53 protein-coding genes and 1 pseudogene (1 of these 54 running past the window's edge) are annotated in these 57,361 nt (G+C 73.1%); 21 read left to right on the top strand and 33 right to left on the bottom strand.

Annotated features, from left to right (window positions below):
- Positions 1-264 precede the first annotated feature (264 nt).
- Positions 265-540: a hypothetical protein gene (locus AC07EG_RS21345; protein ID WP_478254879.1), complete on the top strand. Its 276-nt coding sequence runs from the start codon at positions 265-267 to the stop codon at positions 538-540.
- Here the strand turns inward: AC07EG_RS21345 and AC07EG_RS21350 are convergent.
- Positions 537-878: a hypothetical protein gene (locus AC07EG_RS21350; protein ID WP_478254880.1), complete on the bottom strand. Its 342-nt coding sequence runs from the start codon at positions 876-878 to the stop codon at positions 537-539. The two genes, AC07EG_RS21345 and AC07EG_RS21350, sit on opposite strands and share 4 nt — an antisense overlap.
- Before the next feature lie 174 nt (positions 879-1,052).
- Here AC07EG_RS21350 and AC07EG_RS21355 point away from each other — a divergent pair, with 174 nt between their 5' ends.
- Both AC07EG_RS21355 and AC07EG_RS21360 read left to right on the top strand, forming a co-directional pair.
- A complete protein-coding gene (locus AC07EG_RS21355) occupies positions 1,053-1,433 on the top strand; it encodes a tautomerase family protein (protein WP_478254881.1) in 381 nt (126 codons plus the stop codon).
- Positions 1,434-1,513: 80 nt separating this feature from the next.
- The gene (locus AC07EG_RS21360) at positions 1,514-2,062 is read left to right on the top strand and encodes a hypothetical protein (protein WP_478254882.1); all 549 of its coding nucleotides are present in this window, start codon (positions 1,514-1,516) and stop codon (positions 2,060-2,062) included.
- A 3-nt stretch (positions 2,063-2,065) separates the two neighbouring features.
- Here AC07EG_RS21360 and AC07EG_RS21365 read toward each other — a convergent pair whose 3' ends face one another.
- The 17 genes from AC07EG_RS21365 to AC07EG_RS21445 form a co-directional block, all read right to left on the bottom strand.
- Positions 2,066-3,073: a 3-deoxy-7-phosphoheptulonate synthase gene (locus AC07EG_RS21365; protein WP_478254883.1), complete on the bottom strand. Its 1,008-nt coding sequence runs from the start codon at positions 3,071-3,073 to the stop codon at positions 2,066-2,068.
- Entirely contained in the window at positions 3,066-4,472 is a 1,407-nt protein-coding gene (locus AC07EG_RS21370; RefSeq protein WP_478254884.1) for a DHA2 family efflux MFS transporter permease subunit, read from the bottom strand. The genes AC07EG_RS21365 and AC07EG_RS21370 overlap by 8 nt, the downstream gene beginning before the upstream one ends.
- Positions 4,469-14,548: an amino acid adenylation domain-containing protein gene (locus tag AC07EG_RS21375; protein WP_478254885.1), complete on the bottom strand. Its 10,080-nt coding sequence runs from the start codon at positions 14,546-14,548 to the stop codon at positions 4,469-4,471. Before AC07EG_RS21375 ends, AC07EG_RS21370 begins: the two co-directional genes overlap by 4 nt.
- A gap of 43 nt (positions 14,549-14,591) precedes the next feature.
- Positions 14,592-15,368, bottom strand: a complete 777-nt coding sequence (locus AC07EG_RS21380; protein ID WP_478254886.1) for an ABC transporter ATP-binding protein — start codon at positions 15,366-15,368, stop codon at positions 14,592-14,594.
- The gene (locus AC07EG_RS21385) at positions 15,365-16,387 is read right to left on the bottom strand and encodes a FecCD family ABC transporter permease (RefSeq protein WP_478254887.1); all 1,023 of its coding nucleotides are present in this window, start codon (positions 16,385-16,387) and stop codon (positions 15,365-15,367) included. The genes AC07EG_RS21380 and AC07EG_RS21385 overlap by 4 nt, the downstream gene beginning before the upstream one ends.
- Positions 16,384-17,385 (bottom strand): FecCD family ABC transporter permease, encoded by a 1,002-nt coding sequence (locus AC07EG_RS21390; protein WP_478254888.1) that lies wholly within the window; start codon positions 17,383-17,385, stop codon positions 16,384-16,386. The genes AC07EG_RS21385 and AC07EG_RS21390 overlap by 4 nt, the downstream gene beginning before the upstream one ends.
- Positions 17,382-18,380, bottom strand: coding sequence for an ABC transporter substrate-binding protein (locus AC07EG_RS21395; RefSeq protein ID WP_478254889.1), 999 nt, complete (start codon positions 18,378-18,380; stop codon positions 17,382-17,384). Before AC07EG_RS21395 ends, AC07EG_RS21390 begins: the two co-directional genes overlap by 4 nt.
- A gap of 34 nt (positions 18,381-18,414) precedes the next feature.
- The gene (locus AC07EG_RS21400; RefSeq protein ID WP_478254890.1) at positions 18,415-19,281 is read right to left on the bottom strand and encodes a siderophore-interacting protein; all 867 of its coding nucleotides are present in this window, start codon (positions 19,279-19,281) and stop codon (positions 18,415-18,417) included.
- On the bottom strand, positions 19,278-19,517 hold the full coding sequence (locus AC07EG_RS21405; RefSeq protein WP_478254891.1) for a phosphopantetheine-binding protein: 240 nt from the start codon (positions 19,515-19,517) through the stop codon (positions 19,278-19,280). Before AC07EG_RS21405 ends, AC07EG_RS21400 begins: the two co-directional genes overlap by 4 nt.
- Positions 19,514-20,191: an isochorismatase family protein gene (locus AC07EG_RS21410; protein WP_478254892.1), complete on the bottom strand. Its 678-nt coding sequence runs from the start codon at positions 20,189-20,191 to the stop codon at positions 19,514-19,516. Before AC07EG_RS21410 ends, AC07EG_RS21405 begins: the two co-directional genes overlap by 4 nt.
- Positions 20,192-20,197: 6 nt before the next feature.
- Complete coding sequence (locus AC07EG_RS21415) at positions 20,198-21,829, bottom strand: (2,3-dihydroxybenzoyl)adenylate synthase (RefSeq protein WP_478254893.1); 1,632 nt, start codon at positions 21,827-21,829, stop codon at positions 20,198-20,200.
- Complete coding sequence (locus AC07EG_RS21420; RefSeq protein ID WP_478254894.1) at positions 21,826-23,013, bottom strand: isochorismate synthase; 1,188 nt, start codon at positions 23,011-23,013, stop codon at positions 21,826-21,828. The genes AC07EG_RS21415 and AC07EG_RS21420 overlap by 4 nt, the downstream gene beginning before the upstream one ends.
- Before the next feature lie 120 nt (positions 23,014-23,133).
- Complete coding sequence (locus AC07EG_RS21425; protein ID WP_478254895.1) at positions 23,134-23,907, bottom strand: 2,3-dihydro-2,3-dihydroxybenzoate dehydrogenase; 774 nt, start codon at positions 23,905-23,907, stop codon at positions 23,134-23,136.
- Positions 23,908-24,016: 109 nt separating this feature from the next.
- Positions 24,017-25,090: an AAA family ATPase gene (locus AC07EG_RS21430; RefSeq protein ID WP_478254896.1), complete on the bottom strand. Its 1,074-nt coding sequence runs from the start codon at positions 25,088-25,090 to the stop codon at positions 24,017-24,019.
- A complete protein-coding gene (locus AC07EG_RS21435) occupies positions 25,090-26,127 on the bottom strand; it encodes an aliphatic amidase (RefSeq protein ID WP_478254897.1) in 1,038 nt (345 codons plus the stop codon). Before AC07EG_RS21435 ends, AC07EG_RS21430 begins: the two co-directional genes overlap by 1 nt.
- A 10-nt stretch (positions 26,128-26,137) precedes the next feature.
- Positions 26,138-26,749, bottom strand: a complete 612-nt coding sequence (locus AC07EG_RS21440; protein ID WP_478254898.1) for an AmiS/UreI family transporter — start codon at positions 26,747-26,749, stop codon at positions 26,138-26,140.
- Between the two features lie 457 nt (positions 26,750-27,206).
- Complete coding sequence (locus AC07EG_RS21445) at positions 27,207-28,250, bottom strand: substrate-binding domain-containing protein (protein WP_478254899.1); 1,044 nt, start codon at positions 28,248-28,250, stop codon at positions 27,207-27,209.
- Between the two features lie 85 nt (positions 28,251-28,335).
- Between AC07EG_RS21445 and AC07EG_RS21450 the strand changes: the two genes are divergently transcribed.
- From AC07EG_RS21450 to AC07EG_RS21490, 9 genes are all read left to right on the top strand, one after another.
- Entirely contained in the window at positions 28,336-28,770 is a 435-nt protein-coding gene (locus tag AC07EG_RS21450) for a MarR family transcriptional regulator (RefSeq protein ID WP_478254900.1), read from the top strand.
- Between the two features lie 40 nt (positions 28,771-28,810).
- Positions 28,811-29,431 (top strand): DUF47 domain-containing protein, encoded by a 621-nt coding sequence (locus AC07EG_RS21455; protein WP_478254901.1) that lies wholly within the window; start codon positions 28,811-28,813, stop codon positions 29,429-29,431.
- Complete coding sequence (locus AC07EG_RS21460) at positions 29,432-30,433, top strand: inorganic phosphate transporter (RefSeq protein ID WP_478254902.1); 1,002 nt, start codon at positions 29,432-29,434, stop codon at positions 30,431-30,433.
- Between the two features lie 20 nt (positions 30,434-30,453).
- Positions 30,454-31,428, top strand: a complete 975-nt coding sequence (locus tag AC07EG_RS21465; RefSeq protein ID WP_478254903.1) for an aldo/keto reductase — start codon at positions 30,454-30,456, stop codon at positions 31,426-31,428.
- 1 nt (position 31,429) lies between these two features.
- Complete coding sequence (locus AC07EG_RS21470) at positions 31,430-31,759, top strand: hypothetical protein (RefSeq protein WP_478254904.1); 330 nt, start codon at positions 31,430-31,432, stop codon at positions 31,757-31,759.
- A 14-nt stretch (positions 31,760-31,773) separates the two neighbouring features.
- Positions 31,774-33,594, top strand: coding sequence for a glutamine--fructose-6-phosphate transaminase (isomerizing) (gene glmS / locus AC07EG_RS21475; RefSeq protein ID WP_478254905.1), 1,821 nt, complete (start codon positions 31,774-31,776; stop codon positions 33,592-33,594).
- 99 nt (positions 33,595-33,693) lie between these two features.
- Positions 33,694-34,872 carry a PQQ-dependent sugar dehydrogenase gene (locus tag AC07EG_RS21480; RefSeq protein WP_478254906.1) on the top strand — a complete coding sequence of 393 codons (1,179 nt, stop codon included), beginning with the start codon at positions 33,694-33,696 and terminating at the stop codon, positions 34,870-34,872.
- A gap of 570 nt (positions 34,873-35,442) precedes the next feature.
- Entirely contained in the window at positions 35,443-35,652 is a 210-nt protein-coding gene (locus tag AC07EG_RS21485; RefSeq protein ID WP_478254907.1) for a hypothetical protein, read from the top strand.
- A gap of 23 nt (positions 35,653-35,675) precedes the next feature.
- Positions 35,676-36,020, top strand: a complete 345-nt coding sequence (locus AC07EG_RS21490) for a GAF domain-containing protein (protein WP_478254908.1) — start codon at positions 35,676-35,678, stop codon at positions 36,018-36,020.
- Positions 36,021-36,175: 155 nt separating this feature from the next.
- On the opposite strand, the pseudogene AC07EG_RS21495 reads toward AC07EG_RS21490, so the two are convergent.
- A pseudogene (locus tag AC07EG_RS21495) lies at positions 36,176-36,400 on the bottom strand (FAD-binding oxidoreductase); the annotation flags it as partial.
- A 163-nt stretch (positions 36,401-36,563) separates the two neighbouring features.
- Between AC07EG_RS21495 and AC07EG_RS21500 the strand changes: the two are divergent.
- The 3 genes from AC07EG_RS21500 to AC07EG_RS21510 are packed head-to-tail and all read left to right on the top strand — an operon-like array spanning position 36,564 to position 38,486.
- The gene (locus tag AC07EG_RS21500) at positions 36,564-37,094 is read left to right on the top strand and encodes a hypothetical protein (protein ID WP_478254909.1); all 531 of its coding nucleotides are present in this window, start codon (positions 36,564-36,566) and stop codon (positions 37,092-37,094) included.
- An 18-nt stretch (positions 37,095-37,112) separates the two neighbouring features.
- On the top strand, positions 37,113-37,565 hold the full coding sequence (locus AC07EG_RS21505) for a hypothetical protein (RefSeq protein ID WP_478254910.1): 453 nt from the start codon (positions 37,113-37,115) through the stop codon (positions 37,563-37,565).
- Between the two features lie 3 nt (positions 37,566-37,568).
- Positions 37,569-38,486, top strand: coding sequence for a hypothetical protein (locus AC07EG_RS21510; RefSeq protein ID WP_478254911.1), 918 nt, complete (start codon positions 37,569-37,571; stop codon positions 38,484-38,486).
- On the opposite strand, the gene AC07EG_RS21515 is transcribed toward AC07EG_RS21510, so the two are convergent.
- Together AC07EG_RS21515 and AC07EG_RS21520 are read right to left on the bottom strand one after the other, a co-directional pair.
- Positions 38,487-39,794, bottom strand: coding sequence for an MFS transporter (locus AC07EG_RS21515; RefSeq protein ID WP_478254912.1), 1,308 nt, complete (start codon positions 39,792-39,794; stop codon positions 38,487-38,489).
- 44 nt (positions 39,795-39,838) lie between these two features.
- Positions 39,839-40,354: a MarR family winged helix-turn-helix transcriptional regulator gene (locus AC07EG_RS21520; RefSeq protein WP_478254913.1), complete on the bottom strand. Its 516-nt coding sequence runs from the start codon at positions 40,352-40,354 to the stop codon at positions 39,839-39,841.
- Positions 40,355-40,455: 101 nt separating this feature from the next.
- Here AC07EG_RS21520 and AC07EG_RS21525 point away from each other — a divergent pair, with 101 nt between their 5' ends.
- Positions 40,456-42,531, top strand: a complete 2,076-nt coding sequence (locus AC07EG_RS21525) for an MMPL family transporter (protein WP_478254914.1) — start codon at positions 40,456-40,458, stop codon at positions 42,529-42,531.
- On the opposite strand, the gene AC07EG_RS21530 is transcribed toward AC07EG_RS21525, so the two are convergent.
- The 4 genes from AC07EG_RS21530 to AC07EG_RS21545 all read right to left on the bottom strand — a co-directional run bounded on the left by AC07EG_RS21530 (position 42,476) and on the right by AC07EG_RS21545 (position 46,467).
- Entirely contained in the window at positions 42,476-43,177 is a 702-nt protein-coding gene (locus AC07EG_RS21530; protein ID WP_478254915.1) for a DUF6882 domain-containing protein, read from the bottom strand. The two genes, AC07EG_RS21525 and AC07EG_RS21530, sit on opposite strands and share 56 nt — an antisense overlap.
- A 50-nt stretch (positions 43,178-43,227) precedes the next feature.
- Positions 43,228-45,003: a pectate lyase gene (locus AC07EG_RS21535; RefSeq protein ID WP_478254916.1), complete on the bottom strand. Its 1,776-nt coding sequence runs from the start codon at positions 45,001-45,003 to the stop codon at positions 43,228-43,230.
- A 109-nt stretch (positions 45,004-45,112) separates the two neighbouring features.
- Positions 45,113-45,463: a DoxX family protein gene (locus AC07EG_RS21540; protein ID WP_478254917.1), complete on the bottom strand. Its 351-nt coding sequence runs from the start codon at positions 45,461-45,463 to the stop codon at positions 45,113-45,115.
- Positions 45,464-45,525: 62 nt separating this feature from the next.
- Complete coding sequence (locus AC07EG_RS21545; protein WP_478254918.1) at positions 45,526-46,467, bottom strand: GlxA family transcriptional regulator; 942 nt, start codon at positions 46,465-46,467, stop codon at positions 45,526-45,528.
- Between the two features lie 474 nt (positions 46,468-46,941).
- On the opposite strand from AC07EG_RS21545, the gene AC07EG_RS21550 reads away from it, so the two are divergent.
- The 4 genes from AC07EG_RS21550 to AC07EG_RS21565 all read left to right on the top strand — a co-directional run bounded on the left by AC07EG_RS21550 (position 46,942) and on the right by AC07EG_RS21565 (position 51,347).
- Positions 46,942-47,835 (top strand): LysR substrate-binding domain-containing protein, encoded by an 894-nt coding sequence (locus tag AC07EG_RS21550; RefSeq protein ID WP_478254919.1) that lies wholly within the window; start codon positions 46,942-46,944, stop codon positions 47,833-47,835.
- 121 nt (positions 47,836-47,956) lie between these two features.
- A complete protein-coding gene (gene kdgD, locus AC07EG_RS21555) occupies positions 47,957-48,874 on the top strand; it encodes a 5-dehydro-4-deoxyglucarate dehydratase (protein WP_478254920.1) in 918 nt (305 codons plus the stop codon).
- Positions 48,871-50,196, top strand: a complete 1,326-nt coding sequence (locus AC07EG_RS21560; protein ID WP_478254921.1) for an enolase C-terminal domain-like protein — start codon at positions 48,871-48,873, stop codon at positions 50,194-50,196. Before kdgD ends, AC07EG_RS21560 begins: the two co-directional genes overlap by 4 nt.
- Positions 50,197-50,219: 23 nt before the next feature.
- Positions 50,220-51,347 (top strand): L-talarate/galactarate dehydratase, encoded by a 1,128-nt coding sequence (locus tag AC07EG_RS21565; protein ID WP_478254922.1) that lies wholly within the window; start codon positions 50,220-50,222, stop codon positions 51,345-51,347.
- A gap of 28 nt (positions 51,348-51,375) precedes the next feature.
- Here the strand turns inward: AC07EG_RS21565 and AC07EG_RS21570 are convergent, their stop codons facing one another.
- The 3 genes from AC07EG_RS21570 to AC07EG_RS21580 form a co-directional block, all read right to left on the bottom strand.
- Complete coding sequence (locus AC07EG_RS21570; RefSeq protein WP_478254923.1) at positions 51,376-51,873, bottom strand: N-acetyltransferase family protein; 498 nt, start codon at positions 51,871-51,873, stop codon at positions 51,376-51,378.
- Between the two features lie 56 nt (positions 51,874-51,929).
- Positions 51,930-52,748, bottom strand: coding sequence for an NPP1 family protein (locus AC07EG_RS21575; protein ID WP_478254924.1), 819 nt, complete (start codon positions 52,746-52,748; stop codon positions 51,930-51,932).
- A gap of 156 nt (positions 52,749-52,904) precedes the next feature.
- The gene (locus tag AC07EG_RS21580; RefSeq protein WP_478254962.1) at positions 52,905-53,120 is read right to left on the bottom strand and encodes a DUF397 domain-containing protein; all 216 of its coding nucleotides are present in this window, start codon (positions 53,118-53,120) and stop codon (positions 52,905-52,907) included.
- Between the two features lie 391 nt (positions 53,121-53,511).
- On the opposite strand from AC07EG_RS21580, the gene AC07EG_RS21585 reads away from it, so the two are divergent.
- On the top strand, positions 53,512-54,243 hold the full coding sequence (locus tag AC07EG_RS21585) for a TSUP family transporter (protein ID WP_478254925.1): 732 nt from the start codon (positions 53,512-53,514) through the stop codon (positions 54,241-54,243).
- Here AC07EG_RS21585 and AC07EG_RS21590 read toward each other — a convergent pair.
- The 5 genes from AC07EG_RS21590 to AC07EG_RS21610 form a co-directional block, all read right to left on the bottom strand.
- Positions 54,218-54,991 (bottom strand): MEDS domain-containing protein, encoded by a 774-nt coding sequence (locus tag AC07EG_RS21590; RefSeq protein ID WP_478254926.1) that lies wholly within the window; start codon positions 54,989-54,991, stop codon positions 54,218-54,220. The genes AC07EG_RS21585 and AC07EG_RS21590 overlap by 26 nt on opposite strands.
- A 63-nt stretch (positions 54,992-55,054) precedes the next feature.
- Positions 55,055-55,444 carry an STAS domain-containing protein gene (locus tag AC07EG_RS21595; protein WP_478254927.1) on the bottom strand — a complete coding sequence of 130 codons (390 nt, stop codon included), beginning with the start codon at positions 55,442-55,444 and terminating at the stop codon, positions 55,055-55,057.
- Positions 55,445-55,492: 48 nt separating this feature from the next.
- Positions 55,493-55,831, bottom strand: a complete 339-nt coding sequence (locus tag AC07EG_RS21600; protein ID WP_478254928.1) for an STAS domain-containing protein — start codon at positions 55,829-55,831, stop codon at positions 55,493-55,495.
- The gene (locus AC07EG_RS21605) at positions 55,828-56,865 is read right to left on the bottom strand and encodes a cobalamin B12-binding domain-containing protein (protein ID WP_478254929.1); all 1,038 of its coding nucleotides are present in this window, start codon (positions 56,863-56,865) and stop codon (positions 55,828-55,830) included. Before AC07EG_RS21605 ends, AC07EG_RS21600 begins: the two co-directional genes overlap by 4 nt.
- On the bottom strand, positions 56,862-57,361 hold the 3' end of the coding sequence (locus AC07EG_RS21610; RefSeq protein ID WP_478254930.1) for a PP2C family protein-serine/threonine phosphatase. The gene runs 1,102 nt beyond the window's last position; 500 of the gene's 1,602 nt are visible here — the last part of the coding sequence; the start codon falls outside the window, past its right edge; the stop codon is at positions 56,862-56,864. The genes AC07EG_RS21605 and AC07EG_RS21610 overlap by 4 nt, the downstream gene beginning before the upstream one ends.

The following is a 57,361-nucleotide window of genomic DNA, read 5'->3' on the forward strand; positions in this document are numbered from 1 at the left end:
GGGCCACTCTCTCACGGGGGAGCCACAAAGCATGGGGGGGGGGGGTGGGCGTGTTTTCTCCCGAAAGACCCGGTGGTTCCTTGGGGGGGTGGGGCTCCTTCCGCGCCCCCCCGCACCCACGAATTTCTTGAGCATCGCGTGTCGCAACGAAGCTTGGCGATGCGACTTGCTGAGCACAAATGGCCCGGCGAGCATTCGAGGGGACCTACCCGAGAAGAGCCACACCGGGCAAGAAATCCACTACGCCAGGCGCGAAGCAGCAGTGTGGAGGCGAAGTTGCCCGGTGGCCGCTTCACCGTTGATCCGGAAGTCGCCGAATGGCTCGGCAGCCAACTCAGCGGTGTGCAGAACACCGTCGACGAATACTCACTCGAATTCGATGTCGCCGAAAACGGGGCCACGCGTACCGGAACCATCGGCACCCGGGAGCGGCCGCTGATGATGGCCTTCGACGACCACTCGGACGACCAGCGCAATTTCGATTGGGACTTCTCCAGGTCGGCCTGGGTCAAAGCCCAGCACCCCGGCTACGACTTCTAGCGCACGAGGCCAGCCAGCCGCCGGCCACGGCTGGTGCAGCCTGGGAGTTGCGGGGGCAACACCGATCGTCGCTGGTCGATGGCTTGCCGGGTGGCCGCGAGCCGTTCGGTGATTCCGGTTTCCAGCCGGGCGCCGGTCCGCTCCCGGCCCCGGTGAACCGGTAGCCACCGCGATCGCTGGCCAGCACCGGATCGGCGTCCCCCGGCCGCGTCCAGGCAGCGGCGCGATCGGTAGACGCAGCCGGGCACCACCTTCACGCCGGTGCCGGGCGGTTCGTCGCCCCGGACGCGGTCGAGCAGCTCACGCTCGCCGAAGGTGACGCCGGGGCGCAGCAGCAACGCACGGCGAACCCCAGCCCGGCTCCCGCGCCGCCCGGCCCCGCGGGAACGGACGCCCGCCGGGCCGTTGGCCTGCGGGAAGCAGAGGACCTGCACCTCGTGGAGCCCGACTCCGCGTAGGTGTCGCCAATCGCCGACCTTGTGTCTGTACATACTAGTATGTACAGTACGGGCATGCCTCTGATTCGCATCGACGCGCTGCACGCGGACCCCGCCCGGCTCGACGCACTCGGCCGGGCCGTGCACGAAGCCCTGGACACCATCGGCGTGCCACCCGACGACCGGTTCCAGATCCTGACCAGCCACGAGGGCACCACCAGCCGCCTGCACTACGACAGCAACTACCTCGGCATCCCGCGCGACGACGGCATCGTCTACATCGCGCTCACCCTGCGCGCCGGGCGCACGGCGGAGCAGAAGAAGGCGCTGTACCGCCGGATCGCCGAACTGGCCGAGGAATACGCCGGCACCGAACCGCGGAACGTGTTCGTCGCGCTCACCGAGAACGAGCCGATCGACTGGTCCTTCGGCCACGGCGAAGCCCAATACGCCTGAGGTCGTCTCCCCCGCGAGCAGGAGGGTGCCGAGCCGCGAGAGTGATCTCGCCGCCCGTTCGGGAGGCGAGGGTGGGGTGCGTGATCACCAAGCTGCTCCACCTGTCCCCGCCGGTGAGCGACACCGCGCGGCCGGTCCCCCGCTGGGCGACGCGCCTGGCCCACGCGCTGCCCCTGCTCCTGTTGCCGTCGTGCCTGTGGCGGCTGCCCTTCGCCGTGCACTTCGACATGGGGCAGGTGCACGACCTCGGCATGCCGCCGTACTGGCTGAGCGTCCCCCACGTGCTCGCGCTCAGCGTGCTCACCGAACTCATCGCGGTCCTGACCACCGGCCTGGTCCGCGGCTGGGGTGAGGTGGCACCGGCCTGGCTCCCGATCATCGGCGGCAAGCCCGTCCGGCCACTGGCGGCGGTGATCCCCGCCGTCGCCGGCGGTCTGCTCCTCACCGTGCTGTTCACCCACGTCCCGCTCGGCGGCAACCGGGCCCTCACCGCCTACGGCGTCATCGAGTCGGTCCGGTACACCAGCGCCGCCTGGGAGGTCCTCGCGGCGGTCTGCCTCGCGCCGACCGCCGTCTGGGGGCCGATCACCATCGTGCTGGCGGTGGCCTACCACCGGCGGCGGGCCTGACGGCTAACGGCGGCGGCGGGCCGCCCCGGCCAGCACCTCCAGCAGCGGCAGCGTGCGCTCCCAGCTCAGGCACGGATCGGTGATGCTCAGCTCCGGCCGCAGCCGCCCGCCCGTCTGCGGCTGGTTGCCGTCGGCCAGGTAGGACTCCAGCATCACCCCCGCCAGTGCGTTGTTGCCACCGGCGATCTGCTCCGCCAGGTCCTCGACCACCGCGGGCTGGCGGTTGTGGTCCTTGCCGCTGTTGCCGTGGGAAGCGTCCACCACCACCCGCGGCGGCAACCCCGCTTCGTGCAGGGTGGACAGGGCGGCGGCGACGCTGGCGGCGTCGTGGTTCGGCACCGGGCCACCGCGCAGCACCAGGTGCGCGGCGGGGTTCCCGGCGCTGCGCAGCGTGGTCAGCCGCCCGTCGGCGGCGACGCCGGGGAAGGTGTGCGGCAGCCCGGCCGCGCGGATGGCCTGCACCGCGGTGTCGAGCCCGCCGGAAACGCAGTTCTTCATGCCGACCGGCATCGGCAGCCACGACGCCAGGTGCCGGTGCGGCTGGCTGGCCACCGTGCGCGCCCCGACCGCCGCCCAGCTGACCAGGTCCGCGACGTAGTGCGCGAGCAGCGGGTCGACGAACTCGTAGGCCAGCGGCAGTCCGGTGCCCGCCGCGTCGGACAGGAACGAGCGGCCGAGGCGGATGCCGGTGCCGATGTCGCCCTTGCCGTCGAGCGTCGGATCGGGCAGCAGCCCGGTCCAGCCCGCCACCGTGCGGGGTTTTTCCAGGTACGCCCGCAGCACGATGACCAGGTCGTCGGCGAACCGGCCGGCGGCGCCGGCCAGCAGCCGGGCGTAGTCCAGCGCGGCCGCCGGGTCGTGCACCGAGCACGGCCCGGCCACCACCAGCAGCCGGGGGTCGCGCCGGGCCAGCACGGCGCCGATGGTGGCCCGGTGCCCGGCCACCGCCTGCGACAGCGGGCGGGCGCCGGTGATCTCGGCGGGCGAGGGCAGGGTGTCCTGTTCAGGCATCCGTGGAGTCCTTCTTCCTGGGAAGGCGGAACGCGCCGGCCGCGGCGACCAGCGCCAGGCCGAGCACCCACCAGAAGGTGTCGGCGAAGGCCGCCGGGAGATCGGTGCCGCGCGCCGCCAGCCGGTGCTGCAGCACCACGGCCAGCGCGGCGGTCCCGATCGAGCCGCCGACGGTGTTGAGCAGGTTGAGCGCACCGGCCGCGCGGGGCAGCTGCGCCGGAGCGAGGTGCCGGTAGACGACGGTCATCACCGGCGCGCCGATCATCGCCGCGCCGAATCCGCGCACCAGCAGGGAAACCGCGATCGCCACGTCCGGCAGTCCGGCGCCGAGCTGGGTGAACGCGGCGGTGCCGGCGGCGACCAGCGCGATCCCGGTCAGCACCAGCGTGCGGGGGGCCACCGCGTCGACGAGCCGGTTCACCAGCAGCGACCCGGCCAGCGCACCGGCACCCTGTGGGGCCAGCAGCAGACCGGTCTCCCACGCCGAGAGCCCCTCGCCGCTTTGCAGGTACAGCGGCAGCAGGAACATCGTGCCGAACACCGACGCCCCGAGCACCAGCAGCGCCAGCGCCGCGACGCCGAACGGCGGCCGGGCGAACAGGCGCGGGTCGATCAGCGGCACCCGGCTGGTGCGCAGCCCGTGCGTGGCGAACCCGGCGAGCATCAGCGCCCCGGCGGCCACCGCCAGTCCCGCGACCACCGGCGGGACCGCCTGCTCGTGGCCGATCCCGGTCAGGCCGAACACCAGCACGGCCAGCCCGGGTGAGAGCAGCGCGGCACCGCGGAAGTCGAACGGCACCCGCTCCTCGGCGGGCGGGACCACCGGCACGTACCGGCGGGCGAGCAGGATCGCCACCAGCCCGATCGGCAGGTTGACGTAGAACAGCCACGGCCAGTCCGCGACAGCGAGCACGGAGCCGCCGAGCAGCGGCCCGAGCACCGGGGAAAGCAGCGGGACCACACCGACGACCGAGATCACCCGGCCGATCCGGTCCCGCCCGGCGGCCCTGGCCAGCAGCGCCTGCCCGGCCGGGGGCAGCAGCCCGCCCGCGAGCCCCTGCAGCACGCGGAAGGCGATCAGGCTGGGCAGCGACCACGCCAGCGCGCACAGCAGCGAGCCGAGCAGGAAGCCGGCCACCGCGAGCAGCCACACCCGGCGGCCGCCGAAGCGGTCGGCCAGCCAGCCCGAGGCCGGCACGGCGGCGACCACGGCGAGCAGGTAGGCCGTGGTGACCCACTGGATCCCGGTGACCGGCGCCCCGAACTCCCCGGCGAGCGTGGACACCCCCACCGAGACGATGGTGCTGTCCAGCGTCGCCATGAACGTGCCCAGCACCAGCACAAAAGCCGTCCGCCACAACGCGGCGCCGACCCGCGGCCGGGAGTCCACCGCGCTCACCACAGCTCCGCCACGTCACCGGTGAACCGGCCCGGCAGCGCCCGCAGCACCCGCACCAGCTCCGCCGCCAGTTCCGCGGCCTCGGCCGCGGAGAACACGCCGTCCTGGTAACCGAGCACCCCGGTCCAGCCGGATTCGCCGGGCACCACGGTCACCGTGACCGGGTGGTGCGTGCGCTCGCGGAACCGCGTGCCGGTCACCCGCAGGCCGGGGGCGGGTTCGACCAGCCGCGCCGGGTCGACCGGGTAGTTCTCGAACACCACCAGGCTGTCGAACAACCGCCGCCTGCCGGTCAGCCGCGCCAGTTCGGGCAGGCCGGTGTGGTGGTGCTCGACCATCGCCTGCTGCCGGGCCTGGAGGTCGGCGAGCGCTTCGGCGACCGTGCCCCGCCAGCGGGCGCGCACCGGCACCGTGCCCGCCAGCAGCCCGATGATCTCCTCGATCCCGGGCACGTCGGCGGTCCGGCCGGAAACCATGGCACCGAAGCAGACGTCGCGGCGGCCGGACCGGGCGGCGAGCACCGCCGCCCAGGCACCCTGCAGCAGCGTGTTCACCGTCAGGCCGTGCTCCGCGCCCGCCCTGGTCAGCTCGGCGACGACCGGGGCTTCGACCTCGAACAACACCGGTTCGGCCGCGCCGAGCAGTTCCGGCCTGCCCCGCGTGAGGTAGTCGCCTTCGCCGAGGCCGTCGAGTTCGGCACCCCACGCCCGCAGTTCCGCGGCCCGGTCCCGGTCCGCCCGCCACCGCAGATACCGGGAGAACGGCACCGGTTCCGGCAGCGGGGCACCGCCGTACAGGGCGAACAGCTCGGTCAGGATGCGTGGCGCCGACCAGCCGTCGGACAGCACGTGGTGGCTGGTCAGCACGAACTCGCAGCGCTGCGGCCCGTGCCGGAGCACGGTCAGCCGCACCGGTGGTCCCGCGGCCAGGTCGAACGGCTCGGCCAGGTCCGCGGCCAGCAGCTGGTCCACGCTGTCCGGAGTGGGCACGTCCAGCACCCGGAAATCGGGCCGGGGATCGACCGGGAGCACCTGCGCGTCCAGTTCGGGCGGGAAGACCGCACCCAGGTTCGGGTGCCGCCGCAGCAGTTCGGCACCGGCGGCGCGCAGGGCGTCCACGTCGAGCGCACCGGACAGCGAGAAGGCCGCCTGCACCGGATAGGTCTCGGCCGCGTCCCGCATCACCCGTTGCAACGGGGTCAGCGGCAGCACGTCGGCCACGGCGTACCGGGCTTCCAGCGCGTCGATGGCCGCCTGGTCGAGGTCGATCAGCGGCAGGTCGGACGGGGTCAGCCCGGCACCGGCGCGGGCACCGGCGTCGGTGGCGATCCGGGTCACCGCCCGGCGCAGGCATTCGGCCAGCTCGCCGATCTCGGCTTCGGTGAACAACGCCGACGGCCAGGTGAACCGGATGCCCAGGCCCTCGTCGCGGGCCAGCGCGTTGATCATCAGCGCGTACGGCAGCGGCAGGTCTCCGCTCCCGCCGGAGCCGAGCGGATCGGCGTCCGGCGGCGCCTGCCACACCCCCTCGGCCGGTTCGGCGAAGCGGCCGAGGTAGTTCCAGCTGATTTCCGGGTCCGGACCGGGCAGCTCGTCCCGCAGGAGGCCGTAACCCAGCCCGTCCCCGGCGGCCTTCAGGTGCTCCTTGACCGACTTCAGCGCCTTCGCCGGGTCACCGCCCGGCGGGGTGATCCGGGCCGGGTGCACGGCGGTGAACCAGCCGACGGTCTGCGACAGGTCCCCCGCCCCGGACCGCCCGTGGCTCTCCAGCGCCACCAGGAGGTCCGGCGGGCCACCGCGCCAGGCGGCGACCGCTTCGGCGAGCGCGGTCAGCAGCACGGTGTCCGGGGTCGTCCGGTAGGCCGCGGGCAGCGTGGTCAGCACGGCTCGGGTGGTTTCCCGGTCGAGCTGGAGCAGCCGGTGGACCGCCGTGGCGGCGGTGTCCCTCACCGGGTCGAGCGGGGTGCGCGCGAGCCGGGCCGGTGGGGCGGCGGTGACCGCGCGCCAGTGCGGCAGTTCCGCACGGCGTTCCGGCACCGCGGCGCGCAGCGCCTTCGCCCAGCCGAGGAACGACTGCCCGTGCCGGGTGAGCGGGCCGCCGGTCCGGTACCGGTGCTCGATGTCGTCGAGCAGGATCCGCCACGACACCGCGTCGACGACGATGTGGTGCGCGACCAGGACCAGCCTGCCGAGCCGGGCCGGGCCCGCGTCGAGCCACACCGCACGCAGCAGCGGCCCGGTCTCCAGGTCCATCCGCGCCCTGGCGGCGGCGATGTGCTCGTCGGTCAGCGCCCGCAGGTCACCGACATCCCCGGCCCGCACGTGGTCGAGCACGTCGGCTCCGGTGACCGCGCCGGCCTCGGGGATGCGCAGCGCGTCACCGGCCAGGTGCGCCCGCAGCACGTCGTGCCGGGCGAGCACGGCGTCGAACACCGCGCGCCAGGTCGCCGCGTCTCCCCCGGCGGGCACGCACACCTCGACCCACTGGCAGAACCCGTCGGCGGCGCCCCGGCGCAGCAGGTCCCGCATGACCGGGGTGAGCGGCGCGTCCCCGGCCGCGGGTTCCTCGCCGGGCTTGGCCGCGACGGCACCGCAGCGCGCGGCGATCCCGGCGACCGTCCGGCCCTCGAAGACGTCCCGCGCGGTCAGCGTCAGGCCCTCGCGGCGGGCACGGGAGACCACCCGCAGCGACACGATGCTGTCGCCGCCGACGTCGAGGAAGGCGTCGTCCAGGTTGACCTCGCCGGTGCCCAGCACCTCGCGGAACACCCGCAGCAGCACCGCTTCGGCCTCGGTGGCCGGTTCCCGCGCCGGGGCCGAGGCCCCGGCTTCCGGGGCGGGCAGCGCGGCGCGGTCGAGCTTGCCGCTGGGCCCGAGCGGCAGGCGGTCCAGCGTGACCAGCGCGGCGGGCACCATGTGCTCGGGCAGTTCGGCGGCCAGGAACTCCCGCACCCCGGCCGGATCGGGCTCGGCACCGTCGGCGGGGATGAGGTAGGCGACCAGCCGTCCTTCCCGGACGATCACCGCACACGCCCGGACCTCCGGGTGCCGGGTGAGCGTGCTTTCGATCTCGCCCAGCTCGATCCGGAACCCGCGGATCTTGACCTGGTGGTCGGCCCGGCCGAGGAAGACCAGGTTGCCGTCGGGCCGCCAGCGCACCAGGTCTCCGGTGCGGTACATGCGCTCCCCCGGTGGCCCGTAGGGGTCCGCCACGAACCGTTCCGCGGTCAGCCCCGGCCGGTTGACGTAACCGCGGGCCACCTTGGGCCCGGCCAGGTACAGCTCACCGGTGACCCCGGTGCCGACCGGCTGCAGGCCGCTGTCGAGCACGTAGGCCCGCACCTCGGGATCGGGCAGGCCGATCGGCAGCGGCCCGGGGTCGTCGCGGTCGTAGCGCCAGGTGACCGAGTTGATCGTCACCTCGGTCGGCCCGTAGGCGTTGAACAGGGCCCGCCGGTCGCCCCAGCGCCGCGCCAGTTCCGGGTCGAGGCGTTCGGCCCCGACGACGAAGAACACCTCCGGGTCGACCGTGCGGTCGTCGGGCATGGCGGCCAGGAACGACGGCAGCAGGTTCACCCCGGTGACCCGGTGCTCGACGATGTAGTCGAGCAGTTCGTCACCGGCCACGCGCACCTCCGCGGGCGCGATCACCGAGGTGCCGCCGGAGAGCAGCGGCAGCATGAACTGCCAGAAGGCCACGTCGAAGCTGGTCGAGGCGAAGTGCAGGTACCGCTCGGCCTCCCCGATGCCGACGACGTCCTCCTGCAGCGCCACCAGGCTCGGCACGCCGCGGTGCGGGACCGCCACGCCCTTCGGTTTCCCGGTGGTGCCGGAGGTGTAGATGACGTAGGCGATCGAGTCCGGCACGATGTCCCGGCGCGCGTGCACCGGGTCTTCGTCCCAGGTGGACGGTCCGCCGGGCGCGGCCGGGTCGAGCACCGGCAGGTCGCCGAACGCCCGGCCGACCACCGCGGCCGGGCGGATGTCCTCGACCAGGTAGGCCAGCCGGTCGGCCGGGTACTCCGGGTCCATCGGCACGTACACCGCACCGGCCTTGAGCACGCCGAACAACGCCACCACCAGTTCGACGTCGCGGTCGAGCAGCACGGCGACCGCGTCCTGCGGCCGCACCCCGCGGTCGAGCAGCGCGTGCGCGAGCCGGTTCGCCCGGCGGTCGAGTTCGCGGTAGGACAGGCTGCGGTCGCGGCACACCACGGCTTCCGCGTCCGGCGTGCGCTCCACCCAGCGCGCGAACTCCTCGAGGGCACCGCCGCGCTCCCGCTTCGGCTCGGCGCCCACCCCGAGGCGCAGCACGCGCTCGTGCTCGTCGGCGTCGAGCGCCCGCAGCCGGGCGATCGGCCGGTCCGGGTCGGTGACGATCTCGTGCAGCAGGTTCCGCAGCCAGCGGCCGTAGGCCCGCACGGTCTCCTCGTCGAAGGCGTGCGGCTGGTAACCGAGGCCCAGCACGATCTCGTCCTCCGGGATGACGATCACCGTCAGCGGGTAGTGCGTGGCGTCGGTGATGTCCACGCCTGCCAGGTCGAGCCCCGGGGCCAGCGTGGTGCGGTTCCGGCTGGACAGCGGGAAGTTCTCCATCACCAGCATGGTGTCGAACAGCTCACCGAGCCCGGCCGCGCGCTGGATGTCCGGCAGCCCGGCGTGGTGGTGCTCGGCCAGGCGGACGCTGTCCTCGTGCACCCGGCCGAGCAGCCCGGCCGCGCTCTCGCCGGGTTCGAAGGCCACGCGCACCGGGATCGTGGTGCCGAGCTGGCCGATGGTGGTCTCCACCCCGTCGACCTCGGCGGGACGGCCCGAGACCGGGCAGCCGAACAGCACGTCGTGCCGTCCGGTCAGCTTGCCGAGCAGCACGCCCCACGCGGCCTGGAACACCGTGGTCGGCGTGACGCCCCGAGCCCGCGCGAAGGCCCGCAGCCGCTCGCTGAACTCGGTGCCCAGCCCGATCCGCACCCGCTCCGGCCGGTCCACAGTGGACTCGGCACCGGCCGGGGCGAGGTGCGTGCCTTCGTCCAATCCGGACAGTGCGGCCCGCCAGACCGCCAGCGAGGCGTCCTGGTCGCGACCGGCCAGCCAGCGGTGGTACTCGCCGAGCGGGGGCGCGACGGGCGCGGGCGGGCCGCCGCCGAGTTCGGCGTAGGTGGCCAGCAGGGTGCGGCCGACCAGCGGCATCGACCAGCCGTCGAGCAGCGCGTGGTGGTTGGTGAGCACCAGCCGGTGCGTGCGGGGGCCCACGGTGCACAGCAGGAACCGGATCAGCGGCGGCTCGTTCGGGTCGAACGGGCGCGCCAGCTCGGTCCGGCAGTGCTCGTCGAAGGCGTCCGGGTCACCGGAGAGGTCTTCGTACCGCCAGTCCAGGCTGGCTTCGGCGGGCACCACCTGCACCACCTCACCGGCGGCCGTGGTGTGCAGGTGCACCCGGAGCGCGGGGTGGCGGCGCAGCAGTTCCGCGGCGGCGGCCCGCATCCGCCCGGCGTCCAGTTCGCCTTCGAGCAGGGTTTTCGCCTGCACCACGTAGACGTCGGTGTCCTGCTCACCGCGGACCAGGGTGTGGAAGGACAACCCGGCCTGCAACGAGGTCGCGGGCAGCACGTCGTCGATCGGGCCACGGCGTTCCAGCGCGTCGATGGCGGCCTGGTCGAGCCGGACGTAGGGCAGGTCCGACGGGGTCAGCCCGCCACCGCTCCCGGCGTGCGCGGCCAGTGTCGCGAGCGCGTCTTCCCAGGCCCGCTGCAGTTCCGCCACCATCGAGGGCGGCAGCACCAGGCTCGCGGCGGTCCATTCGACGGCCAGGCGCGGGGCATCGCCGTCCTCGTGCACGAAGCAGTTGAGCGCGAGCACCTGCTCCAGCGCCTTCGCCGGGGGTTCGGTGACCGAGAAGGCGTCCCGTTCGGGCAGGCGCCAGTCCGTGCCGGACGGCGCGGTGAACCGGCCGAGGTAGTTCAGCAGCACGTCCGGCGGCGGGGTGGCGCCGAACTCCTCGCGGGTCAGCGGGTCGAGGTAGCGCAGCACGCCGTAGCCGACCCCGCCGCCGGGCACCGCCCGCTTGGCTTCCTTGACCGCGCGCAGCAGCGCACCCGGTTCGCCCGCGGTGGGCAGGCGCAGCGGGTACTCGCTGGTGAACCAGCCGACCGTGCGGGCGAGGTCGGTACCGGCCTGCTCGCGGCCGTGCCCCTCCACGGTGACGGTGATCGCGTCGGCGTCCCGCCCCGGCCGCAGGGCCAGCACGAGCGCGGTCAGCAGCACCTCGTCCACGCCCGCGCGGTAGGCGGCGGGCAGCGTGGTCAGCAGGGCCTCGGTGATCTCCGGGGAAGCGATCGTGGTCGACCGCTTCGCGGTGGCCGCCGTGTCGACCGCCTTGTCCAGGGGGCGCGCACCCAGCCGGAACCCGTCGCGCGCCCCGCGCCAGTGGCCGAGCTCGCCCCGGCGGGCCCCGGTTTCGCCCTGCTCGGCGAGCAGCAGCGCGTGCCGCCGCCACGAGGTGCCCACCGGCTCGAGCGCACCGCCGGTGCAGGCGGCGTGCAGATCGGGCAGCAGCACCCGCCACGACACCCCGTCCACCGCCAGGTGGTGCACCACGACGACCAGCCGGTCACCGTCGTCGGCCCGCAGCAGGGCCAGGCGGACCAGCTCGCCGGCCTGCGGGTCGAGGGCGGCGGCCAGTCGCCCGGCCACCTCGGTGACGTCGGCCGGGCCGCCGATCTCCTCCACGAACGAGGCCGCGCTGCCCCGCGGGCCGATGGTCAGCAGGCCCGCCGGGCCGACCCGCAGGCGCAGGGCGTCGTGGTGGTCGAGGACCGCGCGCAGGCCGTCGCGCAGGGCGTCGGCCGGCAGGTGGTCGCCGAGCCGGAGCGCGGTCCACTGCGCGTACCCGGCCAACACGGTGACATCCGGGTGCGGGTCGAGCAGGGCGCGCACGATCGGCGGCGCGGGCACCGGGCCGGTCGGCTCGTCGGGCACCTGCTCCGGCGTGCCGCCGATCTCTTCCGCCGAGGCCGCCAGCGCGGCGAAGCTGCGGCGGGCCAGCAGGTCTCGGGGCCGCAGTTCCAGGCCGCGGGCCCGGAGCCTGCTGCTCACGCTGATCGCGGTGATGCTGTCGCCGCCGAGGGCGAAGAAGTCGTCGTCCACGCCCACGCGGACGGCCCCCACCACCTCGGCGATGGTTTCGCACAGCAGGCGCTCGCGTTCGGTGCTCGGCGCGCGGCCGTCGCCGCTCACGCGCGGTGCGGGCAGGGCGGCGCGGTCCAGCTTGCCGTTGCCGGTCACCGGGAGTTCGTCGAGCACCACGACGGCCGCGGGCACCAGGTGGCCGGGCAGGCGCTCGGCCAGGGTGGCGCGCACGCCGTCCGGGGTGATCGCCGCACCGGCGGCGGGCACCACGTACCCGACCAGGCGGGAGCCGTGCACCGCGGCGGCGGCCGCGCTCACCCCGGGCACCGCGCCCAGCGCGGCTTCGGCTTCGCCGAGTTCCACGCGGTGGCCCCGGATCTTGAGCTGACCGTCCCGGCGGCCGAGGTATTCGAGGCCGCGGCCGGGCACCCAGCGGGCGAGGTCGCCGGTGCGGTACATCCTGGCGCCGGGCTCCCCCAGCGGGTCGGCCACGAAGCGCTCCGCGGTGAGCCCCGGCTGCCCGGCGTAGCCGCGGGCCAGGTGCGGGCCGGTCACGTACAGCTCACCCGCCGCGCCCTCCGGAACCGGGCGCAACGCGTTGTCCAGCAGGTAGATCCGGGTTCCCGGCACCGCGGAACCGATGGTCGGCTCGGTGCCGCCGAGCAACGCGCTCGTACTGTCCACGGTGGTCTCCGTGGGCCCGTACATGTTGCGCGCGGTGACCCCGGACTCGACCACGCGCCGCCACAACGCCGGTGGGGTCGCCTCCCCGCCGAGCACCAGCAGGGTCAGCGGGTGCCGGGCCAGCAGGCCGCCGTCCACCAGCGGCGCGGCCATCGACGGGGTGGTGTCCAGCACGTCGATCCGGTCGCGGGCGCAGGCGGCCAGCAGTTCGTCGGCGTCCTTGGCGATCTCGGTGCCGTAGAGGTGCAGTTCGTGCCCGCACAGCAACCACAGCAGCTGGTCCAGCGCGGAGTCGAAGGCGAACGAGTAGGTGTGCGCGACGCGCAGCCGCCGCCGGGCGGCCCGTTCCGCCTCGGCGACGGTGGTGTGCCGGTGGCGGTGCACCAGTTCCGCCAGGCCGCCCGCGCGGCAGAGCACGCCCTTCGGCCGTCCGGTCGAGCCGGAGGTGTAGATGACGTAGGCCAGGTCGTCGGCGTGCCGCGGCACGGACAGCGGTTCGTCCGGCAGCGAAGCCAGTTCCGGGTCGTCCGGCCGCAGGCCGGGGCCGGAGGCCGCCTCGTCGTCCGTCACCACGAGCACGGCACCGGCGTCGGCGATCAGTTCGCGCAGGCGCTCGGGCGGGTGCTCGGTGTCCAGCGGCAGGAACGCCGCCCCCGCTTCGAGCACCGCGAGCAACGCCACCACCAGCTCTGCCGACCGCGGCAGCGCGAGCGCCACCACGTCGTCCCGGCCCACTCCCCGGTCGTGCAGCGCCCTGGCCAGCCGGTGCACCCGGGAGACCAGTTCCGCGCCGGTCAGCCGGTCGTCCCCGTGCACCAGCACGGTCTGCCCGGCGTGGACGGTGGCGAGTTCGTGCAGCAGGCCGGGCACGTCCAGCGGTTCGCCCGGCACCGCCGGTGTGGTCCAGGCGCCGAGCAGCGCCTCCCGCTCGGCCGGGCCGACCAGGTCGACCTGCCCGATCCGCGGTTCGCCCGGCCCGGTCAGCGCGGTGAGCAGGGTGCGCAGCGCGGTCAGCCGGCGCTCCACCCCGGCCTGGTCGTGGGTCCGCGCGTCCACCTCGAACCCGAGCAGCAGCCCGCCTTCGCCGTGGGGCAGCACGCTCAGCCCCATGTCCTCCGGCGGCCCGCCGGCCACGTTGCGCAGCACGCCGGTGGCCCCGGCGAACTCGATGGCCAGGTCGAACGCCTTGAGGTTGATGCCGCGCCCGTGCAGCAGCGCCCCCGCCCCCGGCACGGCCAGGTCCTGCGGCAGGTTCTCGCCGCGGTAGCGCTGGTGCCTGCGCATGTCCCGCAACGCGGCCGCCACCCGGGCGGTCAGCTCGCCGAGCCGGTCGCCGCCCCGCACCTCGACCCGCAGCGGCAGCACGTTGACCGCCATCGCCGGGGTCCGCAGCGCCGATCCGGTGCGGCACATCAGCGGCATCGCGAACACCACGTCGGTGCAGCCGAGCACGCGGTGCAGGAAGGCGGCGTACCCGGCGATCAGCGCCTCGCCCCAGGTGGTGCCCTCGCGTTCGGCGAGCACGCGCAGCCGGTCCACGTCGGCGGCCGGGAGCACCGCCCGCGCGGTGACCGTGCGCTCCGGCAGCCCGGTCGCCGCGGTGGTCTCGCCGAGGTCCGGCAGCGGGGTGAACCGGTCGAGCCAGTACTGGCGGTCGCGCTCGGCCCGCTCGCTGGCCAGGTAGGCGCGGTCGGCCTCGACCACGTCGGCGAACCGCCCGAAGGCCGGCGGCGGGGGCGGGTCACCCTGCACCAGCGCGGTGTAGTGCGCACCGGTGCGGCGGGCGAGCATGGCCGCGGTGTAGCCGTCGAACACCAGGTGGTGGCCGAGCTGGGTGAACCACACCCGGTTCGGCGCGAGCCGGAGCACGGTGTGCGAGAACAGCGGCCGGTCCACCATGCCCCGGCACGCCTCGGCGGCGCGGTGGCGTTCGGCCTCGACGAACGCGTGCGCGGCGGCCACCGGATCGCGTTCCCCGCTGAAGTCCACGATCTCCGGCAGCGGCACCGGTGCCGCGGAGACCACCTGCCGCGGCCCGTGCCCGGTCTCGGAAACCCGCAGCCGCAGGCTGTCCGCCTCCTCGGTGGTGCGGCGGATCGCCTCGGCGATCAGCTCCGCGTCCACCGGCTCCGGCCCGTCCACCTCCACCACGTCGCCGACCAGGTAGTACGGCGAGTCCGGTTCGAGCCGCTGCGCGTTCCAGATGCCCAGCTGGGCGCTGGTCAGCTCGAGAACGGCGGTCTCGGGTTCGGCGTGGGCAGTGCTCAACTCGCGCTCCTGGTGGGTTCTCGGGGGACGGGCGGGCACGGCGCTACAGCGCGGGCACCACCATCGGCGTGCCGGTCACCGGATCGGGCACGACGATGCTCGGCAGCTCGAAGACCTCCTTGACCAGCGCCGCGTCGACGATCTCGCCCGGGGCGCCCTCGGCGACCACGCGGCCGTCCTTCATCGCGATCAGGTGGTCGGCGTAGCGGCACGCCTGGTTGACGTCGTGCAGCACGGCGATCACCGTGCGGCCCCGGTCGCGCAGGTCGGCCAGCAGCGCCAGCAGCTGGTACTGGTGGGTCAGGTCGAGGAAGGAGGTCGGCTCGTCGAGCAGCAGGTAGGGCGTCTGCTGGGCGAGCACCACGGCCACCCACACCCGCTGCCGCTGGCCGCCGGAGAGCTCCTGCACCGGCCGGTCGGCCAGTGCGGTGACCCCGGCCGCCTCCATCGCCTCGGCGACCGCCTCGGCGTCCTCGGCCGACCAGGTCGACAGCAGCGACTGGTGCGGGAAGCGGCCGCGGGCGACCAGCTGCCGCACGCGGACGTCCTCCGGCGCGATCGGGTCCTGCGGCAGGAACCCGAGCGACCGCGCCAGCGCCTTGGTCGGGTACGCGCCGACTTCGCGGTCGTCGAGGCGCACCTGCCCCTCGGCCGGTTTCAGCAGCCGCACGAAGGCCCGCAGCAGCGTCGACTTGCCGCAGGCGTTGGGCCCGACGATCGCGGTCAGCGAACCGTCTGGCACGTCGAGGGACAGCCGGGTCGACACGACCCGCTCCCCGTAGCGCAGGGTCAGATCCCTCGCGGTCAGGCGCGCGGTCACGCTCGCCGCACCTCCTTGGTGAGCAGCCAGATCAGGTAGCAGCCGCCGATCGCGGTGCTGATCACGCCGACGGGCAGGGCGACCGGGGCCAGCAGCATCTGCGCCACCAGGTCGGCCACCAGCAGCAGCACCGCACCGGTCAGCGCGGCGGGCAGCAGCGGCACGCCGGGCGCGCGCGCCAGCCGCCTGCCGATCTGCGGGGCGGCCAGCGCGATGAAGGCGATCGGCCCGGCCACCGCGGTGACCGTGGCGGTGCAGCCGACGCCGATCAGCACCAGCTGCAGCCGCAGCCGTTCCACGCCCACACCGGTGGTCACCGCCATCGAGCTGCCGAGCGCGGCCTGGTGCAGCGCCTGGGCACGCAGGGCCAGCACCACCAGCAGCACGCCGATGATGGCGAACGGCAGCCGCAGGTCGTCCCAGCCGACCCCGTTCAGGGAACCGGCGTTCCAGCCGACCGCGGCGATGGCCACCTCGAGTTCGGCGCGCAGCACGATCCACGAGTTGAACGCGGTCAGCATGGCGTTGACCGCGATGCCGATGACCACCAGCCGCAGCCCGGACAGCCCGCCGCCGAGCGAGAGCAGGTAGACCGCGGCCGCGGTGACCACCCCGCCGAGCACCGAGCTGACCGCCAGCTGCCCCGGCGAACCGGACAGCACGGTGATCGCCACCAGCGCACCGGTGTAGGCCCCGGCGTCCAGCCCGATCACGTCCGGGCTGCCCAGCGGGTTGCGGGTGATGTTCTGGAAGATCGCCCCCGCCACGCCGAGCGCGGCACCGAAGACGACCGCGCCGAGCACCCGGGGCAGCCGCCATTCGCGGATCACCACGTTCGACCCGCCCCTGGCCCCGCTCAGCGCGTCGAACACCTTCGCCGGACTGGCCCAGGTCGCGCCGTAGCACAGGCCGACCAGCCCGAACCCGGCGATCAGCAGCAGCAGCGCCGCGCTGAGCACCAGGGTGCGCCGTTCGACCCGGATCGAGGTCCGCCCGCGGCGGAGCACGAGCGCGCTCACAGCGGCGCCGCCCCGTACCGGCGGACGGCCCAGATCAGCACCGGGCCGCCGACGAACGCGGTGACGATGGCGACCGGCACCTCACCGGTCGGCAGCAGCACCCGCGCGCCCATGTCGGACAGCAGCAGCAGGACCGGGCCGAGCACCGCGGCGAACCCGGTCAGCCACGGCACCGAGCCACCGGCCAGCCGGCGCGCCACGTGCGGCACCATCAGCCCGACGAACAGGATCGGCCCGGCGATCGCGGTGGCCGCCCCGGCGAGCAGGGTGATCAGCGCCAGGGTGGTGAAGCGGACCTTCGCCACGTTGGCGCCGAGCGTGCGGGCCACCGCCTCGCCGAGCGCGATCGCGTTGAGCTGCCTGCTCACCAGCAGCGCGCCCACCAGGCCGGCGGCCACCGCGACCAGCGGCAGCAGCATCGGCGCCTGCTCCCGGCCGGCCAGCGAGCCGATCGACCAGAAGCGGTAGACGTCGAACACCCCGGGGTCCATCAGCCGCAGGCCCAGCCCGACGCCGGTGAGCACGAAGGTCAGCGCGGTACCGGTGAGCACCAGCCGCAACGGCGAGTGGCGGCCGACCGAGTACACCAGCGCGGCCGCGAGCAGGGCGCCCGCCACGGCCAGCGCCAGTTCACCCGCCGCACCGGCCACCCCGAGCGAAACGCCGACGGTGATGGCGAACCCGGCCCCGGAGGTCACCCCGAGCACCCCCGGTTCGGCCAGCGGGTTGCGGGAGAGCGCCTGCACCAGCGCGCCGGACACGCCGAGCGCGGTACCGGCGGCGATCGCCAGCACCGCCCGCGGCAGGCGGACGTCCCGGACGATCAGGTGATCGGGATCGGCCGGGCCGGCGCCGCCGAAGATCGCCCGCACCACCTCGCCCGGCGCGACGCCGTGCGCCCCGACACCGAGGCTGAGCACGGTCACCACCGCCAGCGCGGCCAGGGCCGCGATGAGCAGTCCCGGCCGCGCGGTGGTTCCGCGGGAAGTGAGCGTCACGGGTTCAGCAGCGGCGCGAATGCCTGGTCGACCGCGTCGAGGGTCTTCATCGCCGCGCGGTAGGTGGCGGCTTCGGTGTAGCGGAACGGGAAGGTCTTGCCCGCCTTGACCGCGGGCAGGTTCTTCCACAGCTCCGAGTCGAGCACGTACTGCACCGGCGGCGGCACCGAGCCGTCCGCGGCGACCGAGTAGGTGATCGCGTCGGCCTCGGTGTAGGCCGCGGCCAGCTCCTCGATCGAGGGGTACTCGCTGACGTCCTTCGAGCCGCCGCCCTTGACCTTGACCTGACCGTAGTAGTTCGCCCCGAGGTCCTGGGCGATGTTGGTGCCCCAGGAGCCGTTGAACTCGCGCTGGAAGTTGCCCTTGGCGACCTCGCCGTAGGCACCGACGTGGGCGAGCTTGAGCTGCGGCAGCACCGCGGCGTACTTCTCGGCCAGCTTCGCGGCCTTGGCCTGGTACTCGTCGCGCGTGGCGTCGAAGCTGGCCAGCGAGCCGGCGGCGTCGGCCTGCTTGCGGGACAGGTCGCGCCACATCGACGGCACCGACGGGCCGATCGCGACCACCGGCGCGATCGCTTCGAGCCGCTTGACGTCGATGTCGGCCAGCACCGGCTTCGGCACGCCGATCACGATCAGGTCGGGGTCGGCCTGCGCGATGGCCTCGTAGTTGGTCTCGGCCGCCTGCTCACCGGCGACCTTGGCCAGCCCGTCGTACTTGGCGCGGTCCTCCTGGCTCATCAGCGGCAGGCCGCGCTGCCAGGTCGAAATGCCCACCAGCGGCGCGTTGGCCTCCAGCAGCGCGGGCACCGCGTACCCGGTGGCCACCACGCGCTTCGGCGAGACGGGGATGGTGATCTCCCCGTTGTCGGCGGCGAACACGCGGGTCTGCGCCTCGGCGGCACCGGTGTCTTCGGCGCCGCCCGAGCCGCAGCCGGCGGCCACGGCGAGGGCGAGCACGAGCGCGCCGGCGATTCTGGAGGTTCTGGCGATGGACATGTTGTTCCTCGGTGGTTGTACGGGTGTTGCGGATCTAGTGGCTGTGGTCGTGTTCGTGGTCTTCGTCGAAGTCGGCCACGCCGCGCTTCCAGTAACCGGTGATGTCGTGGTCTCCGCGGCCGAGCCGCAGTTCGTCGCGCACCCAGCGGCGCAGCGGCTTGAGCACGCCCGCCTCCCCGGCCAGCCAGGCGTAGAGCCGCTCGCCCTCGGGCACGCGGATCGCGCGCACGGCCCGCTCCAGCAGGTCACCGGTGCCCGGCGGCCGGTCACCGCGGTGCAGCCAGTGCACCTCGACGTCCTCCGGCGGGTGCAGTTCGATCTGCTCGCGCTCGTCGGCGACCTCGATGAACGCCCAGCCCGCCGCGGTGCGCGGCAGTTCCTCCAGCCACCTGGCGATGGCGGGCAGCGCGGTGAGGTCACCGGCGAGCAGGTAGCGGTCGTAGTTGTGCGGCACGATCAGCCCGCCCGGCGGACCGGCCACGTGCGCGATCTCGCCGGGCCGCACGGTACGGGCCCAGTCCGCGCCCAGCCCGCCCTCGTGCAGCGCCACGTCGAGGTCCAGTTCCCCGGTGCCCGGGTCGTAGCGGCGGACGGTGTACTCGCGCGAGGTCGGCAGCGGCCGGGGCCAGCGCAGCCTGTCGCCATCGGGTTCGGGCAGCCGCAGCGTGCCGTCCGGCTCCGGGAAGATCACCTTCACGTGCTCGTCCGGCGAGTGCGCCTCGAACCCGGCGGTGCCGGGGCCGCCGAGGGTGACCCGCACCAGCCCGGCGCCGACCTCACTGGTGCGCAGCACTTCGGCCTGCCGGATGCGGATCGGGTAGGGCACCTTCTCCGCGGTGGTGCCCGCGCGGACCTCGGCGATCCGCTCGTGGTGCCGCTGCCGCTGCTCCGCGCGGCTCACGCGCGGTCCCCGGTCAGCACGGTTTCCCAGTGCCGCAGCTGCGGCTGTTCGGCCAGGTCGGCGAACTCCACCGCCACGCCCGCCGCGCGCCAGCGCTCGATCAGGCCCATGATGCGGATCGAGTCCAGGCCGAGGTCGAGCAGGTCGGCGTCCGGGGTCAGTTCGCTCTCGTCGCAGCCGATCAGCCCGGCCACGTCGGCGCGGATCTGCTCGGCGGTCAGTCCGGTGGTGCTCATCGTCGTGCTCCCGCGTGGATCGGCGCCGAGAACGCGGACAGCGCGCCGGCGGTGGTGGTGACCGCGCCACAGCGCTGCGCGACGTACTCGCACGCCTGGTCGTGGCGCTCACGGGAGAAGTCCGCGACCGCGTCGGCGACCAGGAACGGCCGGACGTCGCGCATGAACGCCTCGACCGCCGTGGCCTGGCAGCCGATGTGCGCGTACACACCGGTGATCAGCAGCTGGTCGCGGCCGAGCCCGGCGAGCTGTTCGGTGAAGGTGCTGCGCTGGAAGGCGCTGTAGCGCCACTTGACCAGCACGGTGTCCGACGGCTGCGGGGCCAGTTCGCCGACGATGTCCGCGGCGGCCGGGTCCTCGTCGATCACCGCGCCGATGCCGTCACCCCAGAACTCGGTGAGCAGCCCGCGGTCGGCGGCGGCCTGGCGGCCCGGCTGGGCGGTGTAGAACACCGGCACCCCGGCCTCGCGCGCCCCGGCGAGCAGCGCGGCGATGTTGGCCACCATCTCCGGGATCGGCGCGCCCTGGTACGGCGCGAGGAAGTAGCGCTGCGCGTCGTGCACCAGCAGCGCCGCGCGAGCCGGGTCGGGGGTCCAGTCGACCCGGCCCGGCGGCAGCTCGGCCGCGGTGGGCAGCGGATAGGACTCGATCTTCGGCAGAGACTCCCTGGACAACTGCTCTCACCCTTTCGCGACGGCAGCCAGTGCCGCTCGCAGCTCACGCTTGCTGGTTTTCCCCACCCCGGTCACCGGGAAGGCCGCGACCACCTGGACCAGGTCGGGCACCTTGAACGCGGCGACCCCGCGCTCGCGGACGAACCGGCGCAGTTCGGCCGCGGTCGGCGCGCCACCGGCCACCGGCACCACGTAGGCGCAGGTCCGTTCGCCCAGGTATGCGTCGGGTACCGCGACCACGGCGGCGTCGAGCACCGCCGGGTGGGCCATCAGGTGGTTCTCCACCTCTTCGGCGGCCACCTTCTCCCCGCCCCGGTTGATCTGCTCCTTGGCCCGGCCGACCACCTCCAGGTGCCCGGTCGGCGTCCGCCGGACCAGGTCGCCGGTGCGGTAGAAGCCGTCGGCGGTGAACGCGGTGGCGTTGTGCTCCTCGGCGCGGAAGTAACCGCGGATGGTGTACGGCCCGCGGGTCAGCAGCGCACCGACCTCCCCGTCGGGCACCACGTCGTCCGAGGCCGCCGCCGGGTCGCCGGGGTCCACCACGCGGATCTCGTCGTCGGGCGAGATCGGGCGGCCCTGCGTGCCCAGCACGATGTCCTCGGGGTCGTCGAGGCGGGTGTAGCAGACCAGGCCCTCGGCCATGCCGAACACCTGCTGGAGCCGGCAGCCGAGCGCGGGCCCGATGCGCTCGGCCAGTTCGCGGCCGCACTTGGCCCCGCCGACCAGCAGGACCTCCAGGCTGGACAGGTCGCGCTCGGTGCGCGCGGCGGCCTGCACCCAGGCGGCGGCCAGTGGCGGCACCACCCCGGTGATCGTCACGCCCTCGGCCTCGATCAGCCGGAACGCGGTGTCCGCGTCCGGGCGCGGGGCCAGCACGCTGGTCGCGCCCGCGTGCAGCGCGCCGAGCACCCCGGGCGAGCTGAGCGGGTAGTTGTGCGCCACCGGCAGCGCCGCCAGGTAGACGCTGCCGGGGCGCAGCGCGCAGATCCGGGCGCTCTCCCGGACGCTGTAGAGGTAGTCGTCGTGCGTGCGCGGGATCAGCTTCGGCAAGCCGGTGCTGCCACCGGACAACTGCAGGAACGCCACGCCGGACGGATCCGGGTCGGGCAGTTCGCGGGGTGCGGTCGCGGCCAGGCCGTCGAACTCCGGGGTGCCGACGACCAGCACGTCCCGCACCGAGGGCACCCCGGCGGCGACCGCGCGGGCGGTGGCGGCGTGGTCGTGCCGCTCGTGCTCGCCGACGGTCACGATGGCCACGGCTTCGCTTTGCGTGGCGAAGTGCCGCAGTTCGCTGTCGCGGTGGGCGGGCAGCGCGAACACCGGCCACGCCCCGGCCCGCCACAGGCCGAAGACCACCGGCAGGAACTCCGGGACGTTCGGCAGCTGCACCACCACGCGATCCCCGGCGCGGATCCCCGCTCCGGCCAGGCCCGCGGCGATCCGGTGCGCGCGGTCGTCGAGTTCGGCGAAGCTCCAGCGGGCCGTTTCGCCGTCGCGCTCGCCCACCACGGCGGTGCGGGTGGCGTAGGCACCGGCCAGCGTGGTCAGCAGCGAGCCGAAGCTCTGGCCGCGCCAGTACCCGGCGGCGCGGTAGTGCGCGGCGGTTTCCGGCGGCCAGGCGACGTGGTCGAGGCTCACACCGCACCGTCCAGGCCGAGCGCACGCAGCAGCGTGCGGAACTTCGCGCTGGTTTCGGCGAGTTCGGCGGCCGGGTCCGAGCCCGCCACCACGCCGGCTCCGGCGAACAGCCGGACCGAGCGGTCGCACACCTCGGCGCTGCGGATGGTGACCACCCATTCGCCGTCGCCGCGCAGATCGGTCCAGCCCACGAGCCCGGCGTAGTAACCGCGGTCCTCCGGCTCCAGTTCGGCGATCGTGTCGCGGGCGCGTTCGACCGGCACGCCGCAGACCGCGGGCGTCGGGTGCAGCGCCTCGGCCAGCGCCAGCGCCGAGACGGCCGGGTCGGCGATCCGGCCGGTGATGCGGGTCGAGAGGTGCCACATGGTCGGCGTGCCGATCACCGCCGGCTCCTCGGGCACGTCCAGTTCGGTGCAGAAGCCGTGGAGCACGTCGGCGACCTGCGCGGCCACGTGGGCGTGCTCGGCGCGGTCCTTCGCCGAGGCCAGCAGCGCCTGGACGCGGCGGCGGTTCTCGGCCTCGTCGGCCACCCGCGGCAGGGAACCGGCCAGCGGGTTCGCCACCACCGTGGACCCGTGCCGCGACACCAGCAGTTCGGGGCTCGCGCCGACCAGCGTGCGCGGCGCGGGGTCCCCCGGCGCGCTGACGTCGGCCGCGAACACGTGCGCGGCCGGGTCCGCCCGCACCAGCCCGGCCAGCAGCGACGGCACCGGCACCGGCGAACCGGCGGTCAGCTCCAGGCAGCGGGCGAGCACCACCTTGCTCAGCTCACCGCCGTCGATCAGCTCCAGCGCCCGGCGCACGCTCGCGGTGTAGACCTCCGGCTCCGGCTTCGGCGTGATGGACCAGGAGGCGCCGTCGAGCACCCCGGCCGGGCCGTCCTGCCCCGGCACGCCCGCCCGGCGCACCACCGCGGGCACCACCAGGCTCGCTTCCGCGTCCGGCCGGAACCCGATCGCCCCGACCACGACCGGCTCCCCGGCCCCCGTCACGTCCGCCGCGAGCAGTGCCTCCGCCGCCGCTCTCGCCCGCTGCCCCGGCGCGGCCTGCACGGTCGCGTGCACCCCGTCCGCCAGCAGTGACCCCCGCCCCGAGGAGAAGTAGAACGACCCCGGCAGATAGGCGGCGAGCAGGTCGGCCGCCCGGTGCACCGGGCGCGGTCGCGCCAGAGCAGGTGAGGACACTGGTCATTCCCTTTCGCAAAGACGACTCGGCGGCGGTGGCCGCGCGCGTGGCACACTGTCGTTATTTGGACAGCCTAACCTAAGATTTACCCCAGTGGAAGGCAGGATCGGTCACGGAACTCACGCACGCAGTGTCGCTCCGCCATCGACGTAGAGGTTCTGCATGGTGATGTGCCGGGCTTTGGCCGAAGCCAGGAACACCACGGCGTCGGCGATGTCAGCCGGATCGGCGATGCGCCCCAGCGGAATGCCGACGCGGAACTGCGCCGGGTCACCGGCGATCACCCGCGCGGCCCCGTTCTCGTCCGCCCACAGCATCCGCTGCATGTCGGTGTCGGTGGAACCCGGCGAAACCACGTTGCAGCGGATCCCGGAACCGGCCAGTTCCAGGCCGAGGCAGCGGGTCAGCATGGTGGCCGCCGCCTTCGACGCGGCGTAGGCGGCCATGCCCGTGCGCGGCACCCCCGCCGCGTTCGAGCCGACGGTCACCAGGACCCCGGCGCGCCGCGGCACCATCCGCCGGGAAACCTCACGCAGCACGGTGAACACGCCGGTGGTGTTGACCGCGAAGGTGGCGGCCCAGTCCTCGTCGGTGGTCTCGACCACCGACGCGGGCCGCAGGATGCCCGCCACCGGCACCCCGATGGTGATCGGGCCGAGTTCGCGCTCGACCTCGTCCACCACGCGGGCGATCGCGGCGGAATCGGCGACGTCGGCGGGGCACGGCACGATCCGCCCGCCCGCCCCGGCGGCCGTGCGCGCGAGCCCCTCGGCGTCGAGGTCCACCGCCGCGACCGCGGCCCCCGCCGAGGCCAGCGCCGAAGCCACGGCGGCACCGATGCCGCGGCCCGCTCCGGTGACCACCGCGACGCCGCCGCGGATACCGTCCTCCACCGGAACTCCTTTCGCCGACGAGTTGATTAGGCTGTCCTAACCTAACGTCTTCCGGTCGGCGGTAAAGGGAAGAACCCGGTGATCTGGCTCACCAGCACTCCAACGGCCGTCACCCGGTGGGGTGAGCCTCCACCTCCGCCAGCACCGCGTCCCCGCGCACCACGGCGCGGACGGTGATCGGCTCGCGCCCGGCCGGGCGGTGGCGCAGCACCGCCCGGGCGACCGGATCGGCCAGCGTGGTGCGCAGGCAGCGGCGGAGGCCGCGGGCGCCGTACACCGGGTCGAAACCGCGGTCGGCGATCAGGCGCGGCACCGAGTCGTCCACCTCCAGGTGGACCGACCGGCTCCGCAGGCGCCGGCGCAGCAGGTCGATCTCCACCGCGGCGATCCGGACGGCGGTTTCGGTGTCGAACTCGGTGAACACGATGGTTTCGTCGATGCGGTTGAGGAACTCGGTGTCGAAGAAAGCCCGCAGCGCGGCCGAAACCGCGGTGTGGTTGCCGCGCGCGGACAGGCGCCGGGTCAGCGCCCCCGGCCGCTCCCCCAGCCGGTCGGCCAGCCGCCGCCAGCGCGCCCCGCGCCGCCGCGCCAGTTCCGCGCTGCCGAGGTTGGAGGTCAGGAAGACGTAGCTGTTGCGGAAGGACACCCGTTCCTGGCCGCTGGCCAGCCGCAGCTCGCCGTTGTCCAGCACCTGGAGCAGCGCCCGCAGCACGGTCGGGTGCGCCTTCTCCACCTCGTCGAACAGCACGATGCCCGGCGTGTACGCGTCACCCTCCACTTTGGACCGTTCGAACACCGAGTACGCCTCCTTGCTGCCCGCGTACCCCGGTGGCGCGCCGCTGAACGAGGCCGCGTAGTGCTCCTGCGCCAGCGCGCCCATGTCCACCCGGCACAGGTCCTCCGGCCCGCCGCGCAGTTCGGCGGCCACCTGCCGCACCAGCTCGGTCTTCCCGGTGCCGGTCGGGCCGACCAGGAGCAGGTTCGCCAGCGGCCGCGCCGGATCGGCCGCGCCGGCGGTGGCCAGGGTCAGCGCCCGGACCACCGCGTCGACGGCCGGGTCCTGCCCGAGGACGCGGCCGCGCAGCTTCGCCGCGACGGCGTCGGGGTCGAACGCGCCGGGAGGCCGCGCCGGAGCGGCGGCCTCCCGGTTCTGGTCGTGGTACCGGTCGGTCAGGTACGGCATCAGGCCTGCATCGTCTCGTCGACCGGCAGCGTGCCCACCCGGCAGTCGGCCACGCCCACGGTGTCGCGGGTGATCGCTTCGACGTGCTCCCTGGCCTTCTCGGCATCGGTGACCCAGAGCTTGTAGAAGTCGAACGGGCAGTCCGCGACGCCCTTGTCCCCGTCACCCGCCGCGTGCACCCCGCTGTAACCGCGGTGCAGCAGTTTGAACAGGTGGTTCTGCGACTGGTCGAACCGGCGCGCGTCGCGGATGGCCGAAAGCGAAAGCTGCGCGAACTGGATGCCGTATTCCTCCTCACCGGTTTCGCCGAGCGTGCGGCCGTCGAACCCGATGATCGACGAATGCCCGAAGTAGGAGTACACCCCGTCGAACCCGGCCGCGTTCGCCACCGCGACGTAGCAGTTGTTCGCCCACGCCATCGCCTTGGCCATCAGCACCTGCTGGTCCTTGGCCGGGTACATGTAACCCTGGCAGCGCACGATCAGTTCGGCGCCCTTCATCGCGCAGTCGCGCCAGATCTCCGGGTAGTTGCCGTCGTCGCAGATGATCAGCGAGATCTTCATGCCCTTGGGGCCTTCGGTGACGTAGGTGGTGTCACCGGGGTACCAGCCCTCGATCGGGCACCACGGCAGGATCTTGCGGTACCTCTGCACGATGTCGCCGTGGTTGTTGATCAGGATCAGCGTGTTGTACGGCGGCTTGTTCGGGTGGTCCTCGTGCTGCTCACCGGTGATCGAGAAAACGCCCCAGGTGTTCGCCGTGCGGCAGGCTTCGGCGAAGATCGCGGTTTCGTCGCCGGGCACGGTCGCGGCGGTCGCGTACATTTCTTCGGGGTCGTACATGATGCCCTGCGTGGAGTACTCCGGGAACACCACGAGGTCCATGCCCGGCAGCCCGGACTTCATGCCCACCACCATCTCGGCGATCTTGCGGGCGTTGTCGAGCACCTCGGCCTTCGTGTGCAGCCGGGGCATCTTGTAGTTGACCACCGCGACGCCGACCGTGTCGGGGCTGGCGGAGATGTCACCGTGTCGCATGCTTCCTCCTTCAGGTGGCCGCCGCCGTGGCGGCCGGAACGGAACGGTTCTTCCTGGCGAGCAACGCCGCCGCACCGAGCAGCGCGGCCAGCAGTGCCGCGAGCAGCCACGCGTCGGGGGCGGGACCGCCGGTCAGCGCGAGGAAGGCGGGCAGGGTGCAGGTCGGCTGGCTGAACAGGACGGTCACCCAGCCGGTGAACCGGGTCAGCTGATCGGCACCGAGGCCGAGCACCACGAAGAACAGCGCCCAGAGCACGGCCCAGGCCAGCCAGATCACCCCGGAGACCGGGTCGTGGTCGCGCCAGAAGGACAGTCCTGAGTAGACCAGCGCCGCCCCGGCCACGAACAGCGAAAACCAGCCGATGCCACCGGGTTCGAGCCCCGCGAGGTTCACCACGCCGACGTAGAGGTAGGTGAAGCCGAACAGGAACAGCCCGGAAGCGGCGAGGATCGCGTCGCGGTCGCCACCGGCCTGGATGATCAGCACGGTCGGGGTCACGCACTGCAGCGCACCGACGAACAGGTTCAGCGCCGCCGCCGACCGGGCGGGCACCTGGCCGAGCAGCATCAGGCCGTTGAGCAGCAGCACGGCCCCCACGTAGAGCAAACCCACGTTCTGCACGGCCGCCTCCGTTGCACCCACCTGGAATAATTTCAGATGAAAGTAAATGGAACCGGCCCACCCGTCAACCCCGCGCTCGGGTCACCCTCGGACAGCCGAACCCGGCGCACGGACGCAGCTGCACCGCGCACAAGCAGCCGAGTCACGCATCGAGGCAGGCGAACCGCCGGCGCGGGGAGCCGCGCCAAGGCAGCCGAATCCGCGCTCACGCAGCCTCACCTCAGGTCGCCGCCACCGAGCTCCGGCTTCGGGCAGCCGAGCCCATCCGCAGCCCGAGCCACAGTCGAACCCGCGCACTCAACTCGCCATTCTTCGGCGCGAAGACGCCGCGCCGAGGCCCGCACTCACGCACTTGAATCGCCCGGGAGGCAGCCGAACCCGCGCACAGGCAGCCTCACCTCGTGTCGCCCGTTACCGAACTCCACGGCTCCAACCCCCGTGCAGCGGCAAGAAGCGGTCAGAGCCGCGTGATGACCTCGAAATCGCAGCCGTCGGCGGTGGCGAGGTGGACGTGCTGCCGCGCCTGCCGCCCGCGGAACTCGACGGTGCCCCGCGGGCCGTGGTACGCCACCCCGTCCAGCACGGCGTTGAAGTCGTGCAGCCGGGCACTGCCCGCCCGCCCGGCCAGGCTCGCCAGCACCTGCAACCCCTCGTAACACGACTCGGCGGCGTTGTTCAGCGGGGGCGCGGTCACCCCGTGCAGACCGACGTAGCGCCCGAGGAGGTCCATCGCGTCGGCGTTGACCATGGAACGGAAGTAGGCCGCCGCCACGAACAGGTTGGCGGTGGCCCCGCTGCCGCTGGCCAGCAGCATGTTCTCCTCCATCAGCGGGCTGAACCGGACCAGCCGCTCGTGCAGGCCCCGCGCGGCGAAGGCGCGGTTGAACTCCACCGCGTCCTGCCCGACCAGCAGCATCAGCACCCCGTCGGCGTCCGCCGCCTCGACGCGGCGGATCAGGCCCGCCATGTCCCCGCCGCCGAGTCCGACGAACGCCTCCCCGGCGATGGTCAGCCCGAGTTCGGCGGCGAAGTGCCGGACCGCGGTGGTGGACACACGCGGCCAGACGTAGTCGTCCCCGGCGACGAACCAGCGCCGCGCCCCGAGGTTGTCCCGCAGCCAGCGCAACGCCGGCGCGATCTGCAACCGCGGCGTCTCCCCCGTGCAGAAGATCCCCGGCCGCCGTTCGCCGCCTTCGTAGAGCGAGGTGTAGGCGTACGGGACCCGCCCGGCGAGCACCGGCGCGAGCGCGTGCCGCACCGAGGAGATGTGCCAGCCGGTGACGGCGTCGACCTCACCACGGTCGACCAGGGCACCGACCTCGGCCGCCACCACCGGCGGCGGGGCACCGCCGTCGACCACGCGCAGCGAGACCTCCCGGCCGAGGACCCCGCCGGCCGCGTTGAACTCGTGCGCGGCCAGTTCGGCGATCGCCTCGCAGGACGGCCCGAACAACCCGGCCGGGCCCTGCAGCGGGACCACCATCGCGACGCGCCAGCCCATCGGATCTCCGCCGGTTTACTTCCAAGTGGAACGAAGTTTTACAATCGGGGCGGGGTTTCCGCAAGAGGGAGGACCGAGACCGGCGATGACCGCGCACACCGGGGCCGAACCGCTGACCAGGGCGCTGACCCGCGCCCTGCGGGCGGTCACCGCCCGCGTCGAGGAGGTGCTCCGGGCGGAGGGCCTGTCGCTGGACCAGTGGCTGGTGCTCGATTCGCTGGCCCGCGAACGCGGCCTGTCGATGGCCGACCTGGCCGGCCGGACGCTGGCCACCGGCCCGACGCTGACCCGCGTGGTCGACCGCCTCGTCTCCACCGCGGTGGTCTACCGCGAGGTGGACGCCGAGGACCGGCGCCGCGTGCGCGTCTACCTCGGCCCGCGCGGCCGGGCCGCGCACCGGCGGATCGCGCCGAAGGTGGCCGAGGCGGAGGCCGCCGCGCTCGACCGCACCGGCGACGGTCCCGGCACCCTGGCCCTGCTCGCCGCGCTGACCGGGGATTCCGCACTCGACCAGCGGTGAGGCCGGGTTTCCGTGATCGCCACCGCGGGTAGCCGGGCGGATGCGACTTCGGCCGAAGCAACCCGAGTTGTTCGAATACTTCATCCGAGCTGCCCGCAACACGGCCAGAGCCACCGAGGCCATCGGCGAACTGGGTCAGCCCGGCGTGGCCGCGGAGGCGCTGAGCAGCCGGCTGGTCGACATCGAGCACGAGAACGACGAGGTCACCCACGAGCTGTTCCACAAGCTCAACTCCTCGTTCATCACCCCCTTCGACCGCGACGACATGTACCGGCTCGGCTCCCGGCTGGACGACGTGATCGACCACCTGGAGGGCGCCGCCACGCTGGCCCACCTCTACTGCGCCTTCGACGACGAGCGCCCGCCGCCGGAGATGTGCGAGCAGCTGGCGGTGCTGCGCCGGCTCGGTGAACTGGCCGCCACCTCGTTCGAGGACTTCGCCGCCAAACGCGACCTCAAGCACTACTGGATCGGCACGAACGACCTGGAGAACCAGGCCGACCGGATCTACCGCCACCTGCTGGCCACCCTGTTCAGCGGCAAGTACGACGCGCTCACCGTGCTGAAGCTGAAGGAGATCGGCGACGCGCTGGAGGAAGCCGCCGACGCCTTCGAGCACGTGGCGAACACGGTCGAGGCGATCGTGGTCAAGGAGTCCTGAGTGAACGCCGAACTGGCCGCGGTCACCGCGGCCATCGTGATCACGGTGGTGTTCAGCTACACCAACGGGTTCCACGACGCGGCCAACGCGATCGCCACCTCGGTCTCGACCAGGGCGCTGAGCATCCGGGCGGCGCTGGCCCTCGCCGCGGTGGGCAACCTGGTCGGCTCGTTCTTCGGGGCGAAGGTGGCCAAGACCGTCGGGGCCGGGATCGTGCAGCTGCCACCGGGCATCACCGCGCTGACCGTGGTCTGCTGCGGGCTGCTCGGCGCGATCGGCTGGAACCTGGTCACCTGGTACTTCGGCCTGCCGTCGAGTTCCTCGCACGCGCTGGTCGGCGGCCTGGTCGGGGCCACGCTGCCCGCCGCGGGCGTGGTGCTGTGGGGCGGCATCGTCGAGGACGTGCTGCTGCCCATGCTGATCTCGCCGCTGCTCGGCTTCGCGCTCGGGTACCTGCTGATGCTGGCGGTGCTGTGGACCTTCCGGCGGGGGCACCCGAAGAAGCTCAACCGCGGGTTCCGGCTGGCCCAGACCTGCTCGGCCGCGGCGATGGCGGTCGGGCACGGCATGCAGGACGCGGCGAAGTCGATGGGCATCGTGGTGCTGGCGCTGGTCGCCGGGGGTTACCAGACGGGGTGGCACATCCCGGTCTGGGTGTACTTCCTGATCAGCGCGGCGCTGGCGGCGGGCACCTACTCCGGCGGGCGGCGGATCATCGCCACGCTGGGCCGCAAGGTGATCGACCTGCGGCCGCCGGAGGGCTTCGCCGCCGAGGCCACGGCCAGCTCGGTGCTGTACGTGGCCGCGCTCGGCTTCGGCGCGCCGATCTCCACCACGCACACGATCACCTCGGCGATCATGGGCGCCGGGGCCACCCGGCGGCTCTCCGCGGTGCGCTGGGGCACCGCGGGCAACATCGTCGGCGGCTGGGTGCTCACCTTCCCGGCGGCCGGGCTGGTCGGCGCGTTGTTCTCCTGGCCCTTGGTGGCGGCCACCACCTGAGCCCGGGGCAGAATCGCGGGATGGAGATTCGGGAAGTGAAGCGGTTCGGCCGGGGTGTGAGCGCGGTCGGGCTGGGGTGCTGGCAGCTCGGTGCCGACTGGGGCGAGGTCGGCGAGGCCGACGCGCTAGCGGTGCTGCACGCCGCGGCGGACGAAGGGGTCACCTTCTTCGACACCGCCGACGTCTACGGTGACGGCCGCAGCGAGCAGCTGGTCGGGCGGTTCCGCGCCGAACGCGGGCAGGACGACCTGTTCGTGGCCACCAAGATGGGCCGCCGGGTCGAGCAGGTGCCGGAGAACTACACCGCCGCCAACTTCGCCGCCTGGACCGACCGGTCCCGGCGCCACCTCGGCGTGGACACCCTGGACCTGGTCCAGCTGCACTGCCCGCCCACGCCGGTGTACGCCGACGACGCGGTGTTCGACGCGCTCGACGAGCTGGTCGACCAGCAGCGGATCGCCCGCTACGGCGTCAGCGTGGAGACCTGCGAAGAGGCGCTCACCGCGCTGGCCAGGCCGAACGTGGCCGCGGTGCAGATCATCCTCAACTGCCTGCGGCTCAAGCCGCTGGAGCGGGTGCTGCCCGCCGCGGCCGAAGCGGGCGCCGGGATCATCGTGCGGGTGCCGCTGGCCTCGGGGCTGCTCTCGGGCAAGTACACGAAGGACACCACCTTCGCCGACGACGACCACCGCAACTTCAACCGGCACGGCGAGGCGTTCGACGTGGGCGAGACCTTCGCCGGTGTGCCCTACGAGGTGGGCCTCGAAGCCGTCGACCGGCTGCGTGGTGTGGTCCCGCCGGGGCAGACCCTCGCCCAGTTCGCGCTCCGCTGGATCCTGGACCAGCCCGGGGTGAGCACGGTCATCCCGGGTGCCCGCAACCCCGGGCAGGTCCGGGCCAACACCGCCGCGGCCGCCCTGCCCGCGGTGGACGGTGACGCGGTGCGCGAGGTGTACGACGAGCTGATCCGCCCGCTGGTGCACGACCGGTGGTGACGTGCCCGAATCCGGGCACGGGGTTTGGGACGGCGGCGGTGCCGGTGCCATGCTGACCGGCGTGGGGGACGAAGTACCGGAGGACCTGCTGCGGCACGTGGTCAGGACCAGCGGGCTGCCGTCCGCCATCGCCAGGCGCCTGGTCTCCGACGTGATGGGTTACTTCGTCGAGACACCCGAGGAGTACGTGCGCCGGCGCCATGCCGAGCTGCGTGCCCGGCAGCTGCCGAACGCCCGCATCTGGCCGCTGCTCCGCGACGAACTCGCGGTGCGCCCGGTCGCGGCGCCGGAGCTGTCGGAACGGCAGCTCCGGCGCATCGTCTACGGCTGAAGGAGTTTGCGCGGATGTGCGGGATCGTCGGGTACGCCGGGTCGAAGAACGCGGTTCCCCTGCTGGTGGAGGGCCTGCACCGGCTCGAATACCGGGGATATGACTCGGCGGGCGTGGCGGTGGCCGCCGACGGCGGGCTCGAGGTGCACAAGACCGCGGGCCGGGTGGCCGACCTGCGCCGGGTCATCCCGGACGGGCTGAGCGGGACCACCGGCATCGCGCACACCCGCTGGGCCACCCACGGTGAGCCCAGCGATCGCAACGCCCACCCGCACCTGGACCCCACCCGCCGGATCGCCATCGTGCACAACGGCGTGCTGGAGAACTCCGATGCGCTGCGCAGGCGGCTCGCCGGCGAGGGGGTGGCCCTGGCCTCGGACACCGACAGCGAGGTGCTGGCCCACCTGATCGCCCGCAGCGGGGAGTCCACCCTGGAGGACGCTGTGCGTGCCGCACTGTCCCAAGTGGAGGGCACCTACGGCGTCATCGCGATGGACGCGGCGAATCCGGGCGAACTGGTCGCCGCCCGGCGCGGCAGCCCGATCGTGCTGGGGCTCGGCGAGCGGGAGGTGCTGATCGCCTCGGACACCGCTGCGCTGGTGCGGTTCACCGAGAAGGTGATCTACCTCGAGGACGACGAGCTGGCCACGGTCACCGCCGACGGTTACCGCACCAGCACGGTGCACGACGCGCGGGCCACCACCCGCCCGCCGACCGCGCTCGAAGCCGCCTCCCTCGACTACGAGCTGGGCCAGTACCCGGATTTCATGAGCAAGGAGATGGCCGAGCAGCCGGACGCGGTCGACCGCTGCCTGCGCGGGCGGCTGGACCGGCGGTTCATGTCGGCCCGGCTCGACGGCGTCGGCCTGAGCCCGCGGGAGTACCAGCAGATCCGCCGGGTGAAGCTGCTCGGCTGCGGTTCGGCCTACTACGCCGGGCAGCTCGGGGCCGAGCTGGTCGAGCAGCTGGCCCGCCTCCCGGCCGACGCCGAACCCGCCTCGGAGTTCCGCTACCGCAATCCGGTGATCGACCCGGAGACGCTGTACGTGGCGATCAGCCAGTCCGGCGAGACGCTGGACACCCTCGCCGCGGTGCACGAGCTCAAGCGCAAGGGCGGCCGGGTGATCGGCCTGGTCAACGTGGTGAGCAGCTCGATCGCCCGCGAGTGCGGCAGCGGGCTGTTCCTGCACGCGGGCCCGGAGGTCTCGGTGGCGGCGACCAAGTCGTTCACCAACATGGGGGTGGCGCTCGCGTTGCTGGCGCTGGAACTGGGGCGCGTGCGGGACCTGTCCATGGCCGACGGCAGGCGCCTGGTCGACGGCCTGCTCGCGCTGCCGTCGCAGCTGAGCGGCATCCTCGGCCAGGAGGCGGCGATCGCCGCCGTCGCCGCGAAGTACGCCGGTGCCGAGCACATGTTCTTCGTCGGGCGGGTGCGGGGCTGGCCGGTGGCCAGGGAGGGCGCGCAGAAGCTCAAGGAGATCTCCTACGTGCACGCCGAGGCCTACCAGGCGGCGGAACTCAAGCACGGGCCGCTGGCGCTGATCGATCCGGCGATGCCGACCGTGGTGGTGCTGCCGGACGACGACCTGCTGGCCAAGAACCTCTCGACGATCGAGGAGATCAAGGCCCGCGGTGGCCCGGTCATCGCGGTGACCGACGCCGAGCTGCCCGATGGCCTGGTCACCGAGGTGCTCCGGGTGCCGAAGGCGGCCCCCGAGCTGGCGCCGATCACGCTGTCGGTGGCGTTGCAGCTGTTCGCCTACCACCTGGCCAAGGCGCTGGACCGCGAGATCGACCGGCCGCGGAACCTGGCGAAGAGCGTCACCGTGGAATGAGCCGCACAGTCCGTTTGGGGGTACCGCGGCGGCCGGACGCCCGTTTGAATTGGACCAGACCATTCTCCCGGTCGTCCGTCAACGGTGTCTGGAGCTGACATGTCGCGACCCCATCCGTGGAAACGGTTGTCCCTCGCCGTTCCGCTCGCCGTGGCCGCCCTGCTGGGGACGGCGGTTCCCGCGGCGAGCGCGGCGGGCACCGGTGTGCCGCTGGACGAACTCAGCGTCGTCACCACGGAAGTGGCCACGGGCCTGCAGAACCCCACTTCGATCGTGCCGGCCGGCGACGGCAGGCTGCTGATCGCCGAGAAGCGCGGGGTGATCCGCGCCTACCACCCGCAAACCGGGATGGCCGCGAAACCGGTGGCCGACATCAGCAAGCGGGTCAGTTCCGCCGAAGTCGAGCGCGGCCTGCTGGGCCTGGCGCTGGCCAAGGACCGGAACACCGCGTACGTGGCGTACACGCGCTTGCCGGACCACGCCGTGACGCTGGCCCGGCTGCGCCTGGACACCGGTGCGGTGCAGGAACTGCTGACGCAGGAACACGCGCAGTTCAGCAACCACAACGGCGGGCAGCTCGCGTTCGGTTCGGACGGTTACCTGTACTGGGCCATCGGCGACGGTGGCGGCGCCGGCGATCCGCTGGCCACCGGGCAGCGGCTGGACACGCTGCTCGGCAAGATCCTGCGCCTGGACGTGAACCGGTCGTGCGGCGGGAAACCGTACTGCGTGCCCGGTGACAACCCGTTCGTCGGCAACGCGGGCGTGCGCACCGAGATCTGGGCGTACGGCCTGCGCAACGCGTGGCGGTTCTCGTTCGACCCGCACAACGGTTCGCTGTGGATCGGCGACGTCGGGCAGGGGCGGTTCGAGGAGGTGGACCACATCCGGGCGCACCAGGGCGGGGTCAACTTCGGCTGGTCCTGCATGGAGGGTCCGGTGGTCTACAACCAGGAGCGCTGCACCCCGGGCGCGAAGTACACCGGCCCGGTCTTCCACTACGTCTCCGGTGAGCAGGGCTGCGCGGTGATCGGCGGCCACGTCTACCGCGGCAGCCAGTACGCCAAGCTGGCCGCCGGCACCTACGTGGCCACCGACTTCTGCCGCGGCACCGCCTGGGCCGTCCGGGAGAACGCGGACGGCACGTACACCAGCGGTGAGATCGGCGCCTTCCCCACCGACGTCACCGCCTTCGGCGTGGACGAGCGCGGTGAGCTGTACGTGGTCGACGAGTACCCCGGCCGCCTGCACCGGGTTTCCTTCCAGCACACCCCGTGACGGTTCAGCGGCTCACAGCTCGGCGGCGAAGGCCGGCAGTTCCCGGTTGACCGCGTCCGGCGGTCGAGGTGGGTGGCGTGCCCGGCGTCGTCCGGCACCACCGCCCGGCCCGCCGGGAACTCCGCTCGCGCGACCACGTCCCGCCATCCTGGTGGGCGTGGTCGTGCAGCAGCGGCAGGGTTTTCCGGCCGCGCCACCGGCGGCCCCACCGCGCCCAGCCGTTCGACCAGGCGCAACTGGGCCCGCTCGGCACCCGGACCCCGGCCGGTTCGGGGTACCCAGCGCACCCGCTCGCGACCGAACAGGTCCACAGGACCAGATGGTGCTCGCGCCCACCGAACTGCCGACCAGCAGCACCTCGGTCGAGCCCGCGCCGTCGAGCGCGTCGTGCAGGTCCTTGCCTGGCCGGACGCCGGGGCAGCCGAGCGACCCGGAGCACCCAGGTCTCGGCCGCCGCACGGCAACCGGCGACCAGCACGACGGCCGGTCCGCTGCCGTCGAAGCCCGGCGGTCACCCGGCGCCCGTGGCCGGAGGCTCCCCTTCCGCGGTGAATCGTGGAGGATGCCTCCATGACCGACTCCTGGCTGCGCCTGCTCGCCGACGAGCGCCCGGCCGCCGAGCTGGCGGACTTCCACCGCGCTCAGCTGGCCGGAGCGGCCGAGGCGGACCGCGACCGGCTGGTGCGGGCGGCCGATCGGGCGTTCGCCGTCCACCGCCGCCTCGACGCGTGCCGCCGGCACGCCGCCGAGCTGACCGTGCTGAACGACCTGGCCGCCTGACCACGCTGCGTGACTCCGGCGAGGTGCTCAGCGAGGTCGCCGCGCAGGCACGCCGGTTGCTCGCGGTGGACGTGGCCTACCTGATGCTGCGGCGGGCGGACGGCACGCTGCGGATCGAGGTGGCCGACGGGTCCACGGGCTCGGTGCTGCGTGGCATCGAACTGGCGGCCGGTACCGGGCTGGGCGGGCGGGTGGTGCGGACCGGCGAGCCGATGTGGAGCGCGAACTACCTGCGGGACACCCGGATCCAGCACACGCGGCTGCCGGGAGCGAGCAGCTGGGCGGCATCCTCGGCGTGCCGCTGGTCCGCGGGGACGAGGCGATCGGGGTGCTGCCGGCCGCCGGCCGCGGTCCTTCCACGGCGGTGAGGTCGAACTGCAGGCCGCGCTCGCCTCGCACGCGGCGGTGGCGCTGCACAACGCCGGGTTGTTCGAGCGACACCGCCGGTCGGCCGACGAACTCCGCGCGGCGAACGCCACCCTGCGGCGGGCGGACGAGCTGCGGGAGCGTTGGCCCCGCCGGACAGGCCCGTGCCCGCGCCCCGCGGCACCACCGGCACCCGGTGCCGCACGCCCGCCCGCACCACCACCTGCACCTCCTCGGCGGTGCGCGGCCGGACCACCGCGCAGGGCGTGCCGTGCGGTGCCCACTCCGCCTCGTCGTGCCCGAATCCGCTGATCAGGCCGGGGTCCAGCACCAGCCGGTCCGCCGGGAGGTCCCGGCGCAGGTCGTCCACCAGAGCACGCATCCGGCCAAGTTCGCACGTCCGGCCGGCCGAAGCCGATGGGGGAATCCACCACGGTTCACCGGTGGCGGTGGGCACCTCGTCCACGGGGGTTGCTCCGAACGGGCTCCTGGTGTATCAGGCCGCTCCGCTCGGACGTCCTCCCAGATGAGGGGAAGTGAATGCGATGAACTGGACCAACGGTGCCACCACCACCATCGCCGCCGCCTGCCTGGCCCTGGCCGCCTGCGGCGCACCCGATCCGGCGGAGGACCCGCCGGTGGGCAACACCGTCGAAGTGACCACCGGCCACCCCGGCAGCGACACCAGCGGTGACAGCGGCGGTGACGGCTCGACCGACTCCGGTGACGGCAACGAGCAGGCGGACGATCCGCCGGACGTCCCGAAGGGCCCCATCGGCTACGACAACACGCGCACCGGCGGCGGCCGCAGCCCGGAGGACGTCAAGGCCGACATGGAGGGCCAGCTGGCCGGCAAGTGCGGCCCGAAGCTGTGCGGGGTCAAGGTGGTGATCACCGGCGGCAAGGACTGCGTCGATTCGGTGACCCCCCAGCCGGTGCAGCCGGGCGGCCGGATCACCGTGAAAACGAAGACCTGTGCCGACGGCGAGCGCCCGGACCTCGAATCCGAATCCGCGGAGCCGGAATCGGAGGAACCGGGCACCGACGAATCAGCCGCACCGCCTTCGGCGGGCTGACCGCTTCGAGGGGAAGCCATGAGAAGGAACTGGATCGCCGGGGTGATCGGCGCCTGCCTGCTCCTCACCGCCTGCGGCGCACCCGGTCCGGCGCAGGACCCACCCGGGGTCGGCGGCGGCGAGGAGACCGGCACCCCACCGGACATCCCGAACGAACTCGTCGACTACGACAACAATCAGATCGGCCCGGGCAGCACCCCGCAGGAGGTCAAAGCGGGAATGGAGCAGCAGCTGGCCGAGCGGTGCGGGCCGAAGCTCTGCGGGATCAAGGTGAAGATCAGCGGCGACGGGAACTGCGTCGCTTCCGCGGGACCCTCACCGGTACGGGCCGGTGGCCAGGTCACCGTGAAGGCGAGGAAGTGCACAAAAGACGAGTTGCCCACCGGCGAACCGGAATCCGACGCGCCCAAGGCGCCGGAGTCGAAGCAGCCGGGGACCGGTGAGTCCGCCGCACCCCCGTCGGCGGGCTGAGCCGTGGCGCCCCCGCGGCACCACCGCCTGCGGCCGCGGCCACCGGCGCCCGCCGAGGAACCGCGCACCGGCCGCGCGGTCAAGGTGCTCGCCTCGGTGGCCGCGAACGTCACCCTGCTGACCGCGCTGCTGTACTTCTTCGGCCTGCTCTACACGCAGACGTACTTCAGCTACTTCCGGGTGCACTACACGCTGCTGGGCCAGACCGCGGACGAGATCTTCGGCCGCGGGGTCAACGGGCTGCTGCTGCCGATCGGGGCGGCGGCCGGGGCGGGCCTGTTCCTGCTCGGCGCCGTCCGGACGCTGCGGCACCGCCTGTCCGACACCGCGTGGGACCGGCTGCTGCGGGTGAGCACCCCGGCCGCCGGGGTGCTCGGCACCGTCCTCATCGGACTCACCGTGCCGGTGCTCGCCGACCCGGGCCCCTTCCGGAAGCTCACCGGGTTGCCCGGCCTCGCGCTGGCGGCCGGGGTGGTGCTGCTGGCCGGGGCCTGGCACCGGCTGGGGGCGAGGACCGGGACGAGGCGGTCCAAGTTGTCCGTGGCCGAATGGGTGTTCACCTACGTGCTGGTGGGTTTCGGCCTGTTCTGGGCGGTCGCGGACTACGCGCAGGTGGCCAGCGCCCGCTCGGCGTATGAGGAAGCGGCCGGGCTGGCGTCGAAACCGGCGGCGACGCTGTTCAGCGCGCAGAGCCTGCACCTCGTCGCCGAAGGGGTGCGGGAGGACGCTTGCGCCCAGCCGGACAGCGCGTACAAGTTCCGCTACACCGGCCTGAAACTGCTGCTGCAGTCCGGCGGGCAGTACGTGCTCCTGCCGTCGGACTGGCGTCCGTCGCGCGGCACCGCGTTCGTGGTGCCGCGCACGGACAAGCTGCGCGTGGAGTTCGCCACGGCGAAGTCGGCGCCCCCGCCGGGGTGCTGATCAGGCCCGCAGATCGTTGCCCCTGGTCTCCCCGGCCACCGACACCGCGGCGAACGAGAGCACGCAGAGCACCATGATGTAGAGGCCCACCGAAGGCGCCCAGCCGGTGTTCTGCACCAGCAGTTCGGCGATCGTCGGCGCGAACGCCCCGCCGAGGATGGCCCCGAGCGCGTACCCGATGGACACCCCGGAGTACCGCACCGAGGTGGGGAACAGCTCGGCGTACATCGCCGACATCGGGCCGTAGGACAGGCCGAGCCCGATGGTCAGCACGAAGATCGAGCCGCCGAACAACCAGATGTTCCTGGTGCCGATGAGCAGGAACAGCGGGATCATCCAGGCGAAGACCAGCGCGTAACCGAGCTGGAAGGTGCGGACGCGGCCGATCCGGTCCGACAGCGCGCCGCCGTAGAGGGTGAAGACCAGCCAGCCGGTCGAACCGACCACGATGGCCAGCAGCACCGACGGCCGCGACAGCTTGAGCGTGCCGGTGCCGTAAGCGATGAAGTAGGCGATCACCAGGTACCCGGCGGCGTTGTTGGCGACGAAGATCAGCGCGGTGAGCACCACCTGCTTGGTGTTGCGGCGGAACAGGTCCCGCAGCGGCGCCGAGGACTCCTGGCGGCGCCGCAGCATTTCCCGGAAGACCGGGCTCTCCTCGACCGCGCGCCGGATCGCGTAACCGAGCGCGATCAGCACCACGGAGAACAGGAACGGCACCCGCCAGCCCCAGGACTGGAACTGGGCGGGGGTGGTCACCGTGGTCATCAGCCACAGCACCCCGGTGGCCAGGATCAGCCCGACCGGCACGCCCACCTGCGGATAGGCGCCGAACAGCCCGCGGCGGCCGTCGGGTGCGTGCTCGACGGACATCAGCGCGGCCCCGCCCCACTCCCCGCCCGCCGAGAAGCCCTGCACGATGCGCAGCACGATCAGCACGACCGGGGCGGTCACGCCGATGTCGGCGTAGGTGGGCAGCGCGCCGATCAACGCGGTGGCCGCGCCCATCAGCACCAGGGTCAGCACCAGCATCTTCTTGCGGCCGAGCCGGTCCCCGTAGCGACCGGCGACGATCGCGCCGAGCGGCCGGAACAGGAAGCTGATGCCGATGGTGGCCAGTGAGATCACCGTGGCCAGCCCCGGCGCGGCCTGGCTGACCGGCGCCAGGAACAGCGGCGCGAGCACCAGGCTCGCCGCCTGGGCGTAGATGAAGAAGTCGTACCACTCGATGGTGGTGCCCGCCAGCGTGCTGGCCAGCACCTTCCGCTCCTCGCGCGAGCGCCGGGCGGGCGCTGCCGGATGTGCCATGCGAACTCCGTTGTCCGGTGGGCCGGTCGAACCGGGCCTACGGACTATACGGATCCGGGGCCGCCGGGCAAGGGGTTCCGCGCGTCGGTCAGCCTGCCACGAACCTCGGTGGTGGCCTCGATCGTCCGCGTCAGGAAGCGCGCGACGGTCCGCCGTTCCTCCTCGTCGAAGTCCTGCCACACCGCGGAAAACCGCTCCCCCAACGGCAGGAAGAAGGCCGCACCCACCTCTCGCGCGCGCTCGTGCATGCGCAGTTCCACCTTCCGGCGATCGGTCGCGCTCCGGTCCCGGTGCAGGTGCCCGGCCCGCTCCAGCCGGTCCAGCACCGAAGTCGTGGCCGAAGCGCTCAGGTGCAGCGCCGCCGCGAGCTGGCTCGGGCTCATCGGCGCGCCCCGCCGGGCCGCGTCCATGATGACCGCGAGGGCGTTCAGGTCGGTGCGGTGCAGGCCGTGGGCCTCACCGAACATCTCGGCGAAGCGGTCGGATTCCACGGTCAGCTGCCGGACCAGGGTGATCAGCACCTCATCGCCGGTCCCCGGCTGGTCAGCGGCCTCGCTCACGCCCGCGCCACCCCTCCGAGTTGCCGCGCACCGGAACCCGGCCTAGTGTTTCGAACATCGAAATATCCGTTTGCCGAAATAGTAGCTGAGGACATCCCTCCATGATCGCCGATTCACCCGTCCGGTCCCGCCTGCGGTGGCTGCTGCCCGCCCTGCTGGTGGTGGGCTGGCTCGCGCTCGGCGCGGTGAGCGGGCCCTACGCCGGCAAGCTCGCCGAGGTCGCCGAGAACGACTCCGCCGCCTTCCTGCCCGCCTCGGCCGAGGCCACCGAGGTCGCCGAACTGCAACGGCGGCTCGGCGGGGCGCAGGCGATCCCGGCGATCGTCGTGGCCGAGCGGACCAGCGGGCTGACCGAGGCCGACCGGCAGTTCGTCACCGAGCGGACCCGCGGGCAGGCCGGGGCGTCGCCGCTGCTGCCGGCCCCGCGGGACAACCAGGCCGCCCGCGTGGTCGTGCTGCTCGACCCGGGCACCGACCCGTCCGAAGGGGTGGCCGCACTGCGTGAAGCGGTCGGCACCGGCGTGCCGGAGGGGCTGACCGTGCTGGTCACCGGCCCGGCCGCGCAGGCGGCGGACCTCGGCGAGGCGTTCGGCGGCATCGACGGCCTCCTGCTCCTGGTCGCCGGGGCGGTGGTGGCGCTCATCCTGGTGATCGTCTACCGCAGCCCGATCCTGCCGTTCCTGGTGCTGCTCTCGGCGGTGTTCGCGCTCGGCCTGGCCAACCTGACCGTGTACCTGCTCGCCGACCACGACGTGCTCGCGCTGAACGGCCAGAGCCAGGGCATCCTGTTCATCCTGGTCTTCGGCGCCGCCACCGACTACGCGCTGCTGCTGGTCGCGCGCTACCGCGAGGAGCTGCGCGACACCGCCGACCAGCACACCGCGCTGCGCTCGGCCTGGCGCGCCACCATCGAGCCGATCACCGCGTCCGCGGGCACGGTCATCCTCGGCGTGCTGTGCCTGCTGCTCAGCGACCTCAACTCGAACAAGGGGCTCGGCCCGGTCGCGGCGATCGGCATCGGTGCCGCGCTGCTGACCACGATCACCTTCCTGCCCGCGGTCCTCGCGCTCTGCGGGCGCACCTCGTTCTGGCCGTTCCGGCCCGCGCTCGGCTCACCGCACCCGGAGACCGGCGGCGTGTGGGGCCGGGTTCCGGGCTGGATCTCCCGGGCACCGCGGACCATCTGGATCGTCACCGTGCTGGTGCTGCTCGGCGGTGCCGCGTTCCTGCCGCAGCTCAAGGCTTCCGGCACCGCGCAGTCCGAGGTCTTCCTCACCCCGGTGGATTCGGTGGCCGGGCAGGAGGTCCTCTCGCGGCACTTCCCCGGCGGCACCGGCTCCCCCACGGTGATCATCGCGAACACCGCGCAGGCACCCGCGGTCGAAGCGGCCGCCAGGGTACCGGGCGTGGCCGACCTGCGTGCCCAGCCGTCGGGACCGCTGACCGAGATCGAGGCCACCCTCACCGATCCGCCGGACTCGGCGGCGGCCACCGCCACCGTCGAGCGCCTGCGCGCGGCCGTGCACGCGGTCGACGGAGCGGAGGCCAAGGTCGGCGGCCCGACCGCGACCCAGCTCGACACGCGGCTGACCGCCGAACGCGACCGGCTGGTGATCATCCCGATCGTGCTGGGCGTGATCTTCCTGGTGCTCGCCCTGCTGCTGCGCTCCCTGCTGGCGCCGCTGCTGCTGATCACCACCGTGGTGCTCTCGTTCGCCACCACGCTGGGGGTTTCGGCACTGGTGTTCAACCACGTGCTGGACTTCCCCGGCGCCGATCCGGTGGTGCCGCTGTTCGGTTTCGTCTTCCTGGTCGCGCTCGGGATCGACTACAACATCTTCCTGATGACCCGGGTCCGCGAGGAGGCCAAGCGGCTCGGCACGCGGGAAGGCACGCTGCGCGGGCTCACCCTCACCGGCGGGGTGATCACCTCGGCGGGGGTGGTGCTCGCGGCCACCTTCTCCGCGCTGGCCGTGCTGCCGATCCTGTTCCTCGCGCAGATCGCCTTCATCGTGGCCTTCGGCGTGCTGCTGGACACGCTGGTCGTGCGGTCGCTGCTGGTGCCCGCGCTGGCCGCCGATCTGGGCGGGCGCATCTGGTGGCCCGCCCGGATCGACGCCCTCAGCCGGGCACGCCCAGCTGGGCGGACATCTTCGTCATCAGGTTCTGCTCGTTGAACTCCACGCCGATCCGGAAGTCCGGGCCGGTGATCCACAGCTGGTCGTCACCGGAGACCTCCAGCCCGCGGTTCACCGCGTAGGAGCCGAACGCGCGGCGGTGGTCGTGCAGGGTCAGCTCCATCACGCCCTGCTGGAGCACGCGCATGGTCCGCGCCGAGGTCGCCGCCGGCAGGCTCAGCTCCGGGTGCTCCAGCAGGAAACCGGCCCTGGTGCCACCGCCGGTCGGGCCCTGGTAACCGGACCAGCACCCGGTGGCGGCCTTGGCGGCCTCCATCATCAGCGAGGCGACGTGCGCCGGGTCGGCGGGCGAACCGGGCAGCGCGTCGAACGGGATCTCCGGTTCGCTCAGTTCGGCGATGCCGTGCCGTTCGCCGAACTCCTTGGCGCGCAACGCGATCTCCAGCACCTCGGGGCGGTAGCCGAACGGGTTGGCCCAGCTCCACAGCCAGGAGCGCGGGCCGGGCGCGGCGCTGCCGAGCAGGTGCACGCGGTCGCAGGTCAGCGGCGTCTCGCCGGCGAAGTCGAACCGCGGCTGCGCCAGGTCGACGTGCCAGGAGTGCTCACCGACCCGCTCGGACAGGTGCAGCTGGTGTTCGAAGGAGAGCAGGGCGGCGTCGTCCTGCAACTGGAGAAACGTGGGCATGGCGCGGAGCCTAGCGAGTCCGCAACCGCCAGAGGGGTGTTTTCCGGCGATCACGTACTGCGGTTGCCGGAGGCACTCCACGCGATCAGCTTGCCCATGTTCGCCACGAAGGTGCTCGTGCTGATCACCAGCGGCCGCTCCTGCGGCTGGTACGGCGGCTCCTCCGGCGGGCTCGCCGGGTCGTACGGCGACGTGTCGAACAGGTCCCCCACGTGCTTGCTCATGTACGCCTTGCCGGGGTACGGGGTGGACGGTGCCGGGCCGCGGTACGGGTTCGTGGTGGCCTCCGAAGCGGTGAGCCAGTAGTCGTTGCCACCGAGCTTGCCGACCAGTGCGGTGGCGTCGGCGTCCGAGACGACCGGGAGCGGGAGCGGGGCGTCGCGGAACAGGTCGGTCAGCTGGAGGTCGCGCAGCGAGAAGTACCCCGGCAGCGGGATCGCCCCACCGCCCAGCGGGGACCGGCCCTTCAGGTCGGCGACTTCGCGCGGGGTGAGCGCCATCAGCTCGTCGTAGGTCTTCCGCAGCGCGGTGGTGTCGACCGAGCGGCCGCCGGAGTAGTGGCTGAGCGTGGCCCGGTGGTCGTAGTCGGAGTAGTACGCGCCGTTGCGCACGTTCGACCCGAAGCGGTGCACGAACCGCGCCCGGTTGGTGCCCAGCTCGACGAAGGTCGGGTGCGTCCGCCCGGCCAGCAGCGGGTTCTCCCCCAGCTGCTCGGCGGTGAGCCGGCAGCTGTCCAGCCACGCCAGCGCGGACGGCACACCGTCCAGGCAGGACCGGTCGCCGGTGAGCCGGAAGTAGTGGAACAGCTGCTGCACGTTGGTCTGCGTGGTGTGGGTGGCCAGCGCCCTCGGCTCGTAGGAACGCGCCCCCGCCGGTGCCCCCGCCGGACGGCCACCCGCCGCGCGGGCCAGGTGCTGCAGGCCCCAGCCCGCCTGCGGTCCCGGCTGCTGGAGCCGCCGCAGGCAGCCCATCGCCCGGCGGACCGGTTCGGCCAGTTCGGTCTTGCCCAGCGTGGTCAGGCACATCAGCAGGAACTTGATGTTCTCCCCGAGCACGTCGTCGTTGAAGGTGACGTGACCGGTGTAGTCGCCGTCCTCCATGCCGTGCCGGACATCGGCGGGCAGCCACGGCGGCAGCACCTCCGGCCACGGGGTGTCCGAGACGGCTCGGGGCACGCGGGGGAAGCGCTGGGGCCAGCCGCCGTCGGTGATGCCGCCCTTGAGCTGGGCCTTCAGCAGGAACCGCAGGACCCGGTCGAGCGCCGCCCGGAAGCGGGGGTCGCGCCGCTCCAGGTACAGCCGCAGGATCAGCTGCGCGGCGGTGGCGGTCCCGGCGTCGTCGAAGGTGGCGTTGCCGTAGTAGTGCTGGAACTCCTCGAGCCGCCAGCCGCCGGCGCCGACCGTTTCGTACCACCGGCGCAGGTGGTGCTCACCGGCGAAGTCGTGCACGTAGTTCCAGCCGCCGCCGGGCAGCTGCACCTCGGCCAGGGCGAGGCCGGTGCGTTCGGCGGCGCGCCAGAACACCTCGTCGCCGGTGGCGTGGTAGGCGTCGAGCAGGCTGTGCCCGACCGACGGCGTGCCCGGCGGCTGCACCCAGCACATGGTGCGCTCAGCCGCCATCTCGCCCCAGGTGCGGGAGAGGTCGGGCAGGTAGCTCCAGACGTAACCACCGCGGTGCGACAGGTGCTCGTCGAAGAACACCGCGGCCCGGCGCATCGCGGCGAGCACGCCGGGAACGGGTGCGGCGGTGGCCGGTGGGCCGGCGGCGAGCGTGACCACGGGCACCGCCGTGGTGAGGAAACCGAACTGACGACGCGTGATGCCCATGCCCGAAAGACCCTTCCCGCGACCGGTTGAATTCATATATGTGAACAATGTCCACATTTGTAAACGACAGCTTGGCCGGGTGAGCCCTCCCCGTCAATCACTTGTCCGCTCAGTGAACGAGGGTGAGCACCAGCGACGCCCCGCTGAGCGCGAGGAGGCCGGCCGGGAACGGCAGCGAGCCCAGCACGCGGGCCCGCAAGTGCGCCAGCACCGCGCCGGTGAAGAACAGCACCAGCCCCACCCCGGCCGCGACGCCGAGGGCGCGCAGGCCGAGCAGGCCCGCGGCCAGGCCGAGCGCGCCGGCCAGCTTGGCGGTGCCGAGCAGCGGCAACCACGACGGCGGCACGTCGACCTTGCCGGAGTTGGCCAGCACGAAATCGGCCCGCAGGTAGTCGGCGACGGCGAAGAACAGGTTGATCGCGACGGTGGTGCCGGTGATCAGGTAGAACGCGAGGGTCACGGGATCTCCTTGCCGTGGAGGGGGCTCTGCTCCCCTGACGGCCCGGCCGCGGCGAAGGTGACTCAGGCGCCCTGGAACGCCGCGCGATAGGTCTTCGGGCTGATGCCGACGACCCGCTTGAACCGGTCGCGGAACGCCGTCGGCGAGCCGAAACCGACTTCCCCGGCGATGCGGTCGACCGGGTGCGCAGTGGCTTCGAGCAGCTGCTGCGCCCGGCGGATCCGTGCACGCAGCAGCCACTGCACCGGCGTGGTGCCGGTCTGCTCGCGGAACCGGCGGTTGAGCGTACGGGCGCTCATCCCGGCGTGAGCGGCGATGTCGTCCAGCGACAGGTCGTCGGCGGAGTTCTCCTCCATCCAGCGGAGCAGCGGTTCCAGCATCGAACCGCGTGGTGTCGGTGGCTGCTCGTGCACGACGAACTGCGCCTGCCCGCCCTCGCGTTCCAGCGGCATCACCGACAGCCGGGCCGCATCGGCCGCGACGGCGGAGCCGTGGTCGCGGCGGATCAGGTGCAGGCAGAGGTCCAGCCCGGCCGACGCCCCGGCCGAGGTGAGGAACTGACCGTTGTCCACGTACAGCACGTCCGGATCGACCTCGATCGCCGGGTGACCGGCGGCGAGGGCCGCCGCGCACGCCCAGTGGGTGGTGGCCCGCTGACCGTCGAGCAGGCCGGTCCGGGCGAGCACCAGCGCTCCCGCGCAGATCGAGGCGAGGCGCGCACCCCGCGCCGCGGCCTGCCGGAGGGCGTCGAGCACTTCCAGCGGCACCTCGGCCGGCTCCTCGCACCCCGGCACGATGACCGTGCCCGCACCGGCCAGCCCGTCCAGGCCCCACCGCGGTTGCAGGGTGAACGCCCCCGCGTCGATGCTCGGCGCGGCTCCGCACACGCGCACCTCGTAGGCGGGGTCACCGCCGGGCAGCCGGGTGCGGGTGAACACCTCGATCGGCGTCGACAGGTCGAACGGAACGACCCCGTCCAGCGCGAGAACGGCCACCGTGTGCATGCGGCCAGGTTAGCCAGGCGTGCACCGGTACCGGTCCGGAGCAGGTGCTCAGGTCGGCGAAGGCGCACCAGGCGGGCCGCCGCTTCGGCAGGTGACCCGACGGCACCCCGGCGCCCGCGACCGTCTCCCGGTAGGCGGGCACGGCCTCGGTCGGACGGCGGGTCAGCGCCGGATCGGTGAGGGCGTCCACTGGGTACAGGCCGAACCGCGGGCGGTGGCTGCCCCACTCGTAGTTGTCGGTGGTGCTCCGGTAATTGGACCCGATCGGCTTGAGCTGCCCGCCAGGATCTGCTCGCTGGCGTCCCCGGTGCGGTGCCCACCTCGTAATCGGCGAGGTCGATCGCCTGTTCTCCACGGTGTGCCGCCGCACGCGGTGAGCGTGGCGGCCAGAACCAGCCCGAGGCCGGGCCGTGCCCATCGCGGACGCCGATGTCTGTCCAAAGTCGACACGGCATGGATTGATACCTTCGCTGCATGACGTTCACCCTGGAACAGCTGCGGGGATTCGTCGCCGTCGCCGAGGAGCTGCACTTCGGGCGGGCGGCGGCGCGGCTGAAGATGACCCAGCCGCCGCTGAGCCGCCAGATCCAGAAGCTCGAACGCGCGGTGGGCGCCCAGCTGCTGGTCCGCGACAACCGCCGCGTGGAGCTGACCGCGGCGGGCGAGGTGTTCCTGCTGGAGGCGCGGCGGCTGCTGTCGCTGGCCGACGCCGCCCCCGAACTGGCGCGCCGGGTGTCGTCGGGCTCGACCGGCATGGTGCGCATCGGCTTCACCGCGGCCTCGACCTACGGTGTGCTCGGGCGCCTGCTCAACCGGCTCAGCGCGGAACTGCCCGAGGTCGACGTGGACCTCGGGGAGATGGTCACCCGCGAGCAGGTGGCCGGGCTGCGCAACGAGGAGATCGACCTGGGGCTCGCACGGCCGCCGTTCGACCACAAGACGTTCAGCTCGCACCTGCTGCACCGCGAGGCGATGCTGGTCGCCGCGCCCACCGGGCACCTGCTGCTCGGACTGGGCCGGGAGGTCACCGCCGCCGACGTGGCCGACGAGCCGGTGATCATGCACTCCCCCACCGAGGCCCGCTACTTCTACGACCTGGTGGTCGGCATCGTGCCGATCGCGCACCAGAACACCGTGCACACGGTCAGCCAGGTGCTGACCATGCTGTGGCTGGTGGCGGCCGGGCGCGGCATCGCCTTCGTGCCCGCTTCGGCGGCCCGGCTGTCCATCGCCGGGGTCGGCTTCGTCCGGCTGGCCACCGCGGTCCCCCAACCGGCCGAGCTGCACCTGCTGTGGCGGCGCGACTCCCCGAATCCCGCGCTGTGGCGGGCGCTGGCGGTGCTGAAGGAGGTCACCCCGCTCACGTGATGCCCGGCGGGTATCAAGCTATGCGAAACAACACTTGGACAAGCATCGACTTCGGTACCTACGGTGACCGGGACCGCCGCACCACAACGCGGAGCCACCGGAACCGAGGGAACCAGACACCGTGACGCCGATGCAGCCCGACGCCCTGGCCGACCAGCTCGCCTCCGGGCTGCTGTCCTTCCCCGTCACCCACTTCGACGCGGAGTTGAACTTCGACGAGCCGCGTTACCGCGAGCACCTGGCCTGGCAGGCGAGCTGCGGCGCGGCCGGGTTGTTCGCCGCAGGCGGCACCGGCGAGGGCTTTTCCCTGACCGCGGCCGAAATCGACCAGGTGGTCCGCGCGGCCGTCGGTGAGGTGGCCGGCGCCATCCCGGTGCTCGCCCCGGCCACCGGCGCGACCGCGGTCTCGGTGGCGCAGGCCGAGGCAGCCGAAGCCGCTGGGGCGTCCGGAATCCTGCTGTTCCCGCCGTACCTGACCGAGGCTTCGCAACGCGGGCTCGTCGAGCACATCACCGCGGTGTGCCGGGCCACCCGGCTCGGCGTGGTGGTCTACAGCCGCGCCAACGCCGTGCTGTCCGACACCACCGTCGCCGAAGCCGCCGAGCGCAATCCGAACCTGATCGGGCTGAAGGACGGCGTCGGTGACATCGAGCGGATGACGCGGACCTACGCCAGGGTCGGCGACCGGCTGGTCCACATCGGCGGGCTGCCCACCGCGGAAACCTTCGCCCTGCCGCTGCTGCAACTCGGCGTGTCCACCTACTCCTCGGCGCTGTACAACTTCGTGCCCGGGTTCGCGATGGACTTCTACGCCGCGGTCCGCGCCCAGGACCGGACCGCCGTCTACCGCAAGCTGTCCGAATTCGTGCTGCCCTACCTCGACCTCCGGGACCGGTCGAAGGGTTACGCCGTCTCGATCATCAAGGCCGGGCTGACCGCGGTCGGCCGGAACGGCGGCCGGGTGCGGCCCCCGCTGACCGATCTCACCGAAGCCGAACTGGCCGAGCTGACCACGCTGGTCGAGAAGGCCGCGCGATGAGCGGGCCCGCCGTCGCCGGGGTCGAGGTGGTCCCGGTCGCCGGGCACGACAGCATGCTGTTGAACCTCAGTGGTGCGCACGGCCCGTTCTTCACCCGCAACGTGGCGATCGTGACCGACACCGACGGCCGCACCGGTCTCGGCGAGGTGCCCGGCGGTGAGGCGATCCGGCAGACCATCGAAGAGGCGGGCGCGGTGCTCACCGGGCAGCCGGTCGCGCGGTTCGCCACGCTGCTGCGCACGGTCGCAGCCACCTTCGCCGACCGCGACGCCGGTGGCCGCGGCCTCCAGACCTTCGACCTGCGCACCACCGTGCACGCGGTGACCGCGCTGGAATCGGCGTTGCTGGACCTGCACGGCCAGTACCTCGGGGTACCGGTGGCCGAACTGCTCGGCGACGGGCAGCAGCGCGATTCGGTGCCGATGCTCGGTTACCTGTTCTACATCGGCGACCGGGAGCGCACCGATCTTCCTTACGTGACCGAGGAAAACCCCGCCGACGACTGGGCGGAGCTGCGCCGGGAGCCGGCGCTGACCCCCGAGGCCGTGGTCAAGCTGGCTGAAGCCGCCCAGCAGCGGTACGGGTTCGCCGACTTCAAGCTCAAAGGTGGCGTGTTCCCCGCCGAGCAGGAGGTCGAGGCCGTGCGCGCGCTGGCCGAGCGCTTCCCGGACGCCCGGATCACGCTCGACCCGAACGGCGCGTGGGCGCTCGGCGAGGCGGTGGCGCTGTGCCGCGACCTGCACGGCGTGCTCGCCTACGCCGAAGACCCGGTCGGTGCCGAAGGCGGCTTCTCCGGCCGCGAGGTGATGGCGGAGTTCCGCCGCGCCACCGGCCTGCGCACCGCGACGAACATGATCGCCACCGACTGGCGGCAGCTGACCCACGCGCTGCGGGCCGACGCGGTGGACATCCCGCTGGCCGATCCGCACTTCTGGACGCTGCGGGGGTCGGTCCGGGTGGCCCAGCTCTGCGCCGACTCCGGACTGACCTGGGGTTCGCACTCGAACAACCACTTCGACATCTCGCTGGCCATGTTCACCCACGCCGGGGCCGCCGCTCCCGGGCCGATCACCGCGCTGGACACCCACTGGATCTGGCAGGACGGGCAGGCGCTGACCCGCCACCCGCCACGCATCGCCGGTGGCGCGGTCGCCGTGCCCGGTGCACCCGGCCTGGGCGTCGAACTCGACCGCGACGCGCTGGCCGCCGCGCACGAGCTGTACCGCGAGCACGGGCTCGGCGCCCGCGACGACGCGGTGGCCATGCGCCACCTGGTGCCCGGCTGGCGGTTCGACCCGAAGCGGCCCTGCCTGGTCCGCTGACCACGCCGACGAAGGAGCAACCATTGTCCGACCGGATCTCTTCGGTGAAGCTGTCTTCGGTGACCCTGCCGCTGCCCACCGGCATCAGCGACGCCAAGGTGCTGACCGGCAGGCAGCGGCCGATGACCGAGGTGGTCTTCCTGTTCGCCGAGATCACCGCCGAGTCCGGGGCCGAAGGCGTCGGTTTCGGCTACTCGAAGCGCGCCGGCGGCCCGGCCCAGTTCGCCCACGCCCGCGAGGTCGCGCCCGGCCTGATCGGTGAGGACCCCAGCGACATCGGCAGGCTGTGGACCAAGCTGGTCTGGTCGGGTGCCTCGGTCGGCCGCAGCGGGGCCGCCACGCAGGCGCTGGCCGCGATCGACATCGCCCTGTGGGACCTCAAGGCCAAGCGCGCCGGGCTGCCGCTGGCCAAACTGCTCGGCGCCCACCGCGATTCGGTGCGCTGCTACAACACCTCGGGCGGTTTCCTGCACGAGCCGATCGGGCGGATCAAGGACAACGCCACGCGCACGCTGGATTCCGGCGTCTGCGGCATCAAGATCAAGGTCGGCCAGCCCGACCTGGCCGAGGACCTGCGCCGGGTGGCCGCCCTGCGCGAGCACCTCGGCGACGGCGTGCCGCTGATGGTCGACGCCAACCAGCAGTGGGACCGGCCCACCGCGATGCGCGCGGGCCGGGCGCTGGAGGAGTTCGGCCTGGTGTGGATCGAAGAACCGCTGGACGCCTACGACGCCGAGGGGCACGCCGAACTGGCGCGGGCGCTGACCACCGCGGTGGCCACCGGCGAGATGCTGACCAGCGTCGCCGAGCACGACGAGCTGATCCGCCACGGCGCCGCCGACATCCTGCAGCCCGACGCACCCCGCATCGGCGGCATCACCCAGTTCCTCAAGCTGGCCACGCTGGCCGACCACCGGAACCTGCAACTGGCGCCGCACTTCGCCATGGAGATCCACCTGCACCTGGCCGCCGCCTATCCGCGCGAGCCGTGGGTCGAGCACTTCGACTGGCTGTACCCGCTGTTCGGCGAGCGGCTGGAGATCAGCGGCGGGCGCATGCACCTGCCGTCCCGGCCGGGTCTGGGTATCACGCTCAGCGAACAGGCGCGGGCGTGGACCACCGACAGCGTGACGGTGGACCGGGCTTCGTGACCACCGCCGGAACGCCGGGATCGCGCTGCTACCGGGCTGAGCGCTTCACGTAGCGGTGGGCGGGAACGGGGATCGGGCCGTCTTCGTGCGGGGCGGCGTGGTCGAACAGGCCCTCGTCGGTCCAGCCCTGCCGTTCGTAGAACCGGCGGGCCCGGGTGTTGCCCGCGACCACGGCGAGCCAGGCGGTGCCGTGGCCGTTGGCGGCGACCAGCCGTTCCGCCTCCGCCAGCAGCAGTTTCGCCAGGCCCGAACCCCGGTGCGCGGCCGAGACGTAGACCTGCTCGACCTCGTCGCCGACGACCATCACGAAGCCGGCGACCTCACCCCCGGTGTCCGCCACCACGGTCCGGGTCGACGGGTCCACCACCCGCTCGGCCGCGCGCACGCCGAAGGACTCCTCGGTTCGCACGGCGAGCAGGGCGCCGGGCACGTTGCCCAGGTGGGCGTCCTGCCAGCCGGGGTACCAGATGCGCGCGATCGACGCCGCGTCCGCCGGGGTGGCCGGGCGCAACTCGGGTTCGTCCATGCGCCCACCCTAAAACGGTGCGGCTCGCCGGGAGGGCACAACGCGGAGAACGCCCGTCAGCCGCGCGGGTCGAACGGGATGCCGTCCGGCTTCGCCTTCTCCAGGTTCGACTCGAAGGCGCCGTCCTTGATCGCCAGGCTCGCGCTGCCGAAGTTGGCGGAGGTGAGCTTGTCGCGGATGCCCGGCGGGAAGTTGTTCCAGCTCACCAGGTCCGGGTACTGCCAGGTGCGGTAGTGGTTCTCCGGCGGCTCGTCCCCGGTGGTCGCCTTGCGGAAGGCGTGCGTGCCGGCGCCGTCCTTGTGGTAGACGATCTTGGCGTGGGTGCCTTCCCACTGGACGTCGGCGGCGGCGTGCTTGGCGTAGTTGCCGTGTTCGGAGGTCGAGACGTAGCGGGCCTGGTCGCTCTGCACCCAGACCACCACGTGCTCGATGTCGTGGCGGTGGCCGAAGGCGTCCAGGCCGGGGATCGCCTGGTCCTTCTCGAAGTACAGGTCGTAGAGGTGGGCGCACCAGCCGTTGTTGCACTTGGCGCGGGCGTAGGAGTTCGTGTTGTCCAGATCGGACTGGTCGCGGCAGTTGCCGTTGAGCGCGCCGGAGTTGTTCAGCCCGGGGTTGAGCGTGCCGTCCGGGCCGATGGCGGGCGTCGGGTAGCAGCCGTCGGTGTCGTAGTCGAAGGCGGGCTGCCACTTGCCATCGGGCTCGGCGACGCTCCGCGGCAGCGCGCGGGGCGGTTCGGCGAAGGCGAGCGCCGGGGGCAGGACCAGGGTGAGCACGGCGGCGCCGATCAGCGAGCGGGCGCCGAAGGCGGCCCTGCGCCGCCAAGGGCGGCCTGCCGGTTCGGGGTGCTGCCGCGGACTGCCGGGGTGGGTGCGCATCGGGTGGCGGTTCCCTTCGCTTCGGCGACGACTCGACGAAGCGTAGGAAGGGATCGGGTCAGCCCACAACGGACCAAAGTCGGAATTTGAAAGACATTCACACTTTGGCTATCCAGTCCACAATGGACAACGGCGGCGACCGGCAGGGCCGCCGGATCAGCGCAGGACGTCGTCGAACTCGCCGTCCTTGGCGCCGGCGAGGAAGGCCGCCATCTCGGCCTGGGTGTAGACCAGGGCGGGACCGGCCGGGAAGCGCGAGTTGCGGACCGCGATCTCACCGTTGGCCAGCGGGGCGACCTCCACGCAGTTGCCCACCGCGCCGCTGCGTGAACTCTTGCGCCACTCGGCGCCGACGAGCTTGTCGGCCGCCATGCCGTTCGAAATCTGCTCCACTGCGATCTCCACCTTCCCGACTCAGGGGATGCAGATGCACGTGCATCTGACTGTGCCGATGACCATAGCACGCGCAAGAGCAGATGAAAATGCACGTGCATTAAGCCTTTTGCAGGTCAAAGGCGTGATGACCACTCGAACGGGGGACCGGTTACGGGTGATCGCGCTGCACGGGGTGGTGGTGGAGCGGAAAAAGCACCGGATCGGTTTCACTCTTCTGCGCAGGCCCACTCTCAAGCCGAGAGGGGTTCGGGAGGCGGGGGCTCAGCTCGGGAAGACAGGCCCGCTCGAGCTCGGTGGTGAGGAGGCCGGACTCGGAAGGCCCCTTGCCAGCTGGCCGGCCGGCTCCCCGGCTGGATAGGTTCGGCCGGTGGTGATCGTGGTGTTGCTGGCGGTCCCGGTGGGGCTGCTCATCGGGGCGGTCGGCGTGGGCGGGGTGCTGCTGCCACCCGCGCTGGTGCACCTCGGCGGCTTCGACGTGCACCTGGCCGCGGGCACCAGCAGCTGGTCGTTCCTGTTCACCGGGGCGGTCGGCACGCTGGCCTACGCGCGGCAGGAGAGCATGCCCTGGCCGCTGGCGGGCAGGCTCGCACTGGGCGCGGCACCGGCGGCGGCCGCCGGCGCGCTGGTCAACGGGCTGGTCTCCCCGCTGGTGGTGTGGCTGGCCCTCGGCGCCATCACGCTCGGGGCGGGGCTGCACCGGCTGCTCGGCACCGGCGGCGGGGAACGCTCCGAGCTGCCGGCGGCCACCGCGCTGCTCACCGGCGCCGTGGTCGGCTTCGGGTCGGCGCTGACCGGCACCGGCGGGCCGGTGCTGCTGGTGCCGGTGCTGCTCCTGCTCGGCGTGGCACCGCTGGCCGCGGTTGCGGCGGGGCAGCTGATCCAGCTCCCGCTGGCGGCGTTCGCGGTGCTCGGCTACAGCACCACCGGCTCCGTCCACTTCGGACTCGGCGCGCTGCTCGGGGTGGTCGCGGCGGCCGCGGTGGTCGCGGGCGCCCGGTTCGCGCGGCGGCTCCCGGCCGGGCGGCTGCGGCGGATCGCCGCGAGCATCCTGGTCGGCGCCGGGCTCTTCCTGTTCACCCTGCCGTTCCTGCCAACGTGATCCGGCCGGCGCCACCGAAGCCGAACAGCTGCCAGCACCGCAGGAACGACGGCGGCGGGTTCACCAGCGTCATCCCCAGGTCCGGGAAGGCCGTGAGCACCCTGGCCAGTGCCCGCATCCCGGCCACGTCGATGAACCGCAGGTCGTCGAAGGTCACCCGCATCCGCGAGGACATGCCCGCCGCGGTCATCACCGCCAGCTCGAACACGTCGGCGTTGGCGCGGTCGACCTCCCCGCTGATCCGCCACTCGCCGCGGCCGGTGCTGCCCATCCGGAACCCGCGGTCGTCGCGGTTCGCGCCGGACCAGCGCGGGTGCGCGCACAGCGCCGCGCCCACCGCGCCCGCGGTGAACCCCTCGTTGCGGTAGACGCAGATCACCGTGGCGCCCGCCTCGCTGACCACGCGGTCCAGGTCCAGCTCGAACTCCACCAGCGCGCGCTCGGAGAGCGAGTCCAGGCCGAGCTCCCGCATGTCCGCCACCACCCGGAGGCCGCGGAACCCCTCGCGCTGCGCGAGGCACACCTCCGCCCGCAGGCCGCCGACCAGGCCGGCGCCGAGCGAGAACGGGGCCAGCAGCGCCGCGCCGCGGCCCCACGGCTCGGCGGGCCCCACCACGAGCACCTTCTCCCCGGCGTGCCCGCCGCGCGCCCTGGCCAGGCCCACCAGTTCCTCGTACTCGGCCTCGGCATCGAGGGCCACCCCGACGTGGCCGTAGACGGTCGTCGGATCCTGGACGGACGCGTTCACGGCGGGAAGCGTAGACGCGCGGTGAACGGTGCCCAAGCAAGTTCGCCCGGGTGCAGGAACGGATCAGTCGTTCCGCGTGCGGACCAGTTCCACCGCTTCGGCCACGCTGCCGGTCATCGGCAGCACCTCGGCCAGGTGCAGCACGGTGATCGGCCGCACGACCGCCGGGGACACCGCCACCAGGGCGAACCCGGTGCCCTCGGCCCTGGCCCGGCTCGCCGTGCGCAGCAGCGCGTGCAGGCAACTGGAATCGCAGAAGCCCACGCCGATCATGTCGACCACCACGCCCTCGCGGCCGGCTTCGACCGCTTCGCCCAGCGCCTGCCCGAGGTCGTCGACGGCGGCCAGGTCGAGCTCACCGGTGAGCTGGACGAGCGTGACGCCGTCGCGCTCCGCCACCGTGACCGACCACAGCCCGCCGTCGGCGGAGCGGTCATCGGACTCAGCGGGCATGCGGGCCTCCCATTTCCTCGGCGCGGAACGCGCGGGCACCGGCACAGCTTAGGTGTCCCCGCCGCTGCCCTCGTCCGCCCCGGCCGCCGCTCCGGTCAGGTGGTACAGCGTGCCGGTCACCTCGAGCAGCCGGTCCAGGCTCCGGCCGCGGTTGTCCAGCCACAACGAGACACCGGCGGCGTCGGTGACCCGGCGGACCATCAGCAGCGCGGACAGGCCGCTGGAGTCGCACAAGCCCAGCGAAGCGCAGTCCAGCCGCAGGGTCCGGACCGCGCCGAGCCGGGCGGTGACCAGCTCGACCAGGTCGTCGGCGGTGGCGTAGTCGAGGTCGCCGTCGAGCCGGACCACCGCGGCGTCCTCGCCCAGCTTGCTCCAGGTGCAGATCATGCCGGTTTTCCCAGGTGTCCGAGCGCACGGGTGAGCAGGCCGCAGGCCCGGTCGAAGTCGCGCAGTTCGCCGGTGAGCAGGTCCAGCGCGGGCCACAGCGAGTCCGCCGGTACCCCGCGCACCGAGAGGACCTCGGCGGTCCAGGTGAGGAAGTCGAAGAAGAGGGTGTCGTCGCCGACGTAGAGCGAGGTGGCCAGGAAGTCGACGATGTGCCGGAGGTCCTCGGCGGTGTACTGCCGCTGGAGTTCGGTGTACTCGCGCATCGCGGGCACGCGTTCCTCCAGCCCGCCGTAGACCGCCTTGACCAGCTGCGGGGCCGAGCGGGTGACCAGCGTGTACTCCTGGTCGGCCAGGTGCGGCAGGTCGTCGAGCACCTCGTGGGCGCTCCTCGGTCTCGGCAGCGGACCGGCGGTGAGCCGGTCGGCGGCGGACCGGGCGTCGGGCGCCCAGGCGTCGGCACCGAGCAGGCGGGCGTAGCGGCCGTCGGGCCCGAAGGCGCCCCCACCGGCGATCACCGGCACCCCGGCGGCCTGGCAGGCGGTGATGGTGGCGTGCGCGGTGGGCAGCCGGGTGGCGATCGAGCCGGACAGCGCGACCGCGTCCGGGCCGGTCCGGTGCAGGTGGTTGATCAGGTGCGGAACGGGCACCTGGGCACCGAGGTAGTCCACGGCGAAGCCGCGCAGCTTCAGCGTCTCGGCCAGCAGGCGGGCGGGCAGCGCGTGCCATTCGCCGTCCACGCAGGCCACGGTGACCCGGCCGAGCACCTGGCGGGGGCGCGGGCGCGAGTGCACCGCGGCGGCGATCACCCGGTCGTTGATCGCGGTGGCCGCGTGCTCCTGCGCCACGGTGAGCCGGTTGGCCGCCCATTCCCTGCCGACCCGGCGCTGGACCGCGCCGACCACGTCGAGCAGGGCGGCTTCGAGGTCGAGCCCGGCGTCGAGCGCGGCGAAGACGGCCTCGACCGCGGCTAGCTCGTCTCCGGCGACCGCGGCGTCCCACAGGCGCTCGGCGGCGATACCGGTGGGACCGCTCATGTGGTGTACCTGCCTCGTCCGTGCCCCCCGACCACCGTCAGGTGCGGTCCGCGCGGCGCGGTGATCACCAGCACCGCCATGTCGTCGTGCGGGTTGCGGCCCGCCCACTCCGCCGCCAGCATCTGCACCCGCTCCGCGACCGCCTCGGCGGGCATGCCCGCGCATTCGGCCAGGATCCGGTGCAGGCGTTCCTCGCCGAAGTAGGTCTCCCCGAGCGGGCCGCCCTTCGCCTCGACGATGCCGTCGGTGTAGAGCAGGCAGCTCTCCCCCGGCCCGAGCACGACGTCGGCGGAGACCGATTCGAGTTCGGGCAGCACGCCGACCACGGTGCCCATCGTGGGCGTCTCCTCGACCCGGCCGTCCGCGCGCACCACCAGCGGCGCCGGGTGCCCGGCGCTGGTCAGCCGGAGCCGCACCCCGCCGGTGTCCCTGGTCACCGAGGCCAGCACCAGGGTGACGAACCGGGTGTTGTGCGAGTTCAGCAACGCGTCGTTGA

This window comes from Amycolatopsis sp. NPDC045836, from assembly GCF_056431745.1.

Coding starts and splice junctions, on each gene's coding strand:
- AC07EG_RS21355 (WP_478254881.1), top strand. CDS start 1,053: ATGCCTCTGATTCGCATCGACGCGCTGCACGCGGACCCCGCCCGGCTC.
- AC07EG_RS21365 (WP_478254883.1), bottom strand. CDS start 3,073: ATGCCTGAACAGGACACCCTGCCCTCGCCCGCCGAGATCACCGGCGCC.
- AC07EG_RS21395 (WP_478254889.1), bottom strand. CDS start 18,380: ATGTCCATCGCCAGAACCTCCAGAATCGCCGGCGCGCTCGTGCTCGCC.
- AC07EG_RS21405 (WP_478254891.1), bottom strand. CDS start 19,517: ATGAGCACCACCGGACTGACCGCCGAGCAGATCCGCGCCGACGTGGCC.
- AC07EG_RS21430 (WP_478254896.1), bottom strand. CDS start 25,090: ATGCCGTACCTGACCGACCGGTACCACGACCAGAACCGGGAGGCCGCC.
- AC07EG_RS21435 (WP_478254897.1), bottom strand. CDS start 26,127: ATGCGACACGGTGACATCTCCGCCAGCCCCGACACGGTCGGCGTCGCG.
- AC07EG_RS21445 (WP_478254899.1), bottom strand. CDS start 28,250: ATGGGCTGGCGCGTCGCGATGGTGGTCCCGCTGCAGGGCCCGGCCGGG.
- AC07EG_RS21450 (WP_478254900.1), top strand. CDS start 28,336: ATGACCGCGCACACCGGGGCCGAACCGCTGACCAGGGCGCTGACCCGC.
- AC07EG_RS21455 (WP_478254901.1), top strand. CDS start 28,811: ATGCGACTTCGGCCGAAGCAACCCGAGTTGTTCGAATACTTCATCCGA.
- AC07EG_RS21465 (WP_478254903.1), top strand. CDS start 30,454: ATGGAGATTCGGGAAGTGAAGCGGTTCGGCCGGGGTGTGAGCGCGGTC.
- glmS (WP_478254905.1), top strand. CDS start 31,774: ATGTGCGGGATCGTCGGGTACGCCGGGTCGAAGAACGCGGTTCCCCTG.
- AC07EG_RS21480 (WP_478254906.1), top strand. CDS start 33,694: ATGTCGCGACCCCATCCGTGGAAACGGTTGTCCCTCGCCGTTCCGCTC.
- AC07EG_RS21485 (WP_478254907.1), top strand. CDS start 35,443: ATGACCGACTCCTGGCTGCGCCTGCTCGCCGACGAGCGCCCGGCCGCC.
- AC07EG_RS21500 (WP_478254909.1), top strand. CDS start 36,564: ATGAACTGGACCAACGGTGCCACCACCACCATCGCCGCCGCCTGCCTG.
- AC07EG_RS21505 (WP_478254910.1), top strand. CDS start 37,113: ATGAGAAGGAACTGGATCGCCGGGGTGATCGGCGCCTGCCTGCTCCTC.
- AC07EG_RS21515 (WP_478254912.1), bottom strand. CDS start 39,794: ATGGCACATCCGGCAGCGCCCGCCCGGCGCTCGCGCGAGGAGCGGAAG.
- AC07EG_RS21525 (WP_478254914.1), top strand. CDS start 40,456: ATGATCGCCGATTCACCCGTCCGGTCCCGCCTGCGGTGGCTGCTGCCC.
- AC07EG_RS21530 (WP_478254915.1), bottom strand. CDS start 43,177: ATGCCCACGTTTCTCCAGTTGCAGGACGACGCCGCCCTGCTCTCCTTC.
- AC07EG_RS21535 (WP_478254916.1), bottom strand. CDS start 45,003: ATGGGCATCACGCGTCGTCAGTTCGGTTTCCTCACCACGGCGGTGCCC.
- AC07EG_RS21545 (WP_478254918.1), bottom strand. CDS start 46,467: ATGCACACGGTGGCCGTTCTCGCGCTGGACGGGGTCGTTCCGTTCGAC.
- AC07EG_RS21550 (WP_478254919.1), top strand. CDS start 46,942: ATGACGTTCACCCTGGAACAGCTGCGGGGATTCGTCGCCGTCGCCGAG.
- AC07EG_RS21560 (WP_478254921.1), top strand. CDS start 48,871: ATGAGCGGGCCCGCCGTCGCCGGGGTCGAGGTGGTCCCGGTCGCCGGG.
- AC07EG_RS21570 (WP_478254923.1), bottom strand. CDS start 51,873: ATGGACGAACCCGAGTTGCGCCCGGCCACCCCGGCGGACGCGGCGTCG.
- AC07EG_RS21575 (WP_478254924.1), bottom strand. CDS start 52,748: ATGCGCACCCACCCCGGCAGTCCGCGGCAGCACCCCGAACCGGCAGGC.
- AC07EG_RS21580 (WP_478254962.1), bottom strand. CDS start 53,120: ATGGCGGCCGACAAGCTCGTCGGCGCCGAGTGGCGCAAGAGTTCACGC.
- AC07EG_RS21595 (WP_478254927.1), bottom strand. CDS start 55,444: ATGCCCGCTGAGTCCGATGACCGCTCCGCCGACGGCGGGCTGTGGTCG.
- AC07EG_RS21600 (WP_478254928.1), bottom strand. CDS start 55,831: ATGATCTGCACCTGGAGCAAGCTGGGCGAGGACGCCGCGGTGGTCCGG.
- AC07EG_RS21605 (WP_478254929.1), bottom strand. CDS start 56,865: ATGAGCGGTCCCACCGGTATCGCCGCCGAGCGCCTGTGGGACGCCGCG.